This window comes from Microcoleus sp. CAWBG640, assembly GCF_020883015.1.
In the GTDB taxonomy this organism is placed as follows: Bacteria; Cyanobacteriota; Cyanobacteriia; order Cyanobacteriales; family Microcoleaceae; genus Microcoleus; species Microcoleus anatoxicus.
Map to the genome: position 1 here is coordinate 1 of NZ_JAHRFC010000018.1, position 57,671 is coordinate 57,671.

Genomic DNA, 57,671 nt, shown 5'->3' on the forward strand with positions numbered 1-57,671 from the left:
ACACGATCGCAGGTGGTTATGCACGGGTTTTGCTCTATTTTACCTGTTTATCTTGCACTAAACTCTCGATCGCGCGATCGAAACCCAGGCCACGTCAAGTGCGATCGATATATTCAGCAAGCCCTACTTAAAGACTGCTCTGATGCCAATGGTAAGTTTGCTCGGTTTGATTTTGTGTTCCAACCACTTGCTGCATCAGAGTTGCCAGAGGATGACAGCGGCACCTTCGATATCACTCCGATGCTCAGTAGCTTGTACCAAAGAATAGATACACTGCCAGCGCTAAGACTTGAACTCAACCCAGAAGCTAAGAGACTTTTCACGGCATTTTACAACGCAACAGAAAGACGACGAGTCACAGAACCGAAACAAGGGATGAGGGCAATGATAGGCAAAATGCCTGAGAAAGTTGGCAAGATGGCCACTATTATCCACACCATCACTTGCACTTTTAATGGTGTCCCGGTTAACCCTCTAATTCCTAAAAACGCGGTTGAGGCTGCGATAAAGTTTGTCAAATTCAGTTCCGACCAAATTGCAAGTCTTTATGCAGAGTTTTCTGAGCGGACGGCTCTTGCACCAAATTTGACAAAAGTTATTTTACTGGCAGAACGCAAGGGAGGGGTAATTCAAATTCGAGATGTCCAACAAACATTCAACTCAAAACAAAGGCCGTCTGTGCAGCAAGTGCGTGAGTGGTTTGGGCAATTAACACTAATGAAGTACGGAAATACTACTGATACTGGGAAGCTTTTATCATTTACTCTCAGTCCACAGTCCACTGAGTCCACTGATATCTACAAGTCAGATGTAGAAAAGGTTTGGGAAGTCCACAGTCATAAGTCCACTGAGTCCACTGAGTCCACTGGATTTATAAATAATCAATTTCCAGTGGACTCCAGTGGACTCCAGTGGACTTCCAGTGGACTCAATGATTTAACTCTTAATCCTTAACACTGTACACGCTGTCTACACCAAGCGACACTAACGCGCTGTCTACATTGTCTACAGATATTGTAGACACTGTAGACAAGGTTGTTAGCTCACGTCTTGACCCTGTGATGGAACGGATGGCCTCTATTGAGGAACGGCTGGGAAAATTGAGTGCCTGAGTGATGGCAACGATGAATCACTCAGGCAAGAATTGAAAGCGGCCAACAAGCAACTTGCGGAATGGGATGCGGAACTGAACCAGTTACACGAGCGCAACGGTGACTTGGGCTTGAAGGTACAGATGTTGGAGCAAGAACTTAAGGAAGCACGGCGCGATCGGGGAGAAAATAGAAATTCGGTTCCGACCGTCGCAGAATTCCCAGAACCGGCTGACTTGCTCAATCAACTCAAAGCTCAGCGTAAAAAGTCGAGGACAGACTTGGTAGACATTGAGGTGATTCTAGAGTTGCTTAGTCAAGCGGACAGCTTATTGTGAGGGAATCCTGACTTACAACCGGAAGCGAGGTGTTTTGCGGGGAAGGGCTGACTACGGTCAAAAAAACCGTAGTCAAACCGTAGTCAGTTGATACTCAGTTTGGTTATTCCGTAGTCAAATCGTAGTCAATTTCTAGTCAACTAGCCCCTTGATAGCCCCAAAAATCAGCATTTAAAAACCTCAAACCGTTGATTTCTCGTTGGTTTGAGGCTTGTATAGTATAAGCGGACGGCGGGACTCGAACCCGCGACGTTCAGCATGGGAAGCTGACATTCTACCACTGAATTACGTCCGCCCTTGTCTTTTTTACTTGTGTTTACCTTGTAGGCATCACCGTAAAAAATGACTTCAAACAAATTATACACCTATTTTCCAATTTTGAGTGTATTATTTTCAGGGTCAATTTGGGGTGGGAGTCGATCGGTCCTTGCACATATCTCGATCGCCCTCCCATCGCACCCCCTCAACCCCAGGGCAGTCACACTACTCGGCAAAGTGCTGTCGAATCTTGGCCGCTATCTGAGGCTCAGTCATCTTGTCAACTGTTTCAATACCTACAATGCGACCACCCAGATTATTTACCTCAAGACGTTGTTTCAGTTCATTTTTGGCTTCACCCGGACCAAATATCAGAATTGATTTGGCATCACGGATATACGCAATCACCCGATCGTAGTAAATATTGAGCTGTCCTGTAAAAGCTCTCTGGCGACTATCATCAGCTAATTTTTGAAGTGATTCATAAGCGCCATTAAGAGGTGAATCACCAGAACGCCGAGCCTGTTTTTCCACCTCCGATATTATCTCTTTTTTCTCTTCTCCTTTGTCGGTAATACCCACAACAATAGCTTTCCTGTGGTCAATCCAAAGACCTAATTTTGCGTCCATTAATATCTCCTTAGTTAACAATTTTTATTGTTAACGATGTATTGGTCTAAATCTCATTTTGTTAAGGGTTAGATCTTAGCTTTAGTTTCTTTTGTCGTCGATAAACAATCCCAACCAGGCAAAACTCAGCACCAGCATCGGCATTTCTAGCCAATCTTCCCACTGTTGCTTTGGAAGATTAGATAATTTGCCATGTCCTCTGCGGTTGAAATGACACCGCTACTGCCGCTCAGATAACCAGACATTTCTGGATATGCGAATGGAAGTCCAAATGCCATCAGATGTCCTTGTGCCATGTTGGTAGCACCTTGGAATGCGTCAGCACTTGTAGTTGCATTGAGCGTCCGCGACATTTGAAGAGGTGTAAAAATATGCGTTTGTAAGTAGGCTGAGAATGGCTGTTGACTCACCACTTCAACCACTCGCGCCAACACTTCGTAATTGGGATTGAAATAGTGAAACTGAGCGCCGGGTAACGCAACGGGACTTGCTCGATTGAGGCTAGTAACGCGATCGCGAATTGTTTTTGCTTGGGAAACCTGCAACTCAGGAAAGCCTACGTCAGATAAACCACTCACTTGATTGAGGAGATGACGAATGGTTATTTTGGCAGCGATCGCTGGATCGGTCACGGTGAATTGTGGTAGATAAGTTTGCACGGGTGAATCCAGATTAATTTGTCCCGCTTCAACTAGCTGCATCACTGCAATTGCGGTAAACGATTTGCTCATCGAAGCAATCAAGAATTGGGTCTGTGCTGTAACAGGCTGATTGTCATTTGGTGTACTGTATCCCTTAACGTGCAACACTTGGTTATTGTGAGTAATCGCGACTGCCAAACCAGGAATGTGATGAGTCTTAATTTGAGTTGTGATGAAGCGATCGATCCTATCATCCAAGTCCAGTTGGTTTGCACTGCCATTGATGTTGAATGTGATGACAATCAACACACTCAGGAATATAAAAATTGGGCGGAAAAGTTTATTCATTGGGTTAGATTTTGTTGATTTATTCGATCGAGCATAATTCGCCATAGATAGAATGAGCACGATTAAGACCGCAACTTCTGCTAGGGTGCGATCGATATTCAACTATTATCTATAGTCGTCCATCTAAATAAGCCTTACTCCTAATCGGAATAAATCGCTCTCTTTTTCGGCGTTTCTACAAGCACAGAAATCGCGAGCAAACTTAGCCCAATGATTTTGATAAAAGCGTTGACTGCGTGTGCATACTCCCATTGGTCGCGATAGCGCGTCCAATCTGTTGGAATGGGATTCGTCAACCATTTGGCAAATTCAGCGTTCATTGGCGCAACAAACACGATCCAACTCACAAATGCCAGCACCAATAGAATGGCTCCGCCCAACGTCCAGTAAAAAGTTGAACCATGTTTGCGAACCAGAAATGCCAGCACGATTGCTGTCAAAATCGCTGTAACTTCAAAAACTGCGCCGACTGAGCCAAACAATTTATACACATTTTCAAAGACCGTCACTCTCACCCAAAGTTGCTGGTCAAACTGCATTCTTTGCGGCAACTCTAGCAAATGCGTCATCGTCAAACTTAGGCTAAATGAAGCTAGCATCAGGGTGATGAATCGCCACGCTCGTATAAGTGTCATTTTGCTCTGCCCTAAAGCATATATATATCTCTGCAACTTATGTTAGACAAATAATGAAATGCTGCGTACCTATCGGAGGGCATAACTAAATTAGCTGATGGGTTGGAAATTTCTAACTAGCAACCTCATAGATACTCCAACTCTATAGAACCCATTTGACATCTTAGGGAGAGGCTGCAAGCCTCTTCTACTTTTGCCGAATTTTTGGTAACTTAATAATGAAGAGCATCGAGTTTAAATTATGTGAGTAGGTTGCAGCGAATTAAATAAATTAAAGCATCGCTTTACTTTGAAATAAGCAAACTGTTTCTAACCAAAAATTTGCCGTCAAAGGTAATGGGTACTCCTTCTCCATCTAAAATCGATTTTCCTGTATTTGCTTTTTGGGCATGGATATGGAGATGTGGTTCGCCGGTGTTTCCTGAATTGCCAATTTTAGCGATCGCATCTCCTGATTTGACTAGCGATCCGACTTGGCTAGTGATGCTACCTTTCAGAAGATGAGCCATTAAGATATCAGCACCCTTACATTTCAGTAGAATGTGGTTTCCAGCAGGATTTTTTTGGTCGCTTTCCCCCGGAACGAGATTAGGCAAATCGTTGACTAAATTGGCGATCGTCCCATCGCAAGGGCTGTAGAGAGTCTCTCCAAAAATGGCATAATCGGTTAGCGATCGTGGGTAAAGCCCATTTGCTCTAGCTCCTAGAACGTTTAGTTTCATAATGTCCAAGGCATATCGTTGTGTCGGATGAGTGTTGTGATAATTGATAATGGGGCTATTTCCTCCATGTGCAACATAATATACGCCGTTCTTTAATGGAAAAGACAGATCGATAGATGAGCCAGTAAAAAAATAACCCTTTAGACTAGCTATAAATAGCATCACAACAAAAGCGCTGATTCCTAAGTCAAGATAATTTTTAAACGTTTTTGGAGGGTAAAGTGGTAAAGATTTGGCTTTGATGAAAGACTTATATGCTGCTATGACAAATACGATTGGCAATAGAAATCTGAGGTAATAACTTAACCATTCCCACCGTCCATTGAGAAAGATAAAAAGACTATAGAGCAAGATTATTAAAAGATTGATCGACCAATTGAATTTACTATCAAATTGTGCCTGCCAAAGCCAAATCAGTAAGCCGACGGGAATGACCAAATGAGTGACAATCAATAGTGCAATATTCAAAAGCATAATACAAACCTTTGTTATATTAATTTGTTGACAGTTAGGAGCAATTTAGGGATGGCGATCGCTTTGATAAAGTAGTCCACTCAAACATCATTACTAACTGTTCTATGAGTTATCAAACGCTCAATCAAACGGTCTTTGAATCGTCGATCGACCTCGGAGCAGTAATATACTTGTGACCCTTTAATATCCTGTGCCACTTCCAGATCGTGACCGACACCAAACGGTTCGAGAAATATACTAAAACCGATGCGTGCGGGTAAAATCTCACAGCCAAACAAGTCAGGCATGGTGACGTAGCCAACTGCCAGCGCATCAAAGGGATAGAATCCCTGTTTGTGCAGACGATCTTCCCAAAACGACATCCACGATTGACTTGCCTGACGCAACCAATGAGCGGCTTCATCACCAGATCCTAATTTGTCTAAATCCGATCGCATAATCGTCACCTTTGTTGCCAGTTCAAACGGGGTTAATATCAACGGAATGCCCGAGTCCAAAACAATTTTGGCAGCGGGTGTATCTTTACGAATGTTAAAATCGCGGAAATGAAACCACCATTGCTCTCCAGGATGGAACAAATTACCTGGTCGTTTTCCTCCCACCATCACAATGCGCTCCACATTTCTGACCACATCGGGATGATTGATAATGACCGTTGCGATGTTTGTAAGTGGGCCCTGAGCAATAATCGTCAGCTTTTCCTGGCGTAATATGGCGGCGATCGCCTCTGATGCCTGTGTCGATTTCCACTCTGGACTTCCTGAAGAATGGCTACCCTCATAAATAGGCGTTCGAGCCGCGCCTCCCAAATGCCCGATCACTTGACGCGCAACTTGAAGAGCAGTTTTACCTTTGGTATTGCCAAAAGTTGTGCTGATGCCCCGAATATTGAGTTCTGGCGATCGGAGTGCCATCATCAATGCCCAACAATCATCCACATCATTAGTTGCGCTTTGACCGCAGGCTGGATCGGTATCAATCCAAATTGGAAGTTTAGACGCATTTGACCGAGGCTTGAATTCCTCTAGGGAATGCTTTGTTATATTCAAAGGATGACTCAGGGTATAGATTTTATTAACGCTAGTTACAACAAAAAAGATTAGAAAGAGATTGGATAATAGTCCGGCGATCGCATATTTAAGATGATTTTTATTTCTGTTGCGTTGGCAAGAGCGAAAAGCTTGAACAGTGTAATAACTACCAATTACCACTAACACAGTGAATACTAACAATCCCACAGACTGCACTTCTGGTCTAATGTCTTGATTGGAGTAACTGAATCCTAAACCCAGGAGAAACGTTAACCCAAATCCGATCGATGGAATTTGCCAACTCAAAAGACATCTACGCCGGATATTATTCATGTGAAATGCTTGTGAAGTAGGAATTTCCAGAGCCAATCTGTAAAGTTCCACAGCAATTGAGATTATGAGGATCGGATGGGTAGCCCTTTTCCATCTAAGATCGAGTCTTCGGCGTTTCTACCAGCACAGAGATCACGAGTAAACTTAGCCCCATAATGTTGATTTAGACACCTCATAGTGGGTTCCGTGGATGAGATTGATGCGCCTTAAGTTGTGCCCGTAATTGAGCAATTTCAGCCGCCATATCGAGCACCATTGCGGCTCCAACTAAGTTCAAACCCAAGTCTTGACGCAATCGCTGAATCTGACCAATTCGAGCAATCTCGCGGGGATGTAGCATGGAGCCGATCGGCTCGATTACCCCTAATTCAACATAAACCTTGACCAACATAATCGAAGTCTCTGTTACCAATGCAGCATATTCAAAGGTGTAGAGTTGCTCACCTTCAAGTGAAACCACTGTTGTTGAAAGGCTGAAGCTCATAATTTAATCTCCTCTAACTGGGCGCGCGGGTTAAAGTTAGTATTGGCTTGGATTTTTTCGTAGCATTCTTGCTCGATCGCACTTAAGTCTTTTGGCGTGACAATCAGAAGTTTGGCAAGTAAGTCACCGCGTCCCCCTTTTTGCAATGTCCAGCCTTTGCCGCGCAGTCTTAGGGATTGTCCCGATCGCACTCCTTTAGGCACTTTCATCGTCACGCTACCATCCGGTGTGGGCACGCTAATTTCGGCCCCTAAAACCGCTTCATCGGGGCGAATTGGTACGTCACAAACCAGGCCATCACCCTCGAATCGGAAGAAGGGATGCGGTAATATTTCAATGGTGAGATACAAATCGCCACGCTGTTGAGAAAACGGGCTCGCACGGCCTTTACCTTTGAGGCGAATGCGACTACCTGGTTTTGCGCCTGCGGGAATGCGAACGTTGATGGTTTCGTCGTCGAATTGCAGGCGTTTTTGGACACCGTGAAAGGCTTCGGAAAATGTCAGGGCGATCGCGGCTTCGCTATCAGGTGCGGGGGCTTGAGAGCGAAATCCGCTACCATAATCATCGAAGCCGCTGGTTGTGTTGGTTGTACGTTGCGATCCGTTTCGCGATCGACCTAACAAATCGTTAATAAATGAATCAAAGTCGGCATATTGATCGAAGTCAACCGTCCCAGGATTAGTTCCTCTGGATGGTGGAGCTTCACTGTAACCAGGATGGTTCCAATGTTCGCCAAATTGATCGTATTTCGGTCGTTTCTCGGAATCGGAAAGCACCTCATTGGCTTCATTGAGGTCTTTGAATTTTGCCTCTGCGTCTTTATCTCCAGGATTTAGATCGGGATGGTATTTGCGAGCAAGTTTGCGGTAAGCGCGTTTGATTTCTTCAGGAGTTGCTGTTTTGCTGACTCCTAGGATTGTGTAATAGTCTTTAAAGTCTGTTGCAGTTGGCATCACTGACCTCTAAAATACTCTAATTTTGGAAAAAAAAATAATATCGTTTATGGTGGTTTCGGAATTATTAAACCGCAGAGGGCGCAGAGAGCGCAGAGAAAGAGAAGAGAGGGATGAATGATTTTGATACCCACGGATTTGATCTAAGTTTTTTATGATTTTACGGGGATTAAATTTATCGGCTATCTACCCACTTTAACTAGACTCGGAATCACCCGTAAATCTATCAGTCAATAGACAGATATTTAAGTCCTAATTTCTAAGGTAATCTATGTCAATAGTAATAGATTAAGTTTAAGCCTAATGCTCGCGCTAAGATACTAATTTTTATAATTATTTATCTCTATATTTAGAGACATATTTTTATTAATCCTGGCAGCTATGCTTGATTTGCGATCGCTTAACAAGTTTGAGAATTTACTTCAAAGTATGAGTATCTCAAGTTTATCTTTGGAAAATAATTTGATGAAAAACATAACTGTATTTTATTTATAAAAGCGATTGCCCTTACACCGAAAGTAATTTGAGGTGAAAATGTTCAGTATTAGTTTGAATTTACAGCAAGGAATCCATCGGCTAAAAATAAACAAATGGCTGATGGGGTTGCTGGTAGCAATTCCGATCGCTGGAATCGGCAGCTATGTTGCCTACAACCAATTGGTGACAGTCCCCCAGCAAAAGGCGCAAAGCAAGATTCAGACAGCATTAGTTACGCGGGGCAATCTGACGATATTGGTTTCAGCCAATGGTACAGTGCAACCCGAAAGTTCGGTTAATGTCAGTCCCAAAACCTCTGGTGTCTTGAAGCAGTTGCTGGTTAAAGAAGGTGAATTTGTCCAAGCAGGACAGGTGGTTGCCTATATGGATAACTCGAACCTCCAAGGGCAATTGCTCCAGTCTAGGGGCAACCTTGCTGCTGCTGAGGCAAATTTGGATAAAGTAATTGCTGGAAATCGATCGCAGGATATTGCTCAAGCTCAAGCTCAGGTGGATGAATCCAACGCCAGTTTGAACAAGATAATTGCGGGGAATCGATCGCAGGATATCGCTCAAGGGCAAGCTCAGGTGGATGAAGCCAAAGCCAGTTTGCAAAAGCTGCTCGCTGGGAATCGATCGCAGGATATCGCTCAAGCCCAAGCCAACCTGAATAAAGTTCAAGTCACCTACAGACAAGCTGAAGAAGATTTGCGGCGCAACCAAAAGTTGCAAGCAGCGGGCGCAATCTCGCAACAAGCTCTCAGTACGGATCGATCGACTCGTGATAGTGCGATCGCGCAGGTGGAGCAAGCCCAGCAAGCTCTCAACTTGCTCAAAGTCGGATCGCGCCCCGAAGATATCTCCCAAGCCAAAAGCATCCTCAAACAGCGGCAAGAGGCATTGAATTTACTCAAAGTCGGATCGCGGCCCGAAGATATTGCCCAAGCCAAAAGCGTCCTCAAACAGCGACAAGAGGCGATGAATTTACTCAAAGCGGGTTCTCGCCCCGAAGATATTGCCGAAGCCCGTGCCAAGGTAATGGCCGCCCAAGGTGCAGTCGCGATCGTCCAAAGAAGTATTGAGGATACCGTAATTCGCGCCCCCTTCGCGGGGATTGTTGCCCGCAAATATGCCGATCCTGGTGCATTTGTGACCCCAACCACAGCAGGTAGTGCAGTGACTTCGGCAACATCATCTTCAATTCTGGCTTTGGCATCCAAAAATGAAATCGCGGCGCAGGTGGCGGAAGCCAGCATTGCCCAAATCCGCGTCGGTCAGGTGGCGATAATTAAGGTGGATGCCTATTCTGGGAAAACCTTTGAGGGGAAGGTGACGCAAGTGGCTACCCAGTCCTTGGTGCAGCAAAACGTGACCAGTTTTGAAGTGAAAGTAGCGGTTGCTGACACCCAACGATTGCTGCATCAGGGGATGAATGTGACGATCGATTTCAAAGCCGGAGAACTAACTCAGGTGCTGATTGTGCCGACTGCTGCGATCGTGCAACAGACAGCCGTTCAGGGTGTTTTCGTGGCGAAAACAGGCGCAGATCCGGTATTTACGCCGATCGTGGTTGGGACAACTGTCAATGACAAAACCGAGGTCAAGTCTGGTTTAACTGGGAATGAACGGGTTTTGCTCAGTTTTCCACCCGGAACCCGCAAAGTCACTGGGCTCAAGGGAGGTTGATGGTAGCTTTGGCGATCTAGAAATCAGGACACTCCAAGAGCCCAAAGCGTGTCAACTTAAGCCTGAAAGCCCGCCCCGTGTCCGTTAGTCATCCCACAAGTCCGCCAGGGGTTAAAACCCCTGTCTCATAGCTAAAGTCGGTTGAAACCGACTGAAGATTTGCCTGAAATCAATACACATCAACTAACTCTTCAGTCCTCTTTGAGAGGACTTTCGCTATGAGACAGGGGTTTCAACCCCTGTCGGACTATCGGTTTGACCTGATTGTTGACACTCCTTGGGCTCTTGGAGTGTCCCTACGATTAATCATGGTAGGGAAACGGCACTGCCGTCTCCTCTATATCATTCCGGCTACGCAGCAACTCTTAGGCTTTATTCAATCCGAAAAACTCCTATGAAAACAAGGCGTTCTCCAAAGTCATTGATGCCGACCTCTCGTCGCACCAAACGCAGAATCTCACCGCTTGAAATATTCCTCATGGCAATTGAAACCCTGTGGAGTAATAAAGTGCGATCGGGATTGACAATGCTGGGCGTAATTATTGGTATTTCTTCCGTAATTGCGATTACTTCGATCGGTCAAGGAGTCCAAAAAGCCACCGAGTTAAGAATTGAGGCATTGGGTACCAATATCCTCCAAGTGTCAGCAGCCGCAGCGAAAACGGGCGGCATCAGTCAGGGCGCTGGCACTGCTAGTACCTTAACCTGGGAAGATGCTCAGGCGATCGCCAAACAAGTCCCCGCTGCAACAGCCGTTTCAGCCTTCTTATATCGCCCAAATATTCAGGTGGTACGTGGCAACGTCAACATTTCGACAACTGCGATCGGCACGGATTTGAACTTTCCAACAGTGAGAAATGTCCAGCCACAACTAGGGACATTTTTCCGGCAGCAGGATTTAGATATAGCCAAAGCAGTGGTGGTAATTGGTGCCAAAGTTCGAGATGATTTGTTCGCTCCATCAGAAATTGCGATCGGTGCCGATATTCGGATTCAGGGTAAACGTTATAGCGTGATTGGAGTAATGGAGCGTAAAGGGTCTGTAGGGCTGCAAGATATGAATGATATGGTGTATCTGCCACTGACTAATATGTCCGCCCAGATTGTTGGTAACAATGCTCTCACAGGTGTGGCGATTAATGGCTTTTGGCTGCAATCGAGTAATGCCGATCAACTCGAATCGGCAGAATTTCAGGTGACAAATGTGCTCCGACTGCGCCATAATATCCGCCCGCCCAAAGAGGATGATTTTCGTGTCACCAATGAAGTGGATCTGATTAAGACTTTCACGAGTATTATGGGGTCACTGACGCTGATGGTAACTGCGATCGCCGGAATTTCCCTAGTTGTTGGTGGTATTGGCATCGCGAATATTATGCTGGTTTCGGTGATGGAACGGACGCGCGAAATCGGTCTGCGTAAAGCCGTCGGTGCAACCAGTGGCGCAATTCTCAACCAATTTTTGATGGAATCGATCGTTATTTCTAGTATTGGCGGTGCGATCGGGATCGGGTTGGGTATCGCTCTCGCTTTCACTGCCGCCACACTATTCAAATTTCCCTTTGTTGTCCCTCTGTGGTCAGTGGTTGTGGGGTTTGGACTCTCGCTAATTGTTGGGGTAGTAGCAGGCGGTATCCCTGCGCGCAATGCTGCAAAATTAGACCCGATCTTGGCACTACACGGTGAGTAAATCAGTTGACCCTTCGACTACGCTCAGGGCGACGCAGTTGACAGTTGCTCCCGCCTTTGTTTCTAGGGCGATGGAAGCGCACTACGATCCACCTATAAAGGTGGGAGAATTTAACCCCTGATATTTGGTGAATAGCTATGGCAACCATTGTTTTACTTGAAGATATTACCAAAACCTATCACTTGGAAGCGATCGATGTTCCTGTCCTCAAGCGCGTTAATTTGTCGATCGAACAGGGCGAATATGTAGCAATTATGGGAGCTTCTGGTTCGGGAAAATCGACACTGATGAATATCATTGGTTGTCTCGATCGTCCCACCAGCGGGGAGTATTTCTTAGCAGGTATAAATCTCACAACCCTAGATGATGATGAACTCGCAGATATCCGCAATCAATACATTGGGTTCGTGTTTCAGCAGTTCAACCTGTTACCACGGCTAACATCACTGGCGAATGTTATGCTACCGATGATTTATGCCGATGTCGATCGCTCCCAACGGATCGAGCAAGCTACTGAAGCATTAGTACAAGTCGGTTTGAGCGATCGGCTCCAGAATAGTCCCAATCAGTTGTCAGGTGGACAGCAACAGCGCGTTGCGATCGCCCGTGCCTTAGTCAATCATCCCGCCTTAGTCTTGGCGGATGAACCAACTGGAGCACTGGATTCCACTACTTCTCAAGAGATTATGGATCTGCTCACAGAGTTAAATCAACAAGGTACAACGATCGTGATCGTCACCCATGATGCTGATGTCGCCGCGAGGACAAAACGGGTGATTCGGATGGTGGATGGAGTAATTGTTGAGAATGCGCGATCGAAGTAAATTTTCGATTCATTAAGCATCCGAATTAATATTACCAAAATCAGGATACGGCACCGTAATCGGGTAAGGACACTCCAAGAGCTCATTGGTGTCAACTTAAGCTGTCAGCCCGCCAAGTCCGCCTGTCAGCCCACCAGTCCGCCAGGGGTTTAAACCCCTGTCTAATAGCGAAAGTCCTCTGAAGAGGACTAATGAGTTAAAAATTCTTCTCTTCAGTCCTCGACCGAGGACTTTCGCTTTGAGGCAGGGGTTTTAACCCTTGCCGGACTATTGGTTGTACCTTAAGTTGACACCTATGGGCAGTGCCGTTTCCCTACAATTAATCGGGTAGGGACTAAGGCACTGCCGTCTCCTCCATTTCTATCTTGATATCTTCAACAACCAGATTGTCAGAAATCAAAACAGGTAGAGGTTCAGAAGCTTTTAAAGACCAGGTGCGATCGGCGGTCAAATCCAAAATAGACTGGTGATAATTACTCAAACTTTCTCGATGTCCAATGCTCAAAAATGTCATACCAGAGGCTTGTAACTGTTGATATAAATGTTTTTCATTACTAGAGTCAAGGGCGCTAGTAGCCTCATCTAAAATTGCGTAGCTAGGTTTATTGAGCAGCAGACGTGCGAAAATTAGGCGCTGCTGTTCTCCCAAAGATAGAAGCTCTGCCCAGTTTTGTTCAGTGTTAAATCCTCCATGCGTTTCCTCTAATTTTGGTAAATTTACCTGGATCAAAATTTGCCTCAACTGCGAATCTTCAACTTCCGAATCCATATTTGGATACAGCATTTGATCTCGTAACGTCCCTAGAATCATGTAAGGCCGCTGCGACAAAAACAACATTTCATTCAGGGTAGGCCGCAAAATTGTGCCAGTCCCTGCATCCCACAGTCCAACGATCGCCCTTAGCAAAGAACTTTTCCCGCAACCGCTAGGCCCTCTCACCAGCAAACCCTCGCCATTAGAGAGTTTCACAGATAGATCCTCCACCAAAGTCCGTTGACGGTTAGGTGTTTGGAGGGTCATATTTTCGATCGCCAGTCGATCGGCAATTTCAGTTTTGATACTTGTTTTTTCAACACCGTCAACCTCGTTAGAAGTTAAATGGTGAGTTTCCAAACACTCTAAAAAGGTGTATAAACGCTCGACACCAGCGCCAAAAGTAGCAAGGGATTGGAAGCGCGCCACAATTAGATTCAGCGAGAAAAAGACTCGAATGAAAGCTCCTTGCGCCTCGGTAACTTTACCAACTTCTAAATCCCCCGCAAAAATGCCGGGGGCGACTACAATTGCTGGCAAAATGAACGGAATAAATTCATAGGCGTTAGTCAAGATATTGAGATTAAACTCCCAAAAAATCAAGCGCTTGAAGTTATCAAAAGCTTCGACAAATCTGCCTTTTACGCGATCGGACTCGCAGTCTTCTCCCTGATAAAAGGCGATCGCCTCAGCATTTTCTCGCACCCGCACTAAACTAAACCGGAAATCAGCCTCTTTTTTAAGCTGTCCAAAATTGAGTCGCATTAAGGGCTTCCCGAATACTCCAATTGTCGCCAAAGTGCCGACCAGGGCGTAGAGCACCAAAAACAAGATTAAGGGCTTAGAAATGCCCCAGAGCACCCCACTAAATGCCGCCACCGCTAACAAAGAATCAACTACCGCCAGCAATAGTTTTAACGATTCTTGGGTAAAGCTTTTGACATCTTCAGCAATCCGCTGATCGGGGTTATCGATGTCCGCATCGGCATGATTTAGATTGTAAAATGCGCGATTCTGGAAATAGCGATCGACAAAATAGTTAGTCAGCCATCGTCGCCACTCTAAGCCCAGGCGATCGCGCAAATAATCATAGCCTGCATAAAGTGGTGCATAAATAACTAATGTCCCGGCAAAAATTAGAATCGTTTGCCAAAATCTAGCTTCATCGTGAGCAGACAATGCCGAAATTAGCTCGCCTCGCTTGTTGTTGAGCAGCACGCTCAGTCCTGTGTAGCCAAAGGACAACAGGATGACTAATAGCAATAAGCCGCGCGCCCGCCATTTTTCGTCGCTTGACCAGTAAGATTTGGCGATCGCCCAGAACTGTTTGAGTATAGTTAGATTAAATCGTTGCATTACTTTTTTCATAGAAAATTGCTCACCTATTTAATATAATAGGAAAACAGGATTGAAAGCGCAAAAATTCCAAATCTTGGCTTTGAAAAATAGCAGGTGTGTCAAACTGTGTCCAGGAAAGATAGCAGCGCGATCGGCAAGCAGTAGTAGCGGAACATCGCGGTTCCATAAATTGCTCCATCACCAGCAATCTTTACTGATTACTTTCAAGTATTGCCTTCGCCTGCAAAAGTCCTTGAATATTCGTGCCGCGATCGCTGCTAGCTATTAAATAGATGGGTTCACCCTTGGAGTTAAAGGATACCCTCGCATCTTTGACATTAAAACCTCGCTGTGGTATGATATACATGAATAGAGCAAGATAGTGATTAGAATGCTGATAAATAATCAAACTGGGATAAATTTACTGGGTTTGAGCGATCGCCTAAAAATCACGACTCACAGTAATAGCGATCGCAATACATTGCTCCCCTGCGATCGCAGACCTTGGAGGGTTTGTTAATGCAACGTAACGCCCCAAAAGTTACTTAATGCTAATTGTTTGTGCGTTACTCTCCGCTAGGACACTCTACAAGGTTGCATTTTGCCAAATAAAGCTCTATTCAGGGATTTTACCCTGCAAAAACCTTGTTATTACACTTATTGGTTGCTTTATCTGAAAATTTATGTAATACTTGTCTTGTTTAAGTATTTATCCTGTCATCTACAGGATAATACATAGTTAAGTGCAACAAGGAAAGTTGTGAGAAAAGTCGATAAATCAGAAAGAATAAGCGTAGTTGCTGCATTAGTTCATGGGCTTACGAAGTTGATGAGCGCTGAAAAATGCTTGAAAATTTCCATGTCAAATTTTTCTGTTTTTGAAATAGTTGACTCATCCTTTCAAACTGTAAGTGGTTTTGATTGGGAAAATGAGCTTGGTAGTAGTGAAAAATTTGACTTCATTCTCGGTGATCTTCCACTAGGAATGAGTAAAAGGCAAGATTACGAGTTTGGAGATGAAAAACTAAAAATACGGCAAAATTGGGTAGAGATTCTGAAGTCGTTAAAGTTTCTCGATGAAAATGGTGCTGCACTATATCTTGTTGAGCCAACTTGTTTTGGTACTTCAGAAGGCGCAAAGCTTGAAGGTGCTTTTAATTCAGAGGGATACTTTGTAAATGCAATATTTAATGCTCCAGAAGGAATCCTAAACCCTGAAACATATATCACTCCTGTATTTGTTCTGATAACTAAGAAAAAAACTAGCTCCATATTCCTTGCAGAATTATTGAATGAAACACAATCATTGGAAGTGGCAAAAAAATATTATTCTGGGACTGTTTCCAACGACTTAATTAGAGGTATAGAAATCGAACATAGGACTTTTTATGGATTCCATCGCGTTAAAATAAAGCAACAAATAGAAAAGCTCGAAACACAGTACAAAGAATATGAAGAATACTCCATCGGGGAAATAGCTGATGAGATAAACAATGTAGAACATGGCAAGAGTCATGTAGAAAAAACAAATTCAGTATATATCCCCAAGATTGGAAACTCCCCAGTAGTAGCAAAGTTATCTGATACAACAATCAAGCACCAAAATTACTTTCAGGTTGTGCTTGGAGAAAAAGCAATAAATGAATATGTAGCGGCATTTTTTAAATCAAAACTAGGGGAACTTGTTCTCCAATCATTAACATCTGGAGCGGTAATCCCTCAACTCAACAAGCGCGATTTAGAACAAGCTACAATTGCTTTACCATCATTTTATAATCAAGAACAAATTTTGGTAACACAACGCAAGTTGAGTGATCTAAAAAATGCAATTGATAGTTTTGATAGTGAACTGGCTCTAAATCCAACTAGCTCAATCTCCATATTATCCCAATTGGATAGTATGTTAGAAGCTATTGGTGGTCTCACAGATCTAGATGAAGTTCATAGCATTATTAGACAAGGTGAGTCAAAAAATATTGAGTTCAAAGAAACATTAAGCCTCGATGTAAAAACGCAAACTAAGGAAAAATATATTGAGCTATCTGTACTAAAAACAATTGTTGCTTTTTTAAATACCGAAGGTGGCACACTATTAGTTGGCGTTGCGGATAACAGTGAAATAAAAGGAATAGACGTTGAGATAGAAAAATTCCATAAAAATAATGCAGACAAATTTCTTCTTCATGTAAAAAATATGATAAAAACAAGAATTGGGGAGGAATATTATCCCTACATTGAATACAAATTAATTAGTGTAATCGGCAAAAATATTCTTTCAGTGAAGTGTAAAAAATCGAAATCACCATGTTATCTGGATAATGCTGAGTTTTATGTGAGAACGAACCCAGCTACAGACAGGCTTGAAGGGCCAAAGCTCGTCCAATATATTAAACATCACTTTGATCAGTAAAAGGCATCTAACGTTATACCGACAAGCGAAAACTCCATTGAGATTGTCTATAGCATTTCTCAGAAAGATGAGGTACACAGGTACGGTAGGGACACGGCACTGCCGTGTCCCTACAGCCGTCTGCCATACTTCATCTATTTGAGAACCGCTATATTTGTAGTCGAGATTAGGCAAACATAAATGGTTGGCTTTGTTGTTGAGTTATGAGAAGTTATTGGCGATCGCCTAAAAATCAAGACTCACAGGAATAGCGATCACTTTAGGGTGAGTTAATGAAATGTAACGCTCCTTATTTTTGTTTGAACGAAAGCATTCTGTTCGGAAATGTAGGGAGTGAGAGATTTTCCCAGCACATCAAGGTAAAAACTTCGCTACACAATCGATCGCACCACTCCACCCTCGACTCGTAGGGCAGCCCCATTAATCGCAGAGGCTAAAGGACTAGCAACAAACGCAACTAACGCAGCAACTTCAGACGTTGAAGCAAATCGCTGAATTAGGGAAGATGAACGATTGCCAGTCCAATTCCACCCGTTGAACCACTGACCAATGCAACCTTTCCTGATAGTTTGAGATCCATACCTTTTTAAACCAAATAACGTCAAACAATTCTCTACAACTTGGGTTAAATTAATTATCGCACCCTAATCCAACTTCACCACCATTTTGCCAAGATTTTTGCCCTCAAAAAGTCCGATGAACGCGCCCACCGCTTGGTCAATTCCTACTACCACTGTTTCCTGATTCTTCAATTTGCCAGCTTGGAAATAACCACCAACTTCCTGTTCAAATTCCTTTTGACGATCGAGCGAATCACCAACAATCAGCCCTTTCATCGTCAACCGTTTGCCAATCATATTAAACAAATTGTTCGGGCCTGGCTGCGGCTTGTTGTAACCAGAAATGCTGCCGCAAGCGATAATCCGGCCGTGCACGCGCAAGGCTGACAGCGCCGCTTCGAGGGTTTCGCCTCCAACATTGTCGAAATAAACATCAATTCCGTCGGGTGCCGCCTGGTTCAATTGTTCGAGGACTGGGCCAGAATTGTAATTGAAAGCGCGATCGAATCCGCATTCTTCCAGCAGAAACTTGACTTTTTCGGCTGAACCTGCTGAGCCGATGACATGACATCCGCGCAGTTTTGCCAGTTGTCCCGCCACACTTCCCACCGCGCCCGCAGCACCCGAAATAAAAATTACATCACCTGCTTTCACATCTACCAAATTCAATCCAGCCCAAGCCGTCATTCCCGTCATACCGAGGACACCGAGATAAACAGACAGCGGTTGAATTTCGCGGTTGACAAGATGCAATTCTGTCGGCGCTGCGGTGAAGTATTCCCGCCAGCCAAAGTTGGAAGTGACGACATCACCCGCCTTGAATTCCTCGGCGCGCGATTCGATGACTTCGCCGACTGCGCCACCTTCCAATGCTTTACCCAACTCGAAGGGCGGCACATAGGATTTGCTCTCATTCATGCGTCCGCGCATATACGGATCTACCGATATGTAGCGATTGCGAACGAGTATCTGCCCGTCTTGAAGTGGCTTTATTTCGGTTTTGGCGATCGCAAAATTATCTGCGGTTGGCATCCCGTTCGGGCGGGAGACTAACTGAATTTCGCGGCTGATGATATTTGTCATAATTTTTGTCCTTGATGTCGATCGGAAATCTGTTGGCGATCGTTGTTAATTCAGACATTGAGCCGCCCAAAGTCTTGACGGCAATCATATCGTTTAAAGTCTAGATCCCCCCTAACCCCCCTTAATAAGGGGGGGACATGAAGCACTCAAAGTCCCCCTTCTTAAGGGGGATTTAGGGGGATCTGGACTAGAACAAAAGCGATTAATTCCGAACCTTATCAGAGCTACCCGGCCTCTTGCAACGATGCCATATCAATAACGAAGCGATATTTTACGTCGCTCTTCACCAGGCGATCGTAGGCTTCATTGATTTTCTGAATGGGGATGAGTTCGATATCCGAAGTGATGTCATGCTTGCCGCAGAAATCCAGCATTTCCTGAGTTTCTTTGATGCCACCAATCAGGGAGCCGCTGAGACTGCGCCGACCAAATATCAAGCTACCAACATTCAGGGAAAGCGGTTCGGCTGGTACCCCAACTTGGGTGAGGTTGCCATCGCGTTTTAATAGCAGGAGATAGGCGTTGATATCGTGTTGCGCGGATACAGTGTCGAGAATGAAATGGAAACTATTCAGATGTTTTTTCATCTCGTCGGCATTCTTGGAATTGACTACTTCATCTGCTCCGAGTCGCAGGGCATCTTCAACTTTGTTCGGCGAGGTGGTGAATACCACGACATGAGCGCCCAAAGCCTTCGCCAATTTCACCCCCATGTGTCCCAGTCCACCGAGTCCCACAACACCAACTTTTTGACCTTTGGTAACATTGTTGTGGCGTAATGGGGAATAAGTGGTAATTCCAGCGCAAAGCAGCGGGGCGACGCCGGCGAGATTCAAATTCTTTGGAACTTGCAGCACAAAGGCTTCATCTACGACGATGCTGTCCGAATATCCCCCAAACGTCATCCCACCAAGGTGTTTGTCGGGGGAGTTGTATGTGAAAATCACGTTGTCACAAAACTGTTCCAAGTCTTCCTCGCAGTTGGCACAAGTGCGACAGGAATCGACCATACAACCGACTCCTGCGGTGTCGCCTTCCTTAAATTTTTTGACGTGGGCTCCAACTTTTACTACCCGTCCGACGATTTCGTGGCCGGGGACGCAAGGGTATGTGGTGTTCTGCCATTCGTTGCGGACGGTATGCAAGTCGGAGTGACACACGCCACAATATAGAATTTCGATCGCGACATCGTGCTTGCCGACATCGCGGCGTTGAAAGTTGAAGGGTGCGAGTGGATTCGTGGCGTTTTGTGCTGCGTAGGCGTTTGTTTTCATGGATTGTGCTCGTGATTGTTTACTTATGTCGGGGTAGCGATCACCCACTGCAATTCCTACTGAGAGGGCGGGCACGGGGCACCGCCCCTACAAAGGCTCTTCTGTTTCAGTTGTAGGGGTAGTGCCCCCGTGCCTACCCTCCCCAATTCTTAACGATTGACGGTGCTCATATCGGGGTAGCGATCGCCCACTGCAATTCCTAATGGCAGCGCTTTGGCGATTTGGTCTAGTTCTGCTTGAGTCAGCGTCACATCGGCTGCTGCAATGTTTTCTTCCAAGTAGGTGCGACGTTTGGTGCCTGGAATCGGCACAATGTCTTCGCCCTGGGCTAATACCCAAGCCAGCGCTAACTGTCCGGCTTTGATGCCCTTAGCGGCGGCCATTTGCTCGATTTGCTCGACTAATTCCAGATTTTGCTGGAGATTCTCGGCTTGAAAGCGAGGATATCGTTGCGATCGATAGTCTCCTTCAGATAGCGTGTCCAAGGTCTTGATTTTGCCTGTGAGAAACCCGCGCCCCAGAGGACTGTAAGGCACAAAGCCAATCCCTAGTTCTCGACAGGTGGGCAAAATCTCGGCTTCTGGCTCCCGGCTCCACAGGGAATATTCTGTCTGTAGTGCGGAAATAGGGTGGACTGCTTGGGCGCGGCGGATGGTGGCGCTGGCGGCTTCGGAAAGGCCGAGGTAGCGAACTTTTCCGGCTTGGACGAGCTGCGCCATTGCGCCTACGGTGTCTTCGATCGGAGTATGGGGATCGACTCGATGCTGGTAGTAAAGGTCGATCGCATCTACGCCCAGACGCTTGAGACTGGCATCACAAGCAGAGCGCACGTATTCGGGTTTGCCGTTGACTCCCTGAAAGCTGCCGTCACTACCGCGCACGTTGCCAAACTTGGTAGCGATAATGACTCGATCGCGATGGCCTTTAATCGCTTTGCCCACTAATTCTTCATTGTTACCGACACCGTACATATCAGCGGTGTCGAGGAAAGTCACGCCTAGCTCTAACGCACGGTGAATGGTGGCGATCGATTCTGACTCATCGGCGAGCCCGTAGAACTCGGACATCCCCATGCAGCCGAGTCCTAACTCTGAGACTACTAATCCTTGATTGCCCAGTTTTCGTTGTTTCATGTTCGTTTCAACTAGCTTGTAGCTCGATTAATGTTTGTGTCCCAGCAGCATCGCTAATCCGAACCGCTATCACCACACCGTTTGAGTTTTGTCCGGTTAAAACTTCGGTTGGTGAATCGATCGTGTGAGCGTAAGTCACCTCATCTTTACCCACTTCAATTACCAAATCATCTCCTTTGCCTGGGCGATCGTAAACCATCGCCATTAAAGGTGCGTTCTTAATCAGTTCTGCATCACCGAGTTCTGAACCGATGATTTCGATCGAAATATTCCGGCCGCGATTGCCATCGGTAAACTGATCGAAAAATTCACCCCATCGCTCGTGGGGCACAGATTTGTTGATTTCAATCTTATTGGTCATTTCCATTTTATTCACCATGATGATTTCTGCTGATTCTGGTTTTTTTGATTTACCTATTATTCTTTTATAAACGCGATTTTTTGTCATCTATCTTAGGTTTAAAAGCTGTATATCCTCAGAGGTAGATAATCCCTAATTTTTCACGGGATAATTCTCGCTTAACAGGTCTGACTTCTTGTTCCACAAAGAGTTAATTTATGGTGGGGTGGACAGGAGAGCCAGTCCTGGCCAAGCTGATGGCAAATGGTGCAATATCTAAGTTTTTAGTGACTGCTGACTCCATCAGTCGTGCGTCCACTCATTTCAGTCTCGTGGATGCGGTAAATGGCGATCGCCTCTGAACGTCCCTCAGCATCAATCCAGGTTCGAGCCATCCCAGGAGAAAGTGTGGGATTGCGTTCTTGGATGAAGTGCATGGCTCGATCGATCTCTTCCTTGATAGTGAGACGGGAGGCTCTACCATTGACGATCGCGCTGCGCCAATGAAGTGCATCCTGAATTTCTTCTACCTGTAGGCAGACTTCTGGATTGGCATCTATGTCATGAGTCTTCATGCCGATCGTGGTAAACAGGTAGATTTCCTGTTCTTCGATATAATAATTCATGGGCATCACGTAGGGTTTGCCTTCGTGTATGCAGCCAAGATGACCGTATCCTACTGTGTGTAGAAGTTGCTCTATTTCTTTTGAACTCATTTCATCAATATCTAACATTACTATTTTCCTAAAAGTTTAGTTAATTAGTAGTATTGAATACAAATAATCTCGGCTTTACATCTGTCCTGAGATAGAGTGGGTCGCCTCACGAATCTTCTGCCCGCTTAATTGATGCTTTTTTACCCGCAGCTACGCTTTGCCCGATCTCACTCGATCGCCTTGCCGCATCTGCCACCTTCAAAGCATACAAACTACTAGCATTATTCACATACAAAGGCGTACCATTTAACAAGTATTCCAACACCATATCTGTATCCTTAGCAAACAAACCGCGCCGCGTTCCAACTTCTATTGTTTGTCTATTTTCGCCCTGAATTAATTGACCGGATTCGGGAGTAAAAACCAGCGTTCCCTCTTCTCCGTAAATTGTAAAAACGTTTTCCGACTGCGAAAAAGTTTCGCCTTTTCCATAAACAGCTTCCGCAAAAACTCCATTCGCAAAGCGTAACTGGGCGTTACACAAACAAGCTTTATAAAAATCTGGCTGAGTGTCCCAAAATTGAGTTTGACAGTTCACGCTTGTCACTTCTCCAAACAAATCGGTAAATCGATGTAGTCGCGAAATTGCACCAATTAATGGGAACCCAAATAGCGAATGTTGATAAGTCCAACGCTTAGGTACTGAACGTTGAGCTGTAATAGTAACGTAGCGGGTGTAAAAAACTTTGCCAATTAAGGGCAAAGATGTTTTGATGGCTTGGTGTAAGCCACCTAATAATTCTATGTGTTCGATGTGCAGGAGTTTTTGCTTTTGGGTGGCTAGCTCGATCGCCCTTTCTCCCTCAGATATATCTAAAGATAGAGGATATTCCACCACAACGTGCTTTTCGTTTTCCAAGGCCGCGATCGCGATCGCCCCGTGATCCCGATTCACCGTACACACAATCACCAAATCCAAATCGTTCCTTTCCACTAACTTGCGCCAAGAAACCGCAGCCTCCGCGCCGAAGGCTTCACAAAATGCTTCCGTCTTGTCGGGGGTGTGACCCGCCACTGTCACTAAGTGAGCTCTGGCGTCAGTTTGCAACATCTCGGCTCTCAACTTAGCAGCAAAACCAGTGCCCACAATCCCCACCCTAATTGGAGCATTGACCGAAAAAGGCGATCGAGTATCAATATTAGTCATAGGATTTTAGATGTCACATTTTCAAAAATTGCTAAAAACAAGCGCCACAAAGCTTTACAGCTCGATCGCCCAAATCTTGAATTGGTGCAAAAATGCGATCGCGGGATTTTCGACCCAAATCTTGATGCCATTCAACTATACATTTCCTCCTCATGCCGAGAAACTACAGCAGGTATAAGTAATCAAGATGAAATTAGAAAAAATTATAACTAATCCCATTCAAATTTTTTGTAAATGAGTGTTGCAACCTCCCTTATTTCCCCTACTATCAGAGAGAGAACCAACCTAAGAGCAAACCTCAGAGCTAATAGAGCTTTGAAGTTTCCATTAGGAAAGCTTATATATCTTGTTGAATTTTTGAGAGGATTAGTGCATGGCAACTTACAAAGTTACCCTCGTCAGCGAAGCTGAAGGAATTAACCAAACCATTGAAGTTGACGAGGATACTTACATTCTCGACGCTGCCGAAGAAGCAGGACTAGACCTCCCGTACTCTTGTCGCGCTGGTGCTTGTTCCACCTGTGCCGGCAAAATCACCAAAGGGGAAGTCGATCAATCAGACCAATCTTTCTTGGATGATGACCAAATTGAGGCTGGATTTGTCCTCACCTGCGTCGCCTATCCTAAGTCTGATTGCACCATCGAAACTCACAAAGAAGAATCGCTGTACTAAAAACAGCCTCAGCCTTCGGCTGTCACTCCAAGCTATTAATCAATAGTTGTTTGAGCTGATGGCTAGACTGAAATCTGGTCAAACAGAGGTAATGTCAGTTAGGGACATGGCAGTGCCATGTCCCTAAATATATGTTAGACATCTGGGAAAAAGCTTTTTAAGAATAGGTTGGATACTTGTTCTACACTAATTATTGTTGATGCCTATGGATTCTCAGGTCGCCAAAATGTAATCCCATCATTCAGCGGGACAACTTGAGCGCCTGGAAAATAAAAGCTGAGAATGCGATCGCTACTCCAGCCCAAATTAGCCAAATTGTAAGAACCCGTTTGACTCATTCCCACCCCATGTCCGAAGCCACCTCCGACAAAAGCATAGCCATTGAGGGTTTTGTCGGGATTGTAAATCGGATCTAGGTAAAACAAAGTGCTGATGGGAGGGAAAAAAGCATTGCGAATCTCATCTTTATCAATATCGATTGTCCCCAAGTCAGTTTCTACCTTCATTTTCAAAACTCGACCACCGGGAGACCTTTGCACCACCGCTACCTGACTAATAGTTTTAAAATTCGCCAAAGGATGCTGTTTTTTCTGAAGATACTGTTTGAGAAACCCAGCAATTGATGTTAAGGAAGCTTCTTCGCGCCAGCGAAAAGTATCTTGTTTTTCCTCATTAAACCCCTTATTCAAACTCATAAAGCGGCGAAAATTGTTTTCATCAGACAAACTCTGCTTCGACAAATCCCAAATATTCTGAGGCGCATCCACGATCGATCGCAAATAAGGGCGTTCCGAGCCGTGCCACACATCCCCAAAAAGCGCAGTAACGCCGCCACTAGAAGCGGAATAAAGGGCATCAACCAACTCCTGACGATAAGTCAGAACCAAACCGCTAGTTTTGGCGATCGCCTTATCCGTTTGCGGAAAAACCTCCGTCAAACCCTTATACACTTGGCAGTTAACATCAGCACACAACTCGTAATTATCGATCGCAAAACGGCGCAAATTTCTCAGGGCATAAGTTCTCGCCAAAATAGCCTGTGCTTCCTGGGAAGCATAGGGCGAAAAAGCGCCAATTTCGTGCGGCACTACTCCCCGTAAATAAGTTTCTGTCGGCACTTCATTGACCAAAGTATAAGTGCCATAAGCATTTTTCTGTAGGTGCAAACTCCCACCATAAAGGCGAGTTTGTTGAATAGCTTTTTCTTTTTCAGTAGCTGTCGCCTCTTGAGTAGTCTGTTCCAGAACCTCAATCACATTTTTACCCGCCGTCACATCTAACTCATTGCGGTTAAAACGAAAACCGTTTAAAACCCAAAATGCCTGGGGGATTGTGGGCAAAACTTTGCTATCCAAAAAAGCAGTTTTATTCCCTTGTTCCTGCAAACTTTGCAATAATAAACGTCGCACTAAAGGAGAGTTATAATTATCTCTTTTTGCCCAAACTTGCCAGCGCAAAGGTTGAGCAATTTCTACTTCAATTCCCTTAGCTCGCCATTGATTAGCACTATCTTCTGCACTTTCAAAACTGCGGTGGGAACTTAATACCACTCGTTCTTCTACTGCTGGTGTTTCCAGCGGTTTCGCGGCGATTTCTAGCTTGATGCTAGGAACCTGGGCGGTTTTTATACCTTGAGGAGTTTTGTAACTTAAAGTTAAGCTGTCACCGGGTAGGGCTTTCAGGGTCAACTTATCCGTTGCTTTCGTGCCAAACCGCTGTACTACACCGATTTTGATTTCTCGATTTTGGGGGCTTTGGGCCGTGGCGGGAGTGCTAGGGAGCGGCCACAGGCACAACGCTGCGATCGCAGCGCTAGAAATTGAGCTAAACCATTTGCAATTGGGCATTTTAGATGTTTGAATCCACACAGTTTTTGTATTGTAAAACTTTAATAAGATTATAAGCAGTAGTAAGCAGAAGTAGTATTATATAGTCAGGAGGACGAAATGAAACTACCTGACTACGCAAAAGCCATAGGCATAAGTTACACAACCGCATGGCGCTGGTGGAAAGCCAATAAACTGCCACATCCAGCAAGACAAACGGAAAGTGGTCTAATTATAGTTGACTACTCGCCGCCAGCGCCATCAATTGAATCAAAGAAAAACCGAGTCGCTATTTATAGCCGAGTCTCATCTTCTGAGAACAAAGACAATCTCAACCGCCAATCAGAGCGATTAACCGAGTACGCAATTGCCAACGGTTATCAAATTGTCAGAAATGTCAAAGAAATTGGTAGTGGATTGAACGACCACAGAAAACAGTTAGAAACACTCCTGCAACAAGATGATTACGATATTCTTTTGGTTGAACACAAAGACCGTTTGGCTCGATTCGGAACACATTATTTAGATGTACTTCTGGTGAGATTAGGAGTCAAACTAGAAATTGTCAATTTAACTGACAACGGTCAAGATGAATTAATGCAAGATTTGGTGGCAGTAGTTACGAGTTTTGCAGCGCGACTTTACGGACAACGCCCCGCTGCACGAAAAATAGAAAGAATCATTGCTGAATTAAAAAATGGAGAGTCTGAATGCAGCTAGCAGAGAGACACATTATTAAATCCACCGAACATCGTTTTGTGGAAATTGACGGCTTAGCCTTTCAATCCAAAAATCTCTAGAATGCTGCTAACTATTCCGATAGTGGAAATTTAGCAGTTTTGATTTTAGCTGAGCTTGTAGTGGACATCCTGACCGAGCTCAAGCAACTGTGATACATTTTACTTGCCAAGTCGAAGTCATTACGAGTATGATTTAATTAGCAGCAACAAAGAGGAGCCATGAGGATCGAAGAAATACCCCTCAACCAGATTCGCCGCCCCCTGCCGCGAGTCAACGACCCCACCAAAGTCATCGCTCTGATGGAATCCATCCGAGAGATAGGTTTAAACGAGCCCATCGACGTGCTAGAAGTAGATGGTCAATATTACGGCTTCTCCGGCTGTCACCGATACGAAGCTTGTCAACGCCTCGGTTTAGAAACAATCCCGTGTAAAGTCCGCCGTGCTCCCCGTTCTGTGTTGCAGATGCACCTAGCGTGAGCTCAGGAAACATCGCACTCTAAATTTTTTAAGTCAAAAATCACAAGGTACAAAAGCTATGAGTCCTAACAACCACAAACAACATCTTTATCCAACTCGTATCGATATGCCAGCAGAAACCCGCTCTCAAATAGTTGGGCTGCTCAACGCCACCCTCGCAACGACTCTCGACTTGAAAACCCAAGTCAAGCAAGCTCACTGGAACGTCAAAGGCATGGACTTTTATCAGTTGCATTTGCTATTTGATGAAATGGCAACAGAACTCGAAGATTATGTTGATACGGTGGCGGAACGGGTGACGGCTTTGGGGGGTTTGGCTGTAGGAACAGCCCGTACAGCGGCGGCTGATTCGATTTTGCCAGAATTTCCTTTTGATATTTTAGATGGCAAAGAGTACGTGACTGCTTTGGCCGATCGCTACGCACCTTATGCTAAACATCTGCGAGTAGCCATCGATAAAACAGGGGAACTCGGCGATGCTGATACCGCTGACTTATATACTGAAATTTCGCGGACAATTGACAAGCGCTTGTGGTTTTTAGAAGCACACTTGCAAGCTGCTGCGACAACTACAGCCTCGGCTACCCCAGAAAAAGTAGCTTTGTAATCGCTACTGATTAACTATTTTGACCATAATGGTGGAGCGGGTTCTCTGACCCGCTCTCAAAATGGAGTTGTGGCACTTGACCGATTACTATAAAGAATATATTAAGTTATTAATTGGGATGGCTTTTTTGTGGTAAGCAAGATTCCAGATTACGCTCCTCAACTACAATGTCTGATGCAGCAAGCAGGGCTAGAGAGCGATCGAGAACTCAGCCAAACAGCAGGAGTTGGTGAACTTCAGCTCAGCCGTTTGCGTCGGGGCTTAGCCTTGCAAATGTCAGCAGATATCCTGCTGAAAATCAGTCAAGCCTTGAAAATTTCCTTAAACGAACTGCTGGCAACTTTTGCCCCTGGTTCTGTAGAGTTAGAGCAGCCGGCACCGACAGCCATAGAACAAGAATATCAGCGGCTGCAAGCTAGACTGGATCTTCAACGATCGTCTTTGATGGAGGAATTCCAGCTTTCTAGCTTGCAGATTTTAGAATCCTGGATGTTGCAGTGGCCGACAGCAGCGAGGAAAGCTCAGGAAAACCAGCAGTTACCAGCAGTCAAATTACTGCCTTTGGTACGGCCTGTCGAAAAATTGTTGCTGCACTGGGGAGTAGAGTCGATCGCCCCTGTGGGAACCTCCATCCCCTATAATCCACAAGAGCATCAACTGCTAGCCGGAACAGCCCAGCCGGGAGAACAGGTGACAGTACGCTATACCGGATACAGACAAGGCGAAAAACTGCTTTACCGTGCCAAGGTGATCCCAGCAGGAGCGATCGATTAGATATCTAGGTCTATGCTAGGTATTTGGATCGGAGTCCGTCTCGCAGCTATACTAACGTAGTCTGGCTAGAAATTCTGACATTCCCACCGCAAAATATGAGTCCTGTAGTTAAAATTATTCAACCCTCTGGTATTTTAGACGGCACCAAGGCCGGTCAATTCCGCCTAGAGATTAGCGACCTCGTGCAAGCGGGAGCCGATGTCGTATTAATAGACTTCCAAGACGTGACATTTATGGACAGTTCTGGTTTGGGCGCTTTAGTCTTGGCGCTCAAAACAGTCAGGGCCGCTGGGAGTCAGTTAGTCGTCTGTTCTATCAACGAGCAAATCCGCATCTTATTTGAACTCACCAGTATGGATCGAGTTTTTGAGATATTTGCCACCCGTGATGCTTTTAATAGCAAGATTGCGCTTTAAATAACTAGATCTTTTGGCTGCTAACTTCTGAGGTCAACTAAATCTCGGTCAATCTATGCAGGCCAACTAGAAGTGTCGAAAATTGCTGGTTTCATCTTCCAAACCGATCGCTTCTGCCTTAAACTTAGAATTAATCGATCCTAAGTTTAAAGCTTCGCTAACCGACTGGAAAATTGAAGTCAAATATTTAAGAGTCCGTAAGAGTCAAACCTTGCGGACTTCTGCATATTTCCTCCAGCTATCGGCATCACCCAAAATTGATCTTGAGTAAAGACCAATCATCATCAAACACGGCTTTAGCGTTCAACTTTTGAACATAGCTCAAAACTAACTCTAACTGGTCGGCAGTTGCACCGTTGTAAGCTGCTAACAAATCAATGAAAGGATCGAGCCCCCAGATATTGCCATCAGGTTGGTGAATCTCGTAAACCCCGTCGCTAAAGATGTAGAGAGTGCTCAAATCCTCGACATGGCAGGTGTTATCGACATAGCGGGCTTCTGGGAACATCCCGACGGGCATTCCGGGGGTTTTCAGTTGCTGGACTTTGGCATTGCTAGTGGGGGACTGGGAAATCAACACCGCCGGGGGATGACCGGCGCTGGCGTAGACTAACTGGCGATCGATCCGATTGTACACCCCGTACCAGATGGTGAAATACTTGTCATTTTGATAACTCATCTGGAAAGTGGTGTTCAGCGCCCGCAAAACGTCGCTGGGTTTGTAGTAGTCAATGTTGGGTAAGGCGCGCGATCGCAACAAATTCAACACTGCCACAGAAGGCAGGGCCGCCCGCAAACCGTGTCCGGCGACGTCTAGCAAATAAATCGCCAAATAATCCGAGTCTAGCCAGTTGTAGTCAAAGCAATCTCCTCCTAACTGACGGGAGGGAATGAATTTTGACTCAATGCTGACGGGTTCCACCATCGGATCTGGCAATAAAGACTGCACATATTCCGCCGCCTCAGCTAGTTCTGCTTCCAGACTTTGCTTAGCAATTTTCAAGTCTCGGCTGAGTTGGTGCAGCCTTAGTCCGGCCCGCACTCTCGCCTGCAACTCGTTGAGTTCAATGGGTTTGGAGATAAAATCATCGGCACCGGCATCAAGTCCTTTGACTCGATCGGCGATCGACCCCAAAGAAGTCAGCAAAAAGAATTGTGTAGTTGACAGATGTGGATCGGCCTTGACTCGACGGCACACATCGATGCCTGTCAAGCGTGGCATGATCCAATCGCAAATTATCAAAGCCGGACACAGTTTTTGCGCCTGTGCTACACCGTCTTCGCCATTACTTGCTACCGTTACTTCGTAACCCTGTTTTTTCAGGGTTCTTCTGAGCAGTTCTTGAACCGCAGTATCATCGTCTATAACCAGAATTTGAAACATGGCACTCAGGTACTACAAGTCTTTCAAGGTCTGGGGGTCATTCAAAATATATCCTGTCAGCGCGTTGGTCTGAGATTGAGTATAGTCTAATAACATCGCTTTCTAGGTAATTGCTGTTGACAGCGGGCCTTTGAGTTCAATTTACGTTTAAATTTGAGGGAAATTTCGGCGCGATCGAACTTCACTCAGTTTATATTCAAAATATAAATTTTTATAGACTTTTATTTTGCCCCGGCCCTGGTTGACATCGAATCCCTACATATGGTATCCTGTTTAACCGATTAGTGGATTAAATATCTATACTGCCTGCCCCTCGAAACTACTACCCTCAAATTATCATTGAATTTTGCGACCGTTGTATTTTCTGTAGTTTTATTTTGTATTGTTGTATTTTGCCCACCAGCCAGTGAAATTATTCATTAGCTGAGATTGATTGAATTGAAAGGTTACGAAAAGTTGCCGATGCTCAAGAAAGCGGATCTTCAAGTCAATACGGGTCTAAATGGATTAGACCGCGTTTTGTCGTGGTTTTCAAAATTGTACGAGTCGCGAATTCCCACAAGTGTTTGGATCAGGTGCCAGTTGGCTTTGGCGGAGGGCTTTACCAATGCCGTCCGTCACGCCCATAATGGCAAACCAGCAGATTTACCTGTGGAAATTCAGGTGGTAGTGTTCCCTGAATTTGTAGAGATTAAAATCTGGGATTGCGGCGAACCCTTTGATTTAGAAGCAAAAATCAAAAATATTTCCGAAACAGTAGATATTGAAGCTCCGGGTGGTCGGGGTCTAAAATTAATGAAAGACATCGGTGATACTCTCAGTTATGTGAGAACCGCTGATGGACGAAACTGTTTGTTGATCGTCAAAAATTACTCCCCCTGTCTGAACGATCGAAAAGAAGACTAATATTTTTAGGGAGGTAGGGGTTAAGGCCCCTCTTCCCACCCCTAAAAACTCTGAGCAAAAAACCAGACGCAAGCCCCTGGCGACGGACTTGGGGATAACTCGGTAGCGGTTTCAAGACTTCGACAACCCTTGCGTGACGGCCGCCTTCAGTATTAACAAAATTTAATACATAACCACCGTAGTATAAACCTTATGACTACAGATATATTCGGCTTGCTTCCCCTGGTTTATTTACTAATTTTATTTTTGATATTCCAGCAAATAAATAATTGTTGGCGCAGTGCGGTTTTATCTGCTGCGATTGCATGGGGAGTGGCGATTGCTTTATCTACGGAAATTTTAAGCTTATTCAAATCCCTCGCTTTTAATTCGGTATTTTACTTGTGGTTATCCGCCGATATTGTGATTTTAATCATATATCTAAAAAGTTTAAATATCAAGCCCAATTATTTACTAAATCATCAAATTAAAATACCCCGCTTTTTAGTAGGTTTACTAGCAAGTATATCATTGATTTTTGTGACCATTGGTTTAATAGCTATAGTTTCGCCACCTAACAATTGGGATTCCATGACATATCACATGAGTCGGGTGGTTCACTGGATGCAAAATGGGAGTGTCGAGCATTATCCAACATCCTATGTACCGCAATTGTATCACCCGCCTGGGGCAGAATTTGCGATTATGCACTTTCAGATTTTAAGCGGGGGCGATCGCTTTGCGAATCTGATACAATGGTTGAGTATGGTTGGCAGTGCGATCGGCGTTTCTCTAATTGCTCAGCAACTGGGAGCGAACTTGCGGGGTCAAGTTTTTGCCAGCGTCTTTGCTGCAACTTTACCCATGGGAATCCTCCAAGGTTCTAGCACCCAAAACGACTATGCTGTATGTTTTTGGGTAGTGTGTTTTGTCTGCTGCGGTTTAGCGGGAATGTCAGCAGGAATTACTCTATCTAACACTCTCAAAATTGGTGCAAGCTTGGGTCTAGCTTGCTTGACAAAAACCACAGCTTACATATTTTCACTACCTTTTATAATCTGGTTTTTAATAGTAGGAATTAAGCGCTTTCATCAAAAAATGTTGCCACCCATTTTGATGATAGCATCTGTAACTATTCTCCTGAATCTAGGTCATTATTGGCGAAATTATGATTTGTTTGGATACGCGATCGGCGCTCCTCAAGATTTTACTAAAGAATACAAAATCGAAATATTTAGCCTCCCCACTTTTGGGTCAAATATAATTAGAAATTTAGCCATGCACACCGGCACCAGTATTTCCCAAATTAATGGCTTAATTGTCGCAGTAGTTAAAATGCTGCACAAAATATTAGGTATTCTGCCAAATGATCCGCGAATCACCTGGCCTCCAGGACAAGTCTATGCTCTAACTACACCGTCATTCAATGAAAATAATGCTACCAATCCCATTCATTTTGGGCTAATAATTGCCAATTTTATTCTAATTTTAAACAACGAAAAAATCCGAAAAACCAATTTAATAATAATTTATTTAGTGGCTACCATAAGTACATTTTTACTAATATGTTTAATCCTTAAATTTCAGCCTTGGCAAAGTCGCCACCACATGACATTTTTTGTATTATTCGCACCATTGTTTGGAATGACAATATCACAATTATCAAATCATAAAATAGCCAACTATATTGCCGGAATTTTGATATTTATGTCCCTGCCTTGGATTTCTCATAACAAATTTCGACCTTTGCTAGGAGAAAGTAACATTCTTAATACAACCAGAAATGAACTTTACTTTACAAGTAGGCCGAAAATCGAGGATTCTTACAATCAAACAGTAGATTTTATCAAAACTCAAAACTGTACAAATATAGGACTATCATTTTGGACTAAAAATTCCTGGGAATATCCCTTGTGGGTACTTTTTCAAGAACCGGGAAAACCAGCACCTCGGATTGAACATATCTCTACCATCGATCCTGTAGTCGAGAAAAAATTAAATTTTGAACCCTACAAGAGCTTTATTCCCTGCGCAATAATTTACCAAGCTAGCAAAAAAGAGCGCCCACCAGGAAAAGAAATGGTTATCAAAAATCAAACTTATGTACAAAAATTTTCCGTTGCACCCCTGAGCGTATTTATGAAAAAATAGATCGGTGATTTAATATCAAATCCGTTGACATCGGAATTACTATTTCTCTCTTCTCTTTCTCTGTGTCCTCTGTGTTCTCTGTGGTTTAATCATTCCGATACAACCGGAATTGATATAATACTTAAAAAGCAGAAGTAAAACATCGACTATCATGAAAAGCATACCCAAATATTCCTTAGTAATTCCTATTTATAATGAAGAAGAAACTCTCCCGGAACTTTACCGGCGAATTAGTGCGGTGATGGCTCGGATGGATGGACCAGTAGAGTTAATTTTAATCAATGATGGCAGTCGCGATCGCTCTTTGGAACTTCTGCGAGAATTGCATGAAAAAGATGCACGCATTTCTTACCTCAGTTTTGCCCGCAATTTTGGCCATCAAATAGCCGTGACTGCTGGTTTAAACTTTTCTACAGGTAAAATTGTAGTAGTAATGGACGGCGATTTGCAAGACCCGCCGGAGTTGATTATAGATATGGTAGAACAATGGCGACAAGGCTATCACGTTGTGTACGCTCAACGCACTCAACGGCATAAAGAAGGTTGGTTTAAGCGGTTGCCAGCTTATATGTATTATCGCATTTTGCGCCATCTTGCCGATGTTGATATTCCCATAGATACAGGAGATTTTTGTTTGATGGATCGTTGTGTAGTCGATGTACTCAACGCCATGCCAGAACGAAATCGTTACATTCGGGGACTGCGGGCTTGGATTGGTTTTAAGCAAACAGCAGTTAAATTTGAACGTGATCCGCGTTTTGCCGGCGAGGTGAAGTATACGTTTAGAAAATCTTTGAGTTTAGCAATGAATGGTTTAGTATCTTTTTCAAAAGTTCCCCTCAGACTTTCGATTTATTTGGGATTATTTGCTGCATTTGTATCTGTATTAATGGCTTTTTTGATTTTGTATTGGCGGATTTTTTATCCAAATTCGGCATTAACTGGTTTGACAATTGTGATGATGGCGGTTTTCTTTTTAGGTGCGGTACAGTTGGTGAGTATTGGGATTTTGGGTCAGTATGTAGGGCGGATTTATGAGGAGGTAAAGGGGCGGCCGCTTTATACTTTGGCAGAAGTTGCGGGTTTCGATCGCTCGAACGATCGCACTGACAAATAAACTACCATCTGCTTTTGATTAAATGATGCGATCGCTCTTGAGACACCTCAATTAGCGATCGGCAGAATCTGCGGTATTTTCTTCAGGAAAAACCACATCTTCATACAGCAAAGAAATCGGACAACGGAAATCTACGCTGGGAAAATCAACTTCTACTTCTGTAGCGTCGATAGTTGTTGCGTCAAGGGAATAAGCAGTGAGTTCCCATTTGCCTTTTTCATTTATGCGGTAACATTCGACGTTCAGGCGATCGGCTTCAATTAGAACGTATTCTGTTAAACTTTCAATTTGACGGTAATTTCTAAATTTTTTGCCGCGATCGAATGCTTCTGTACCAGGAGATAACACTTCGACAATTAAACAAGGATGATAAATAACTTTACGGGCTCTTTGGTCTTGCGGATCGCAACTCACCATCACATCTGGATAGTGAAATGGACCATTTTGTGAAACTCCCACTTTGGCATCTGCCATAAAGACTTTACAACCTTTACCCCGCAGGTGATTTTTGAGTGCAGATGTAATGTTTATGGCAATTGAGTTATGGGGCAGAATTCCCCCAGTCATGGCAAAGACTTCTCCATTCATGTATTCATATTTAATGGGTTGTTGTTCTTCCCATTCCAGATATTCTTGGGGAGTCATGAATTGAGGTTGTAGTTGAAAAATCATTGAAAATTCCTCCGGCGATATTGGTATTTGAAAAAATAGAAATCAGGTAAGCGATCGCGCATTTATCAAGCAACTCCCTACCCTGTATATGGACGCTTGTAAGGTGGATGCAACCAAACTAAATTTATTCAATAAATATTTACAATAGTCAACGTTGCTCGTAGCTCCTAGGTAGTGTAATTAAAATATTATAATTATAACAGAATAATGCTAAAATCATAAATTGTGAACATTAACTCTGTGTTCTCTGTGTCCTCTGCGGTATAAAAAAAAGAATGTTGAAACTTTACCAATATTCGATGTCGGGGAATTGCTACAAAATCCGCTTGCTGTTAACTCAGCTTCATCTTCCCTTTGCCACGCTGGAAATTGACATTCTCAAAGGAGAAAGTCGAACTAAGGAGTTTTTGAAGAAAAATCCCAACGGGCGGATTCCGGTGTTAGAAATAGAACCGGGCAAATTTCTATTTGAATCCAATGCAATTATGTTTTATTTGAGCGAAGGGACTGAGTTTTTTCCCAATGATAAATTTGAAAGATCTCAAGTCATGCAGTGGTTGTTTTTTGAACAATATAGCCACGAACCTTTTATTGCAACTTCTCGTTTTTGGTATTTGACTGGTAAAAGTGAGGAATTCCAGGAAGCGCTTAAGCAAAAACAAGCACCGGGTTATGCTGCTTTGGGAGTGATGGAACGGCATTTAGAAACAAATGACTTTTTTGTAGCCGATCGCTATACCATTGCTGACATCGGTTTATTTGCTTATACTCACGTTGCTGCGGAGGGAGGATTTGATTTAACACGATTTCCAGCAATTGAATCTTGGATCGATCGCATCAAAAGTCAGCCCGGATATATTAACATCGCAACTTAAGCCCGGTTGCCTGTTCGTGGGACATTTGCGTTAACCTAATTGAAAATCGTTTGTACCGCCATCCCCAAATAAATTCATGCTTGCCCGCATTCTTGAATTAGCTACTACCCTTGCACCTCGCTTAATCGAAATCCGCCGCCACATCCACTCTCACCCCGAACTCAGCGGGCAAGAATATCAAACAGCGGCCTATGTAGCTGGTGTTTTAGCTTCCAGTGGAGTTCATGCGATCGAAGGAATTGGCAAAACCGGTGTCATCGGCGAGATCAAAGGCCATAGCAACCAGTCGCGCTGGCTAGCAATTCGTACCGATATGGACGCTTTGCCGATGCAAGAACGCACAAACCTGGAATTTGCCTCGAAAAACCCAGGAGTCATGCACGCTTGCGGTCACGACATCCACACCACCGTCGGTTTGGGCGCGGCGATGATATTAGCTCAGTTGGAAGAAAAATTACCTGGTCACGTCCGGTTTTTATTTCAGCCGGCGGAGGAGATAGCCCAAGGCGCGCGTTGGATGATTGCAGATGGGGCGATGAAAGACGTTGAGGGCATCCTGGGAGTGCACGTTTTTCCGACGATTCCCGGCGGTTGTGTGGGAATTCGCCACGGGGCACTGACGGCGGCGGCCGATGACCTAGAATTGATTGTCATGGGTGAATCCGGCCACGGCGCGCGTCCCCACGAGGCGATCGATGCAATTTGGATAGCTTCGCAGATTATTACTACTTTGCAGCAGGCGATTAGTAGAATGCAAAATCCATTGAGGCCTGTGGTTTTAACCATCGGGCAAATTAGTGGGGGACGAGCACCTAACGTGATTGCCGATCGCGTAAAATTATTAGGCACGGTGCGATCGCTCCATCCTGAAACCTACGAAAAACTACCAGCTTGGATCGAGCAAATTGTGGCCGGTGTCTGTCAAACTTACGGCGCAAAATATGAACTCAACTATAAACGTGGTGTACCGGGAGTGCAAAACGATCCCTGTCTCACCCAATTACTCGAAGCAGCGGCTTTGGAAGCTTTAGGTCGATCGCGCGTCCAAATTTTACCAGAACCATCCCTCGGCGCGGAAGATTTTTCAATGTATTTAGAACACGCACCGGGAACCATGTTTCGCCTGGGAGTTGGATTAAAAGATCGACCAAATTATCCTCTCCATCATCCGCAATTTGAGGTGGATGAAGCGGCCATAATTACTGGGGTTGTCACCTTGGCCAGTGCTGCTTACAAATATTGGAAACAAAAGTGAGAGTCATTAGTTATTGATCTAATCATCTCATCTCCGGTAAAATAGACATAATTCCTGTAGGGGCGGGTTCACCAAGAATACCTGCCAATAATTAACAATCTCAAAAACCCGCCCCCACCCCACTAGATAGCCATATATATTTCTCTTCCTTGCGGTTCGCTAAAAAGTCAGGCGCGTTTATTGGCTATCTAGTGTTATATGGGAGAATAAAGCGAACCTGACCCTACAGAAATCACGGTCGATCGATCGCACTCAATATCATTAGTTAAAAAATTATGACTCTAGATTTTAATAAATTCTGCGACGCCTGCAATCCCAGTCACTCCCTCATGTTAGAAAATGCCGAAGATATGCGCTACTACATTGATTTTGCGGCAGTGCGCGGTGGCAAAATTATTAACATACTCAAACGAACAATTACCCGCGTTTCACCAGATAAACGGACTTGCCAATTATTCACCGGACATATTGGTTGCGGCAAGTCTACTGAATTATCGCGACTCCAAAAAGAGTTGACAGATGAGGGATTTCATGTAGTTTACTTGGAGTCAACAAAAGACCTCGATGAAATGGATCTTGATTTGACAGATATCATGTTGGCGATCGCACGGAGAGTCACCCAAAGTTTGGAAGAGGGCAAAATTTCCTTTTAATCAAGAAATTATTGATGTCGCAATTAATCAGCTTAAGCAGCAGGGTAAAAAAGGATTGGTGGTGATTGTTGACAACTTAGACCGGATAGTTTCTCGACCCAATGCAGCGGGGATACTGCTACCAGAATATATCTTTATTAACCGTGGAGATGACTTGCGCAAACTCAATTGCCATTTAGTTTATACCCTGCCACTGGGATTAATTTTTGGGAATGAAAGTGAAATTTTGAAAAATCGATTGGGAGGCGGAGTTGACCCAAAAGTTTTGCCGATGGTGCCAGTAAAAAATAGAGACGGTAGCGAATGTGTGGAGGGGATGAATTTGCTGCGGCGCATGGTGATGTCGCGGGCTTTTCCTGATGCGTCAACCGAGGAACATATGACATTAATTACGGAAGTTTTTGACAGTCCTGAAACTTTAGATGAATTGTGCCGAGTCAGCGGCGGTCATTTGCGAAACTTGATGGGGATGTTGTTTGGTTGTTTGCAGCAAGATGACCCTCCCATTTCCCAAGATGTTTTGAAATCAGTGATTCGCAGTTCCCGCGACAGTGTGAGTCGCGGCATTGATAATGATGAGTGGCAATTACTATTTAAGGTGGTGAAAGAACAAACCATTAATGGAGATAAAGAATACCAAGATTTGCTGCGAAACCTGTGGGTTTTTGAATATGTAGACAATGAAAAAACTTGGTTTGCGTTGAATCCGCTATTGATGGAAACTGACAAATTCAAGCTGTGGCAGCAGCAAAATTGTTGAGATGATATTCATTCGATTTTTCCCTAGTCTCGATCCCCCTCGCATCCTCCACCCCCCCTACCCCCCCTACCCAAGGGCTGTTTCATTCTCTTGTAGGGGCGGTGCCAAGAGTGCCCGCCCCAATCTCTGAAACACATACAAAATCGTGGATGAGGAGGGTAGGCACGCACCATCCACTACCCCTACAAAACGATGATTTGTTTGAGAATGAAACAGCCCTGCCCCCTACCCCCCCTACCCCCCCAAGGGGGGAAAGAAGAGGGGAAAGAAGAGGGGAAAGAAGGGGGGAAAGAAGGGGGACTTTGACGGCTTCCAGTCCCCCCCTTCTTAAGGGGGGCTAGGGGGGATCTCATACCAAATACCCCTTAAATATCCCCTTTATTTCTAACATTATGGTAAACTCAAATCGCGCCGAAGATGTTACCGCAGAAAATGAGCGATCGCTCTCCACTTTACTACGGACTATCGCCCGGTTTCAAGGAAGTTTTTCTTTGACTTTAGTGTGCTGCAATTATGCTAGCTTGCGTTATGCGATGCTGGAAAAATTGCGCGATCTATCTACTGTTGAATATCAAGAATTAGTCCTCGAACCTGCCACCAAAATACTTCATCAAACCATTCTGAATGCCGTCCAAGAGCAACCGCCGAAAGCTTTAATAGTTGTGGGCATAGAATCGGTGGTTGCTCTTGATGACCTACTAGCTGGGGCTAATCGATCGCGTGACCAATTCAAGCAAGATTTTGCTTTTCCTGTGATAACGAAAAAATTAAGCAGGTGGAAGATATAAATCAGAGAGCCAAAGAAATGGGAAAGGAAGCAAAACAGTTGTTAGACATAGCAGATAGAAATGCAAAACTGACGACTTTTTTTGTAAAAGTTCTCACTTACCTATTGACAAGTATCTAGATTGTATGATTTTTTTAGCTCAATCCGGCAATGATATTGACGCTCATCGCCAGAATAGCCGTGTTAAAAAAGAAAGACAGCACACTATGCAACAAAACTAAAGACCTCATAGACCGAGAAGTCGTCTGCACATCTGCAACTTGGCAAGTCATCCCAACCCCAAACGAAAAATAGAGAAAATCCGTGTAGTCAGGTGCCTCGTCGCCCGGAAAATCCAAACCCTTCACTGGCTCAGATTTGCTATGGGGCTTTCTGGGGTTTTGGTAGTAGCCGTGGGCATAGTGCATGGTAAAGACAGTATGCACCAGCAGCCAAGACCCAAAAATTGTCAGGGCAGCCAGCCCCATATGCAGAACTAGCAAATGGGAGTCCAGACCTTTGGTATTTTGCAGTAGGAAGACTAGGGCTAGCACGCTAGCACAAGCTGCTGCCAATATCAAACTGAGGATCACCAAGCGGCCGGCGTCGAGCTGTTGTGCGTGGTGGCGCATCATTTCTGGAGTGGCTTGGAGCATTAACACCAAGGTCAAACTCAAGAAGCTGATCAAGCCCGCGTCCCAAATGCACAGAGCCCTGGTCAACCACAGATAGTCAGGTGGCAGTAGAAATGCAACTGCAATAGCGAAGAGAACGGACACTAATAGGCGATGCCGGACTTTCCAGAGCCAGTGCATCTTAGATAGAGACTGGTTTTTCACAAGAACTTATACCAAGTTAGGCTGGGTGTAAATTTAGGAATCCCAACTACTGCTATTTTGGCAGTTGTTGCCCAAAAATCTGTCAGCCAGGTTTATGAAGTGCACTAAAGACACGGATAGATCGATCGCGCGGTGTACTTCAAAAACCTTCCTTCTGCTATATTTCTCATGCCTTTGGATAGATCGATCGCCCTCAACATTTTGGATACAGTAGGAAAAAATCTTCATCTGCGGTTTAACACTATGGCATCCTCCCAACCCCTCAAAGGCATTGAATTAATCGACTGCGCCAAAGCCAACGCCCCACAAGGCATTGCCACAGCAGCCCAACTTTGTGGCTATGGTAGTGACATGAATAAATTCGATCGCGAACTCAAGCTGGCTTGCCAAAACATCGGCGTCCAATTCCAGGAATTGAGCGACTTGATTACGGATCAGCAGATGATGCAATCAGGAATGGGCATAGAGGTGGCTCCCGATACTCCCTCAGAACTGTAGAATCAATCTTCCGCATCTCACCCCACCAGTTCGATGGAATCTAACCTTCGGAGCAAACCAGTATTTTGACACTCCCTGTGCTGAAGCAACAGGGATTCTTAAGACCACAATGTGACTGTGCTAGCTGTTGAGGCTAGAATATCTTGCATAGGAGATTCCGACTCTTGGTATGAGTCGCGTTACTTTCCTGGTTAGGAGTGCTTTCTGGAGGGTGCTGAGATTGTTAGGAGGACTGTTGTGTCAGACCAGCAAGACCGAATTTTACGTTTATTTATAGAGGAGGCTAAGGAGCACCTCGATACTCTAGAAAATGGTTTGGTGGATTTAAAGTCCACGATGAAAGACCCCGAAAGCCTTCAAGAGATGTTTCGAGCCGCCCACTCAGTCAAAGGTGGGGCGGCGATGCTGGGCTTGGATAGTATTAAAACAACCGCTCACAGATTGGAAGATTGTTTTAAGATTCTCAAGGACGGGCCCGTTAAACAGGTTGACCAAACAGCAGAATCTTTGTTTCTCAAAGGAGTTGATACCCTTAAGGATTTGGTGCAGCGGATGTCGGGGCCTTTTGGCTTGAGGAATGAAGAGGGAGAGAAACTGGTCCAGCAAATCATGCCGGCCTTTGCTCAACTGGAAACTCACCTCAATAACTTAGTTTCTGGCAAAGTTGCTGGGGTTGCTGGTTCGTCTGGTTCGTCTGGGGCTGCTCCCACAGTCTCGACGACAAATTTTACAGCTTCGGTGATGGTTTTACTCAAAGAAATGTTGCAGGTGTTCAAGGGTAAAGAGTCGGCTGCTACTCGCCAGCAGTTGTCTGATTTGTGTGTTCGTCTGTATAAGTTGGGAACTGGTATCGAAAGTTGGCAAAGTTTAGTCAAAACCGCTAGAGTGGCGATCGCCAATCCGAAAAACTCTTATAAAGTGTTAGCTCCACTGATTATTAAGGAACTTAAGGATGCTGGTGATTTGGTGCAAGGGGGGAAAGTCAAGGCGATCGCTCCGAGTAAAAATTTACTGCTTTTGGCAGCATCCCCACAAGTAGCGGCCAGCGTTCCAGCAACAGCCCCAGCGTCTGAGTCCATAGCACTTCCTGCGGAACCGAAGGCGGTAGTCAAGCTTTTGCTCAAAACTTTTAACAAAAAGCAACTCTCGGAAATAGCTAAGTTACTGATTCACGCTATCAAATCTTCTCCCTAGGACTTGGGATGCTAGAAGGTGGAAGGATGTTAGGTTTGAAGGCTTTTTTAAGGGCCAATTTCTCTGTTAGGAATTTCTTAATTGCAGAAATCATGGATTTTGTGGCATTTTCCTTCTTCCATCTTCCATCTTCCATCTTCCTTTCTCCTTCTGCTATACCTTTGGGCTACGCTGCGTTAGAATTAAGGAAATTATGGTCTGCGTGCAACGTTGTACGAGAGTTAAAAATCGAGCAGGCTTTAGAAGGCGGTAGCTGTGAAACCAATTCGTTCATTAGAAGATGCTTTAAATCGCTGTCAGGCGATGGGAATGCGCTTGAGCCGCCAGCGTCGATTGATTCTCGAACTCCTGTGGCAGGCGCAAGAACACCTCTCAGCGCGTGAAATATACGATCGCCTAAATCAACAAGCACATTCGATCGGTCACACATCGGTGTATCAAAACCTCGAAGCCCTATCTAGAGAAGGGATTATTGAGTGCATAGAGCGATCGGAAGGACGATTGTACGGCAATGTCAGCGATTCTCACTCTCACGTCAATTGTCTGGATACATCTCAGATTCTCGACATTCATGTGGAATTGCCCACAGACTTGATAGCACAAATTGAACAACAAACGGGAGTTCGGATCGTAGATTACCGGATCGACTTCTACGGCTATCGATCGCCCGAATCAACGGCAGAAGGCTCACTCCCCAACGGATCGTAAAAAATTGGGTTATCGACCAAAAGTTACACCGCAGACTTTCATCTAGTTCTTATTTACTGCAAATCTCGACAGTTGAAGAGCTGAAAATTGCCAACGCGATCGAGCATCTGTGCAGCATGAATTATTATCTCCCCTGTCCTAACTGCATAGCAGTAGGTCAATTACTGTATAATTTAGCTGCGTTTGATTACTACCAAATGCACAAGCGCATTACAGGATAGGCTGAAGTAATGGCGAGACGACAATCTGACAAATTCTCAAGACCAGTGACATACAACCACCCCTCGGAACCGACAGCAAAATTAAGTGCAGACTCGGTTACAGGGGATGATGGCTCAGAAGCGATAGCGCCACCGATAGTCGAAACTAAAAGAAGTTTTTGGCAGTGGCAGCTCATCTGGCTGACTGTCCTGGTGGGCTTTGGAGTAACGGGTGTAGCTGCATTTCTGTGGTTGCTGACGATGCCACCGCCTCCCAATTGCCAGCAACTTTCGCCACTAGCAGCCGACGGAGAGCGGCTTTATTGCGCTCAGCAAGCGGCTAAGTCTGGGAAACTAGAACAGCTAGAATCCGCGATCGTCCTGGTGCAGGCTTGGCCCAAAGAACACCCACTCTACTCCCAGGGCCAACATTTGGTAGGGGAGTGGTCCAAGGCAATTTTGGGATTTGCCAAAGCCAGAATCGAGGCGGGGGACTTGAAAGGTGCAATGGACATTGTGGGAAAAATTCCCAAAACGAGTCCGTCTTACCCGGAGGTACAGGAGGCTGTTACCGCTTGGGAAAAAAATTGGCAGGAAGGTCAAAAGCTTTACGATACTGCTCAAGCAGCTTTGAAAGTTGACGATTTAAGAAAAGCCTGGGATTACGCTCAAGCTCTGTTTAAACTGGACAATATTTTCTGGAGTCAGAAACGCTACAACGAGTTAGTCCAGCAGATAGCTGTGGAAAGAAACGGCTGGCAGCGCTTGTCCGAGGCGAAGGAGTTGGCGAAGGATGAAACTCCGCAAAAGTTTGCAGAGGCGATCGTCTTGGCTAGAAAAATAGACTCGAAACTGTTTGCGCGCGCGAAGGCGGAGGAGGAAATTGCAGGGTGGAGCAAGGTTTTGCTGGCAATGGCGAATAAACGCTTGCAGGCGAAGGATTTGAACGGGACGATCGAGGCGGCTTCTGTGGTGCCACCGGATTCACCTCTGTTTGCCGAAGCCCAAGATTTGATGCAGTTCGGTAGGGCTGTGGCGGTGACTTGGAATCAGTCGATTACTACGCCTCTGGGGGAACATATTTTTAGCTTGCTAGAAGGTCAAGGTGCTGCTAGTAAGATTGCTCCAGGCCGTCCTCTATACCAGAAGGCTCAAGGTCAAATAGAGAGTTTGCAATTGCAGTTTCAAGATTTGGTGCGGCTGCAAATGGCGAATTCGATCGCCAGTATTGGTCTACCTGGAGCCTTGGAAATCGCGATCGACCAAGCGCAAACCATCGGGCCGAAGCAGCCGCGACGGGTGCACGCTCAAACTTTGGTGGCTGCGTGGCGCAAAGACATTCAGCGGATAGAGGACAAATCTTTTGTGATGCTGGCCAAGCAGTTGGCTGCACCGGGAACTGTTGAGGGGCTAAAGGGTGCGATCGCTCAGGTAACTCTGATCGCTCAAAACCGCCCCCGCAGGCTAGAAGCCCAAACTCTCCTGGCGAGCTGGACTAAACGCATAGAAATTGTGGAAGATCAGCCGTTTTTGGACGGGGCGCTGGCTCTGGCAAAGCAAGGAAAGCTAAGCGAGGCTATTGATAAGGCTTCCCAAATCAAGAGCGGTAGAAGTTTATATGCTAAAGCTCAGGATAATGTCTATCAATGGGTCAGCGACTTGCAAGTGGCTCAAGATCGACCAATTTTGGATCGAGCTGCTGAGTTGGCGTCTCAAGGCAGGTTGGGAGCGGCGATCGATATGGCATCCCAGGTCAGTTACGGTAGAGCTCTGCATTCGGAGGCTGCTAGCGCGATCGGACGCTGGAGTGCGGAACTGAGTGCCAGAAGCGCACCGGTACCTGCGGAACGTCCTCGCCAAGCTGAGCCGGCTTCTGTGGAAGAGTATGCGCCGGCTCCGCGACAGCAGGAATACGCTCCACCTCCTGTGCGGGAGGAATATGCGCCACCTCCTGAACCTGCTCCGGCTCCTGAACCTTATTACCCGCAGGCTCGGCAAGAAGCACCGCAGCCGGAGCCTGAGCCTTACTATCCGCCCGCGCGACAAGCGGAGCCTTATTATCCGCCCGCGCGACAGGAGGAGCCTTACTATCCGCCAGCCAGACAAGCAGAGCCTTACTATCCGCCCGCGCGACAGGAGGCTCCGGCTCCCGCTCCTGAACCTGCTCCGCCTCCTGCTCCCGAACCCGCGCCTCCACCTCCGATCCCGGATTCGGCTGGTCCTCCAGACCGTAATTTAATTCCAGAGTAATGGGGCTGAAGGTCGATCGCTCCCTGGCCATTGCTCTAGGGGTGATAGCTCAACAAGTGCTCTGTCGGTATGTTCTTCTATTCTCTTGCTGTCTTTTACTGTTTGCTGTTTGATGACTAATTTTCAATTGTTGTCGATCGGTAATGACCCCATTTTCCGCCTGGGATTGCGAATTGCTTGCCAGGATTATCCTGATTTGCAAATTTTTGCGGAGGTTTCAACGCCGGCAGAGGCTTTGTTGCTTTTAGAGGAGCGATCGATCGCGAATGGAGAAGCGAAGCCACCAGATTTGGTAATATTTGATTTTGATACGCCACGGGTGCGATCGGGCGAAGTGGGCCAAGTGGGCGAAATGTCGGCGATCGCATTTTGTCGCCAGTTAGCAAGTTTCTACCCCGAATTGCCCCTGTTGCTCCTGGGTGGGTCACTGACGGCAGAGTCGCGAGCAATTCTGGAGGAAGCAGGTGTCAATGGCTATTGTCCTAAAGGTAGAGATATTGCGCTGACAATGGCCGTGATTCGCTTGGTGGCATCGGGTGAAAGTTATTGGCCAGAAGATGTGGCAGTGAGCTGGGAAATTCCACTGAATTTAGGGGGAGTTCAATCAACAGAAAACTCTGCCACCGATGTGGAACAAATAGTAGATGCTCCGACAGTTACTACGCCAATACACCAAAAAATATTGGCTGATATTTGCCTGTCTGGGCTGCGGCAAATAGACGCAACTTTGGCAGTAGTAAAAGCTGAATTACAAGGGACAAAACCTACTGGGAACGATGATTTTGGCTCGATTTTGGATAGTTTGTTGCTGAGCGGACATCACCGAGAATTGCTGGCTGCTCGCTGGGTGGTGAGTCAGTTATTGCCAACACCAAGAAGAAGGGAGAGGGAAGAAAGCCAGGGGATTCAGGGTAAGCAGAGGGGAGAGGGGAGAGGGAAAAGTTTGTTAATTAATTCGGAATTGGTAGTTAAGAATACAGATTTTTTGGTCGATGATTCGACCAAGGGAGGTGATTGGCAAGGTAGTTTGTTTGACTCAGTGGCTGCTAAGTTGCAGTTTGATGTGGTGAATTTGAGTGGCGTGCCTTTGGAAATTGATGTTTTGCGATCGACCAAAAAGCTGGAGTTGATTAATTGCATCCTGGGACAATTGGAAGAAGTGCTCGAAGAGTTACGTTTTTCTCAGGTGCAGCCAACTCAATTGACGGAAAAAATGCCTGCTATTTTGCGGAATTTGTGGCAAGATACAATCATCGATTTTTTTGGCAGATACTATACTCTGCAAGTCAGGGAACCTGGGATTTTAGATGAAGTTCAAACAGATTTAAAAGTCTCCAATAGTTTAGCTGAAAGTGGGGAATTTTTCGGAAAAATAAATGGGGTAGAAGTTGTCCCAGTGCTACTTTCTGACCGGGAGGAAGTTGGGGCAGAAATTATTGACAAAATACCGCTTACCGTTGATTTTTTTGCACATTTGCTATTTGAAAATCCCTTGATTGTTGATAATAATTCTTGTCTGGCTGGGAGTCCAGAAGCAATGCAGCGGGCTGAGTATTTGTTGGAAAATTTGGTAATTCAAGTTGCTAGTGGAGTGGTGCAGCCTCTGCTAAACAATTTTGGGAATGTTGAGGAAGTTAAGCAAAAATTTTATGATGGGAAGTTAATTTCGACACGAGAGATTGAGCGGTTTCGGAATAATTTATCTTGGAAGTATCGTTGGGAAAGTTATTTTGTGGAACCGAAAGCCATTTTTGAGAGTAGGTTTTGGCTGTTTGTGTTGAGGGATTCGGGAATTCATAGGGTTTGTATTTATGCTCCCAGAAATGTGGAGTTAGCGCGGCTTTCTGGATGGCGATTGGCGTTGACTTTGGTGCTGGAAACGAGGGATGCGATCGCACCTAGGCTTCGGGCCGTTGTTTCGCTGTTTGGTGTGGGTGTTGTTTATGTTTTGACTGAGGTAGTTGGGCGGGGAATTGGGTTGGTGGGGCGGGGATTTATTCAGGGGATTGGGAATTCTTTGCAGGATAGTAAGTTTGGCAAAAATGGGTAGTGGACGCGGAGGGTAGGCAAAAAAAGGCACTACCCCTACAAAACGATGATTTTTCCGAGAATGAAACAGCCCTGCTACCTTGGGGGGGTGACAAGGGAGTGAGATCAAATCCTCTCTTCATCGTCCAGTATTAAACTCTCTCTTCTCTTCCTTCGCGTCATGAGCGCCTTCGCGGTTAAATCATTCCGATACAACCGGACTTGATATGAGAAAGCAGGCTGCTTGTGATGGCAAGAAAAACCGCGGATTAACGCAAAGAAGATAAGACAGTCCTGGACACACGGGGGGTCAAAAACCCGGTTTCTGCGTCAATATCTCAGGCGATAGAGCGATGATTGTTCAAAGAAACCGGTTTTTTTGCGTAGGTTCTGTAAGATTTATCTGCGTTAATCTGCGGTTAAAAAAAACCGTTCCTAAAGGAAAGTGAAATAAGGTCGATTTGCAGATTTGGGTATGGGTTCTGGTCATCGCGTTCGTTTCCCGCAGACCAAGTAAATACTGTACCTAACCCCCACGGCCCTTAGTGACAGAGTTTATAACTCCTGAAATGTTCTCTTGCTGAAAGTGCTTGGTGCCAGCCCAGCTATTGTTGGAAACGTCTAATTTTTCTTGCTCCTGTAAACTCGAATCACTGTTTTCGTTGTAGTAACTTGCGATCGGTTCTATAAACCTATATAATTAATTCGCGTTAATCTGCCTGCATCGGCGGTTAAATATTAGTTATATTTTGTCCAATCGATGGATTTTGTTGTTAAAGTCTGGTAACAGCTAAAAATTTCAGGTAATAAACCCTATTTATGCGGTATATTCCTATCCCTAAACAATTTAGGGAATCTTCCAGGGTCATCGAATCTCAACTGTTTTTACGCCCGAAACGCCTTGCTATATTTGAAGCTTGTCTGATTGGCTTAATTTCAGGATTGGCTGGCGTTTTACTCAAATTAGGAGTCGGATGGCTCGGCAGTTGGCGAGTAGCTACCTCAACATTAATTCCCGCAGTAATCTTACTTCCGGCTGTCGGTTTATTCGGCGGGTTGCTGACAGGTTTTTTGGTGGAACGTTGGGCTCCTGAAACTGCCGGTAGTGGCATTCCCCACGTCAAAGCTGCACTTTCTGGTGTCAATCTTTCTTTGAATTTACGAGTAGCCGTTGCTAAACTTATCACCACTATTTTAGCAGTTGGTTCTGGTTTAACCCTGGGCAGACAAGGCCCTACTGTCCAAATTGGAGCGTCTTTGGCAGACTGGATTGGTCACTTAATGCCAACTTCTCCAGACTACCGCCGACAATTGATTGCTTGTGGCGCTGCGGCGGGATTAGCTGCGGGTTTTAATGCTCCCATTGCAGGAGTTTTGTTTGTCGTCGAAGAACTACTGCACGATGTTTCAGGGCTGACTTTAGGTACTGCAATCATTGCTTCTTTCATCGGTGCGGTTGTCTCACAAATTTTGGGCGGTGATAGTTTAAATCTCAATTTACGAGAGTATCAAACCAGTTTTTCGGCTGGGGAAATTCCGTTTTATGTACTGTTAGGAGTTTTAGCAGGCTTCCTGGGAGCTTTGTTCAGTAAAGGAATTCTGGCGGGATTGCAATTTAATAGAAAAACTCTCAAACTTGCCTTGCCTTTTAGAATAGCTTTAGCGGGATTGATTTGTGGCTTAGTAATAGCATTACTACCAGAAAATTTTCGTAATAATACTGGATTGCGCGAATTTTTACTAACCGGAGAAGCTAGCGGTGTCACAAGTTTAATTGCTTTTATTGCTCACTTTTTTTTGACTATTATCTCTGCTGCTTCAGGAGCACCGGGAGGATTGTTTGCACCTTCCCTAGTTCTGGGTTCTGCCCTAGGTCATATGGTGGGGATATTACAGGCAGATTGGCTTGGTGTTGGTTTGCCCGTCACTTACGCTTTGGCGGGAATGGGAGCTTTTTTTTGTGCGGTTTCTAGGGCTCCGATTACGGCGGTAGTTATTGTGTTTGAAATTACGGCGGATTTCAAGTTGGTGCTACCTTTGATGATTTGTTCTGTAGTGGCTTATTTAGTTGCGGAAAAGGTGGACAGTGGCTCTTTGTACGATCGCCTTTTGGAGTTGAAAGGCATTCAACTGACCAAAGATAAACCAGCCGTTGATGCTTTGAGCGATTTGTACGCAGCCAACGTCATGCAGCGCCAAGTTGAAACTCTTTCGAGTCTACTGACTTTTGATGAAGTGATGCAGGCTTTTTCGCGATCGACTCACCGAGGTTTTCCAGTAGTGGAAGCTGGAAAATTAGTGGGAATTGTCAGTCAATCAGATTTAGCCAATGCCAAAAAACGTAATTTTTTGGGCAATGCACTGCTCAAAGAATTTATGACTACCCAGCCAATAACTGTGAAAGCAAACGATACTTTAAGCGAAGTTTTACACAGGCTTAGCAAGTACAATCTCAGTCGCTTACCCGTCACAGAAGGACGACATTTAATAGGGATTATTACCCGGAGTGATATTATTCGAGTTGAGTCCAATAGATTAAGCGGAGAAACAAACCAGGGGGCAAGTCCAGAACCTTCTTATGTTGTATATCAAACCAGAGCGCCCCAGATAGGAAATGGCCGCTTGTTAGTACCGCTCTCGAATCCCTACACAGCACCAGCTTTGCTACGGCTGGCGGCGACAATTGCGCGCGATCGCAACTACGAACTAGAATGCGTGCAAATCATGCTAGTACCCCGCAACAGTTCTCCTTCAGAAACCGCAGTGCGCACAACAAAAGGCCGTCGCCTCTTGCAACAAGCCGAGCGCATCGCCCGCCATTGGGATGTCCCACTACACACCCAAATACGGGTATCTCACGACGTGGCTTACGCGATTTTAGAGACAATTAGGGAGCGACATATCGATCTGATTTTGATGGGCTGGCAAGGCGAAAAATCGACAAGTGGACGCATTTTTGGCGATGTTGTAGATACCGTAATTCGGCAAGCTGGTTGCGAAGTAGTTTTAGTAAAATGGAGCGAAAAGTTATTACAAAAAGGCAACAAAGGAGACTGGGGAGACAAGATGGGAATCCCCAAAAAAGCATTGAGTCAAGAATCTGTGGATTTAACCAATATAAACATGGTAGAAAATTCCCCATCTCAAATCACAAATCCTGAATCTCAAACTGAAGAAATTTCTGCGCCACATTCCCACCTTCAAAGCGAGGAATTGGGATTACACACCCTCATGGGATTGCAGCGCTGGCTGGTGCCGATTCGTGGTGGTTACAAGCAAGCGACGGCTTTGCGACTGTTACCTGCTTTTGTAGCGGCGAGTCAAGTACCAGAGATTAGATTATGTCAGGTGCACCAGCCTTCTGTCGCATCACCGAATCGCCATGAATTGGACCAAGCGGCGGAGTTTCTGAAGCGCCAGGTGGGCTGTCAGGTAATTTCAACTTCGGTTTGCGCTAAGTCGGTGTCTGATGCTTTAATTGATTTAGCTCAAAATGACCAGTGTGATGCGATCGTCTTGGGAGCTAGCCGTGAAGGACTGCTCAAACAGGTGATGCACGGGAATATCCCGGAGGCTGTGGCGCGCGGGTGTGAGTGTACAATCATTTTAGTGCGATCGGCAAATTAGTTATTAGTCATTAGTCATTAGTCATTAGTCATTAGTCATTAGTTATTAGTTGGTGATAATAACCAATTTATTAGTTATTAGTCTGGTTCCCAGGATGCTCCTGGGAACACATATCTAGAGGCTCTGCCTCCCTTGGATAATTCCTGGTAACGAGTAAACTCAAAACTCAAAAATATTAAAAATGGTTCATTTTAACATCGGATTTCAACACTTCAACTCCTTCACAGATATCACACTCTCCTTAGCTAAAGCCTTAGACAAAATGGGGATTCCTATTTCCGTCGAAGACTCAGAAGTTACACCTCGTATGCAGCGCATTTGCACGGCAGAAGAAAACAGTCTAATCGCCAAGTGGATGAGCAACCATCCATCGGATTTGTTTCAAATAAAATGGTCTCATTACTGGAAACCCTATTTTTTAAAAGAACTCAATGGTCATCTGAATTTAGAGTTTTTTGCCATCAACTATGAATTCGCCACCAACCATGATGAATTCGATTATTGGATGTACGATGCTGTCCACACTTCATCTCACAAACTTGCTGTCAGCGAGTATTCTAAAAATGTTTTAATCCAAGCAGGATGTCCCGCCAATAACATCTCCGTCCTTCCTTTGGGATTCAATCCTTTAATCTCCGAACTTTATGCAAAAAAATCTCCCAAAAACCCACCCTATGTAACGTCTATTCTGCACATGACCAATTCTTTTGATTTCTCTAGATTTGGTACAGACATTGCCATTGAAGCTTTTTGTCAAGAATTTCAACATGAATCTAATGTTGAATTAATTATCAAAGACGGTGGCAAAAACCCTGACGTTATCGTAGAAATAATTATGGATTTTCAACAGAGATTTGGTAGGTTTAAACCAAAAGTTGAAATAATACCTAAGTTTTTTGACAAACAAGAACTAGCGAATTTATACTTATCCGCCGATGCTTTTTTAGCTCCCTTTCGTGGCGAGGGTTTTGCCATCAAGATTTTGGATGCTTTTGCCGCAGGTTTGCCCGTGGCGATGCCTCTTTACGGCGGCCCGACCGAGTATGCTAATATTGATAACTGCTATCCGATTTCTTACGATCTAATTCCGGTAGGATTGTGTTATGATACTCATCATCTGAAAATTAGCAATTCTCCTCATTGGGCGGAACCAAATCTTCAGTCGGTTCGAGAGCAATTACGGAACATTGTTGCAGATTCCCGACGTTTTCATGTGGCTAAAAAAGCCAGAGAGACGGCGGATTTATTTACTTGGGAAGCGACGGCTAGAAAGTTGCTAAGATTAATGAGACAGTTGTTTTAGGAAGGAAAATTATGGCCCTGGAAAGTAAAAGATTTAGAGGAATGTTTGCACCGGGAGAAATTGTACAATTAAAACAGCCTTGTTTTACTCCTGGACGATTGTTTGAACCGGGTAAATATCAGGTTTCTGAATTGCCGGATGTCGCTTTTGATATGGGTTTGGTAGACCATTTACCCTCGGTGAGAGGTAATAGTTCGCAATCTGTAGATGTTGAAAAACCACAATAACGAGAATATAACCTTATGGTGGTAGAAGAATTGCCTTGGGAGCATCCCGATTTTGCATAGGCGAAGCATGACCGCAGACAATTTATTAGCGATAACCAGAGATTTACAGCGGTCATGCTTCGCCCCTACGAATATATTTGCAAAACACAGATGCACCCATTGCTTTTCCCTTCTTCTTTTTTTTTATTCAACTATCTTGATCTATTTGTGCAATTAATTCATTCAAAACTTTACTAGCTTTGTCATTTTCAATTTGACAAGTTCCGGCATTCATGTGTCCACCACCACCATATCTTAACATTAAATGTCCAATATTTACCTGAGAAGTTTTGTTAAAAATGGATTTCCCAACGGCGAAAACAGTATTTTGTTGCTTCAGTCCCCAAAGTGCGTGAATTGATATATTGCATTGGGGGAACAAAGCGTAAATTACAAAGCGATTTCCTGCATAAATAATCTCTTCGTTTCGCAAATCTAAAACAACTAGATTTTCATAAACTTTGGCACAACGCTGTAGTTGTTGTTTGAATTTTTCTTCGTGATCGAAGTAGAGTTCTACTCTTTCTTTGACATCAGGAAGTTCCAATATTTCTTCGATTTTGTGGTTTTTGCAGTAATCAATTAATTCCATCATTAACTGATAGTTGGAAACAGTAAATTCCTTAAATCTGCCTAATCCTGTTCTGGCATCCATAATGAAGTTGAGCAATACCCATTTTTCTGGATGTAAAACTTCGGATTCGGAAAATTGAGCGGAGTCGGATTTGTCAACAGCTTCCATCATTGCTTCGGAAATGTCGGGAAACTTGGCTGGACCTCCATAGTATTTGTATAGTACCCTGGCTGCGGATGCTGCATAGGGGTCGATGATATGGTTTTTTTGGATTTTTTCGTGTCTGAGAGTTTCGCTGAAATGGTGGTCGAAAACTAGATGAGCACCTTCAACATAGGGTAAATTTGTGGTAATATCGTTGTTGGTTATTTCGATTTTTCCATCCTGCATATCTTTAGGATGCACGAATTTAATTTCTTCGATAATATCGAGTTCTTTGAGTAAAACGGCACAGACAAGACCGTCAAAATCGCTGCGGGTGACTAATCTGTATTTTTGAGTGTCTGACATATGCTTTTGAGAAATTGAGGAACTGATTATCACACAATATAACTTATTACTCGATCGCTTTCCACTATGAACGCTGACCCTTATGCTTGGATAGAGAAGGATTTAGACACTATTCACCGCGCCAATTGGTATCGATCGCCACAATCGATCGAAAGTTGTCCAGGCCCTAGGGTAAAATTAGCCGGGGACTGGCTAATTAACTTTGCTAGCAACGATTATCTGGGACTTGCGGGGGATGATAGGTTGATTCAAGCGGCGATGGCTGCAACTAAGGAATTTGGTACGGGTACGACTGGTTCGAGGCTAGTGGGCGGGCACCGCGATTTGCACCGACAGCTAGAACAGAGTATTGCTAATTTAAAACAAACTGAGGATGCTTTAGTCTTTAGTTCGGGATATTTGGCGAATTTAGGGGCGATCGCCTCTCTCGTCGGTAAACGGGATTTGATATTATCTGACAAGTACAACCATTCCAGCCTGAAAAATGGAGCAACACTCAGCCAAGCTCAGACTCTAGAATACGATCGCTGCAATGTTGAGGATTTGAGAGCTCTGCTTACTGAACATCGCGATCGATACCGCAAGTGTTTGATTGTTACCGATAGCGTCTTCAGTATGGATGGAGACTTGTGCCCGTTACCGCAGTTGTTAGCGGTGGCCAAACAATTTAACTGTATGGTATTAGTAGACGAAGCTCACGCTACAGGAGTTTTCGGTGCTAGGGGCGCTGGTTGTGTCGAACATTTCGGGTGTACGGGAGAAACCTTGATTCAAGTGGGTACACTCAGCAAAGCTTTGGGAAGTTTGGGTGGCTATGTTGCAGGGGATGCTGCTGTGATTGATTTTCTCCGCAATCGAGCTCCGACTTGGATTTATACTACGGGATTGACACCAGCCGACACGGCTGCTGCTTTGGAAGCTGTGAAGATTGTACAGCAAGAACCCGATCGACGACGGAGGCTACAGCAAAATATCCAAAATTTCCGAGATGAGGCGATCGCCCATTACCAATTACCGATTACCAATTCACTCTCGCCCATTTTCAGTTTTCCCTTAAAGGATGCAGCCACAGCTTTAACCGCTAGTAGCAAACTGAAGGAGATGGGTATTTTTGCCCCCGCCATTCGCCCTCCGACTGTGAGTGTCAGTCGAATTCGGATTTCGCTGATGGCAACTCATGAGTTGGCACACCTTCAGCATTTGGCAAAGGCTTTGGCACAAATTTAAGGGAGAGGGGACAGACGGCTACCGATGCCCGATGTCCTCTGGTTTTTGATTGTTAAGATTTGGCTATTGACTTTCGCAGTCTAGTATACACTATTTTGGTCGCTGGGTCAATATTTATAAAGTTTTTGTAAATTTAGATACTTTTTGCAATTTCGCGCTATATTAAAGGAGTAGCAGGTTACACCAAATTTAATATAAGGAACGTCCACCATGAACACAAATCGCCAAAACGTCAAAAAAATTGCTGAAACCCACCGAGCTAATATTCAGAAGCAACTGATGCACCGCATCGAAGTAGCGAAAGCCAGTGGCAATCAAGATTTGGTTCGGGTGCTGGAAGAAGAAATGAGACAGCTTTAAATCAGCGAACACAACAATTTGTTTTCTAGAATTTGTCTGTGCAGGTCAAGTGATTGTGTGAGAAATGCAGAGTTCTTGCCATCAATACCTGTGAAAGTTCACTCCTCTGTTATTCCGTAGAAAAAAACCCCGGTTGCTTCAAGCAACCGGGGTTTTTTATTAGTCAATCAGGATTAAGTAGAAGCAAGAAGTCATATCAATTCCGGTTGTATCCCACATTTTTCATCTGGGATGCTTTCTGCATGGGCTGCTGAATCCTGATTTGAGCGTTCATCGCGATCGCCAGTTTACACTATTTTTGGTGATGATTGGTTACCCAAGAGCGATCGCAATTAACGCATTTTGGTCATCAATCAGGTTACGGATACGTAATAAACTTGGTTTTTTACCGTTAGCGCAGCCCTCGCAGAGGATCGCAATTTTAACTGGTATCAGATTTAACTCATACCCTCACGTCTCTTGTCAGGAATTTTTAACACTCGTGATGGGAGCGCGACCGAAATTATTGAGTATTTTTACTCACGCTTTGTCTCGGATGATTCACTTTTGCCCCCTCACTCCGTGTATGTGCCAGTTGGGGGTGCGGAATGTGGGCTAGAAGATTAGCTAGGTCAAATTTATCTTTACAATGTTTTAAGAATTAGATATAGACAAACATATATCTAAAGGAATACTCTAGTAGCAGAGTAGGGCTATCTAAAGAGGTAGTATTGAGCGAAAAATCGCATTAATATGCGAACACAACCGGTAAATCAGTTGAAATTGCAGAGGGTGTAATGGATTTTGCTTGGAACAGTCAACAAATTGAATTTAAAAAAAAGGTGATTCAATTTGCCCAACAGTCATTGATCTCCGACCTGATTAAACAGGACAAAGAGGAAATCTTTAATCATGATGCGTGGAAAAAGTGCTGTGAGTTTGGTGTTCATGGATGGCCTATCCCTGCACGTTATGGCGGACAGGAACTAGATATTCTCACTACCGCCTATGCTTTGCAAGGATTAGGATACGGTTGCAAGGATAACGGACTGATATTTGCTATGAGTGCCCATATCTGGGCTTGCGAAATGCCCCTGCTGACCTTCGGGACGGAAGAACAAAAGGAAAAATATTTGCCCTTGCTTTGTCGGGAAGGGTGGATTGCGTCCCACGCAGCTACCGAACCACAAGCGGGGTCTGATATCTATAGTCTCAAGACAACGGCTCAAAAAGATGGAGATAAATACATTCTCAACGGATACAAACACTATGTAACCAATGGAACCATTGCAGACCTTTTCATCATTTTTGCTACTGTAGACCCAGCTCTTGGGAAAGAGGGTTTGACGACTTTTATTATCGAAAAAGATACACCTGGTCTCATCCTTTCAGAGCCTATATCTAAAATGGGAATGCGTACAGCAGAAGTACCAGAACTCAGGTTAGAAAATTGTGAGGTACCTGCCGCTAATCGCTTAGGTGAAGAAGGGACAGGGCTAGCCATATTCAATCATAGCATGGAGTGGGAGCGGGGATTTATTCTAGCCTCTGCTGTGGGAACAATAGAAAGATTGTTGGAGCAGTCTATTCGTTACGCTAGAAGCCACAAGCAATTTGGTCAAGCGATTGGAAAATTTCAATTAGTTGCCAACAAGTTAGTGGAGATGAAACTGCGGTTGGAGAATGCCAAGTCATACTTATATAAAGTTGCTTGGATGAAACAAAATAAGCAAATGGCTCTGATGGAAGCCTCCATGGCTAACTTGTACATTAGCGAAGCTTGGGTTCAGTGTTGTATGGAAGCAATCGAGGTTCACGGTGGCTATGGTTATTTAACAAATACAGAGTTAGAGCGAGAGCTGCGAGATGCTATTGGCAGTAAATTTTACTCTGGTACCTCTGAAATTCAACGAGTCGTCATTGCTAAATTCTTGGGATTGTAAAGCAAGGTCATCATGCCATATCTACTGCAACATCTGTTAACAAGTAGCGCTCGAACCCGTAGCGATCACGTTGCTGTACAGCAGCAAGAACACACGATCACGTATCGTCAGTTGGACGAGAAAAGTAACCAACTGGCACATACCTTGATAGATGCAGGTATAGAACGGAGAGACCGAGTTGGCATTTACCTCGATAAGTCAATTGAAGCTGTTATTGCTATCTTTGGCATATTAAAAGCCGGTGCCACCTATGTACCTCTAGACCCTTACGCTCCAATAAAGCGGATTACCTTTATCATTAACAACTGTCAGATCAAGTTCCTGATTTCGACACAGCAAAGAATAGATGCTTTAGGAACCAACTCCCTAGAAGAGTTGCAGAGTCTCAACAGTGTGATTCTGACAGATGAGGACGATCGAGCAACGCAGTGGTTGGGAAAAATTGTCAGATGGTCAGAGGTTTTACAAGCTTCTTACAGTCCACCCCCAGAACCAAATCTGACTGAAAACGATTTGGCTTATATCCTTTATACATCTGGCTCGACAGGAACTCCGAAAGGGGTGATGATTAGCCACCGAGCGTCTCTTACCTTTGTGAATTGGGCCTATGACACATTTCAGGTAACAGCAGAAGACCGTGTTTCCAATCATGCGCCGTTTCATTTCGATCTTTCCATCTTTGATATCTTTACAACTATCAAAGCTGGGGGCACGACAATTTTACTCTCAGCCGCTTTATCGGTCTTTCCAATTAATCT

Annotated in this window: 53 protein-coding genes, 1 tRNA gene and 1 pseudogene (1 of these 55 running past the window's edge); 34 read left to right on the plus strand and 21 right to left on the minus strand. The window is 44.7% G+C overall.

The features are described 5' to 3' along the window. Together AAFP11_RS11635 and AAFP11_RS11640 are read left to right on the plus strand one after the other, a co-directional pair. The coding region (locus AAFP11_RS11635; protein WP_341737214.1) for a DUF3987 domain-containing protein at positions 1-954 on the plus strand (954 nt) is incomplete at its 5' end. 190 nt (positions 955-1,144) lie between these two features. Then, positions 1,145-1,429 (plus strand): flagellar alpha dynein, encoded by a 285-nt coding sequence (locus tag AAFP11_RS11640; protein WP_341737215.1) that lies wholly within the window; start codon positions 1,145-1,147, stop codon positions 1,427-1,429. 223 nt (positions 1,430-1,652) lie between these two features. Here the strand turns inward: AAFP11_RS11640 and AAFP11_RS11645 are convergent. The 8 genes from AAFP11_RS11645 to AAFP11_RS11680 form a co-directional block, all read right to left on the minus strand. Beyond that, positions 1,653-1,724 (minus strand) — tRNA-Gly (locus AAFP11_RS11645). 188 nt (positions 1,725-1,912) lie between these two features. Next, entirely contained in the window at positions 1,913-2,317 is a 405-nt protein-coding gene (locus tag AAFP11_RS11650; RefSeq protein ID WP_341737216.1) for a hypothetical protein, read from the minus strand. A gap of 146 nt (positions 2,318-2,463) precedes the next feature. After that, positions 2,464-3,306: a serine hydrolase domain-containing protein gene (locus AAFP11_RS11655; protein WP_341737217.1), complete on the minus strand. Its 843-nt coding sequence runs from the start codon at positions 3,304-3,306 to the stop codon at positions 2,464-2,466. A gap of 140 nt (positions 3,307-3,446) precedes the next feature. After that, a complete protein-coding gene (locus AAFP11_RS11660) occupies positions 3,447-3,941 on the minus strand; it encodes a hypothetical protein (protein WP_341737218.1) in 495 nt (164 codons plus the stop codon). Positions 3,942-4,225: 284 nt separating this feature from the next. Further along, a complete protein-coding gene (locus AAFP11_RS11665; RefSeq protein ID WP_341737219.1) occupies positions 4,226-4,663 on the minus strand; it encodes a M23 family metallopeptidase in 438 nt (145 codons plus the stop codon). Between the two features lie 554 nt (positions 4,664-5,217). Further along, positions 5,218-6,552 (minus strand): nucleoside hydrolase, encoded by a 1,335-nt coding sequence (locus AAFP11_RS11670; RefSeq protein WP_341737220.1) that lies wholly within the window; start codon positions 6,550-6,552, stop codon positions 5,218-5,220. Between the two features lie 121 nt (positions 6,553-6,673). Beyond that, on the minus strand, positions 6,674-6,985 hold the full coding sequence (locus AAFP11_RS11675; RefSeq protein WP_341737221.1) for a chaperone modulator CbpM: 312 nt from the start codon (positions 6,983-6,985) through the stop codon (positions 6,674-6,676). Next, positions 6,982-7,941: a DnaJ C-terminal domain-containing protein gene (locus AAFP11_RS11680; protein ID WP_341737222.1), complete on the minus strand. Its 960-nt coding sequence runs from the start codon at positions 7,939-7,941 to the stop codon at positions 6,982-6,984. Before AAFP11_RS11680 ends, AAFP11_RS11675 begins: the two co-directional genes overlap by 4 nt. A 534-nt stretch (positions 7,942-8,475) precedes the next feature. On the opposite strand from AAFP11_RS11680, the gene AAFP11_RS11685 reads away from it, so the two are divergent. The 3 genes from AAFP11_RS11685 (at position 8,476) to AAFP11_RS11695 (ending at position 12,618) form a co-directional block, all read left to right on the plus strand. After that, a complete protein-coding gene (locus AAFP11_RS11685) occupies positions 8,476-10,104 on the plus strand; it encodes an HlyD family efflux transporter periplasmic adaptor subunit (protein WP_341737223.1) in 1,629 nt (542 codons plus the stop codon). Positions 10,105-10,582: 478 nt separating this feature from the next. Further along, positions 10,583-11,794 carry an ABC transporter permease gene (locus tag AAFP11_RS11690; RefSeq protein ID WP_341737224.1) on the plus strand — a complete coding sequence of 404 codons (1,212 nt, stop codon included), beginning with the start codon at positions 10,583-10,585 and terminating at the stop codon, positions 11,792-11,794. A 137-nt stretch (positions 11,795-11,931) separates the two neighbouring features. Continuing rightward, positions 11,932-12,618 (plus strand): ABC transporter ATP-binding protein, encoded by a 687-nt coding sequence (locus AAFP11_RS11695; protein ID WP_341737225.1) that lies wholly within the window; start codon positions 11,932-11,934, stop codon positions 12,616-12,618. A gap of 334 nt (positions 12,619-12,952) precedes the next feature. On the opposite strand, the gene AAFP11_RS11700 is transcribed toward AAFP11_RS11695, so the two are convergent. Next, positions 12,953-14,740, minus strand: a complete 1,788-nt coding sequence (locus AAFP11_RS11700; RefSeq protein WP_341737226.1) for an ABC transporter ATP-binding protein/permease — start codon at positions 14,738-14,740, stop codon at positions 12,953-12,955. 40 nt (positions 14,741-14,780) lie between these two features. Between AAFP11_RS11700 and AAFP11_RS11705 the strand changes: the two genes are divergently transcribed. The 3 genes from AAFP11_RS11705 (at position 14,781) to AAFP11_RS11715 (ending at position 17,120) form a co-directional block, all read left to right on the plus strand. Further along, positions 14,781-14,999, plus strand: a complete 219-nt coding sequence (locus AAFP11_RS11705) for a hypothetical protein (protein ID WP_341737227.1) — start codon at positions 14,781-14,783, stop codon at positions 14,997-14,999. A 102-nt stretch (positions 15,000-15,101) separates the two neighbouring features. After that, a complete protein-coding gene (locus AAFP11_RS11710; protein WP_341737228.1) occupies positions 15,102-15,230 on the plus strand; it encodes a hypothetical protein in 129 nt (42 codons plus the stop codon). Between the two features lie 240 nt (positions 15,231-15,470). Then, the gene (locus tag AAFP11_RS11715) at positions 15,471-17,120 is read left to right on the plus strand and encodes an RNA-binding domain-containing protein (RefSeq protein ID WP_341737229.1); all 1,650 of its coding nucleotides are present in this window, start codon (positions 15,471-15,473) and stop codon (positions 17,118-17,120) included. Positions 17,121-17,491: 371 nt separating this feature from the next. Here the strand turns inward: AAFP11_RS11715 and AAFP11_RS11720 are convergent, their stop codons facing one another. From AAFP11_RS11720 to AAFP11_RS11750, 7 genes are all read right to left on the minus strand, one after another. Next, entirely contained in the window at positions 17,492-17,725 is a 234-nt protein-coding gene (locus tag AAFP11_RS11720; protein ID WP_341737230.1) for an SDR family oxidoreductase, read from the minus strand. Between the two features lie 39 nt (positions 17,726-17,764). After that, complete coding sequence (locus AAFP11_RS11725; RefSeq protein ID WP_341737231.1) at positions 17,765-18,763, minus strand: NADP-dependent oxidoreductase; 999 nt, start codon at positions 18,761-18,763, stop codon at positions 17,765-17,767. A 224-nt stretch (positions 18,764-18,987) separates the two neighbouring features. Continuing rightward, complete coding sequence (locus AAFP11_RS11730; protein ID WP_341737232.1) at positions 18,988-20,037, minus strand: NAD(P)-dependent alcohol dehydrogenase; 1,050 nt, start codon at positions 20,035-20,037, stop codon at positions 18,988-18,990. Between the two features lie 149 nt (positions 20,038-20,186). Beyond that, complete coding sequence (locus AAFP11_RS11735) at positions 20,187-21,170, minus strand: aldo/keto reductase (RefSeq protein ID WP_341737233.1); 984 nt, start codon at positions 21,168-21,170, stop codon at positions 20,187-20,189. A gap of 7 nt (positions 21,171-21,177) precedes the next feature. Next, a complete protein-coding gene (locus tag AAFP11_RS11740) occupies positions 21,178-21,618 on the minus strand; it encodes a DUF5335 family protein (protein WP_341737234.1) in 441 nt (146 codons plus the stop codon). Between the two features lie 176 nt (positions 21,619-21,794). Then, on the minus strand, positions 21,795-22,244 hold the full coding sequence (locus tag AAFP11_RS11745) for a pyridoxamine 5'-phosphate oxidase family protein (protein ID WP_341737235.1): 450 nt from the start codon (positions 22,242-22,244) through the stop codon (positions 21,795-21,797). An 88-nt stretch (positions 22,245-22,332) separates the two neighbouring features. After that, positions 22,333-23,373 carry a Gfo/Idh/MocA family oxidoreductase gene (locus AAFP11_RS11750; RefSeq protein ID WP_341737236.1) on the minus strand — a complete coding sequence of 347 codons (1,041 nt, stop codon included), beginning with the start codon at positions 23,371-23,373 and terminating at the stop codon, positions 22,333-22,335. Positions 23,374-23,383: 10 nt separating this feature from the next. Here AAFP11_RS11750 and AAFP11_RS11755 point away from each other — a divergent pair, with 10 nt between their 5' ends. Next, positions 23,384-23,551: a hypothetical protein gene (locus tag AAFP11_RS11755; RefSeq protein WP_341737237.1), complete on the plus strand. Its 168-nt coding sequence runs from the start codon at positions 23,384-23,386 to the stop codon at positions 23,549-23,551. 195 nt (positions 23,552-23,746) lie between these two features. After that, positions 23,747-24,046, plus strand: coding sequence for a ferredoxin (locus AAFP11_RS11760; protein ID WP_341731310.1), 300 nt, complete (start codon positions 23,747-23,749; stop codon positions 24,044-24,046). 203 nt (positions 24,047-24,249) lie between these two features. Here the strand turns inward: AAFP11_RS11760 and AAFP11_RS11765 are convergent, their stop codons facing one another. Beyond that, a complete protein-coding gene (locus AAFP11_RS11765; protein WP_341737238.1) occupies positions 24,250-25,893 on the minus strand; it encodes a SpoIID/LytB domain-containing protein in 1,644 nt (547 codons plus the stop codon). A gap of 99 nt (positions 25,894-25,992) precedes the next feature. Here AAFP11_RS11765 and AAFP11_RS11770 point away from each other — a divergent pair, with 99 nt between their 5' ends. From AAFP11_RS11770 to AAFP11_RS11790, 5 genes are all read left to right on the plus strand, one after another. After that, complete coding sequence (locus tag AAFP11_RS11770; protein ID WP_341737239.1) at positions 25,993-26,592, plus strand: IS607 family transposase; 600 nt, start codon at positions 25,993-25,995, stop codon at positions 26,590-26,592. A gap of 239 nt (positions 26,593-26,831) precedes the next feature. Beyond that, entirely contained in the window at positions 26,832-27,092 is a 261-nt protein-coding gene (locus AAFP11_RS11775) for a sulfiredoxin (RefSeq protein WP_341737240.1), read from the plus strand. A 58-nt stretch (positions 27,093-27,150) separates the two neighbouring features. After that, positions 27,151-27,699 carry a DNA starvation/stationary phase protection protein Dps gene (gene dps, locus AAFP11_RS11780; RefSeq protein WP_340522591.1) on the plus strand — a complete coding sequence of 183 codons (549 nt, stop codon included), beginning with the start codon at positions 27,151-27,153 and terminating at the stop codon, positions 27,697-27,699. A gap of 129 nt (positions 27,700-27,828) precedes the next feature. Next, a complete protein-coding gene (locus AAFP11_RS11785) occupies positions 27,829-28,473 on the plus strand; it encodes a helix-turn-helix transcriptional regulator (RefSeq protein WP_341737241.1) in 645 nt (214 codons plus the stop codon). Between the two features lie 95 nt (positions 28,474-28,568). Then, complete coding sequence (locus AAFP11_RS11790; RefSeq protein ID WP_340522588.1) at positions 28,569-28,889, plus strand: STAS domain-containing protein; 321 nt, start codon at positions 28,569-28,571, stop codon at positions 28,887-28,889. Positions 28,890-29,136: 247 nt separating this feature from the next. On the opposite strand, the gene AAFP11_RS11795 is transcribed toward AAFP11_RS11790, so the two are convergent. Continuing rightward, on the minus strand, positions 29,137-30,273 hold the full coding sequence (locus tag AAFP11_RS11795; RefSeq protein ID WP_340522587.1) for a SpoIIE family protein phosphatase: 1,137 nt from the start codon (positions 30,271-30,273) through the stop codon (positions 29,137-29,139). A gap of 429 nt (positions 30,274-30,702) precedes the next feature. On the opposite strand from AAFP11_RS11795, the gene AAFP11_RS11800 reads away from it, so the two are divergent. From AAFP11_RS11800 to AAFP11_RS11810, 3 genes are all read left to right on the plus strand, one after another. After that, the gene (locus AAFP11_RS11800) at positions 30,703-31,179 is read left to right on the plus strand and encodes an anti-sigma regulatory factor (protein ID WP_341737242.1); all 477 of its coding nucleotides are present in this window, start codon (positions 30,703-30,705) and stop codon (positions 31,177-31,179) included. A gap of 192 nt (positions 31,180-31,371) precedes the next feature. Next, positions 31,372-33,309: a hypothetical protein gene (locus AAFP11_RS11805; RefSeq protein ID WP_341737243.1), complete on the plus strand. Its 1,938-nt coding sequence runs from the start codon at positions 31,372-31,374 to the stop codon at positions 33,307-33,309. 151 nt (positions 33,310-33,460) lie between these two features. Continuing rightward, positions 33,461-34,426 (plus strand): glycosyltransferase family 2 protein, encoded by a 966-nt coding sequence (locus tag AAFP11_RS11810; protein ID WP_341737244.1) that lies wholly within the window; start codon positions 33,461-33,463, stop codon positions 34,424-34,426. Positions 34,427-34,477: 51 nt separating this feature from the next. Here the strand turns inward: AAFP11_RS11810 and AAFP11_RS11815 are convergent, their stop codons facing one another. Further along, a complete protein-coding gene (locus tag AAFP11_RS11815) occupies positions 34,478-35,098 on the minus strand; it encodes a Uma2 family endonuclease (RefSeq protein WP_341737245.1) in 621 nt (206 codons plus the stop codon). Between the two features lie 275 nt (positions 35,099-35,373). Here AAFP11_RS11815 and AAFP11_RS11820 point away from each other — a divergent pair, with 275 nt between their 5' ends. From AAFP11_RS11820 to AAFP11_RS11835, 4 genes and pseudogenes are all read left to right on the plus strand, one after another. Then, complete coding sequence (locus tag AAFP11_RS11820) at positions 35,374-35,973, plus strand: glutathione S-transferase family protein (RefSeq protein ID WP_341737246.1); 600 nt, start codon at positions 35,374-35,376, stop codon at positions 35,971-35,973. 76 nt (positions 35,974-36,049) lie between these two features. Then, the gene (locus AAFP11_RS11825) at positions 36,050-37,228 is read left to right on the plus strand and encodes a M20 family metallopeptidase (protein WP_341737247.1); all 1,179 of its coding nucleotides are present in this window, start codon (positions 36,050-36,052) and stop codon (positions 37,226-37,228) included. Positions 37,229-37,503: 275 nt separating this feature from the next. Then, a pseudogene (locus AAFP11_RS11830) lies at positions 37,504-38,641 on the plus strand (ATP-binding protein). Positions 38,642-39,033: 392 nt separating this feature from the next. Beyond that, the gene (locus AAFP11_RS11835) at positions 39,034-39,429 is read left to right on the plus strand and encodes a hypothetical protein (protein WP_341737248.1); all 396 of its coding nucleotides are present in this window, start codon (positions 39,034-39,036) and stop codon (positions 39,427-39,429) included. Between the two features lie 133 nt (positions 39,430-39,562). Here the strand turns inward: AAFP11_RS11835 and AAFP11_RS11840 are convergent, their stop codons facing one another. Continuing rightward, positions 39,563-40,246 (minus strand): DUF1345 domain-containing protein, encoded by a 684-nt coding sequence (locus AAFP11_RS11840; RefSeq protein WP_341737249.1) that lies wholly within the window; start codon positions 40,244-40,246, stop codon positions 39,563-39,565. A gap of 243 nt (positions 40,247-40,489) precedes the next feature. Here AAFP11_RS11840 and AAFP11_RS11845 point away from each other — a divergent pair, with 243 nt between their 5' ends. From AAFP11_RS11845 to AAFP11_RS11880, 8 genes are all read left to right on the plus strand, one after another. Beyond that, positions 40,490-40,744 carry a hypothetical protein gene (locus AAFP11_RS11845; protein ID WP_341737286.1) on the plus strand — a complete coding sequence of 85 codons (255 nt, stop codon included), beginning with the start codon at positions 40,490-40,492 and terminating at the stop codon, positions 40,742-40,744. A gap of 237 nt (positions 40,745-40,981) precedes the next feature. Further along, positions 40,982-41,938, plus strand: a complete 957-nt coding sequence (locus AAFP11_RS11850; RefSeq protein WP_341737250.1) for an Hpt domain-containing protein — start codon at positions 40,982-40,984, stop codon at positions 41,936-41,938. A 255-nt stretch (positions 41,939-42,193) separates the two neighbouring features. Continuing rightward, entirely contained in the window at positions 42,194-42,646 is a 453-nt protein-coding gene (locus tag AAFP11_RS11855) for a Fur family transcriptional regulator (RefSeq protein ID WP_341737251.1), read from the plus strand. A gap of 266 nt (positions 42,647-42,912) precedes the next feature. Next, on the plus strand, positions 42,913-45,096 hold the full coding sequence (locus AAFP11_RS11860; protein ID WP_341737252.1) for a hypothetical protein: 2,184 nt from the start codon (positions 42,913-42,915) through the stop codon (positions 45,094-45,096). 112 nt (positions 45,097-45,208) lie between these two features. Further along, positions 45,209-47,146 carry a DUF3685 domain-containing protein gene (locus tag AAFP11_RS11865; protein WP_341737253.1) on the plus strand — a complete coding sequence of 646 codons (1,938 nt, stop codon included), beginning with the start codon at positions 45,209-45,211 and terminating at the stop codon, positions 47,144-47,146. 797 nt (positions 47,147-47,943) lie between these two features. Continuing rightward, on the plus strand, positions 47,944-50,751 hold the full coding sequence (locus AAFP11_RS11870; RefSeq protein ID WP_341737254.1) for a chloride channel protein: 2,808 nt from the start codon (positions 47,944-47,946) through the stop codon (positions 50,749-50,751). Between the two features lie 181 nt (positions 50,752-50,932). Further along, entirely contained in the window at positions 50,933-52,054 is a 1,122-nt protein-coding gene (locus AAFP11_RS11875) for a glycosyltransferase family 4 protein (protein ID WP_341737255.1), read from the plus strand. A gap of 11 nt (positions 52,055-52,065) precedes the next feature. Beyond that, entirely contained in the window at positions 52,066-52,281 is a 216-nt protein-coding gene (locus AAFP11_RS11880) for a hypothetical protein (RefSeq protein ID WP_341737256.1), read from the plus strand. A gap of 187 nt (positions 52,282-52,468) precedes the next feature. Here AAFP11_RS11880 and AAFP11_RS11885 read toward each other — a convergent pair whose 3' ends face one another. Further along, a complete protein-coding gene (locus AAFP11_RS11885) occupies positions 52,469-53,404 on the minus strand; it encodes an exopolyphosphatase (protein WP_341737257.1) in 936 nt (311 codons plus the stop codon). A gap of 66 nt (positions 53,405-53,470) precedes the next feature. On the opposite strand from AAFP11_RS11885, the gene bioF reads away from it, so the two are divergent. The 4 genes from bioF to AAFP11_RS11905 all read left to right on the plus strand — a co-directional run. Next, positions 53,471-54,631 (plus strand): 8-amino-7-oxononanoate synthase, encoded by a 1,161-nt coding sequence (gene bioF / locus AAFP11_RS11890; protein WP_341737258.1) that lies wholly within the window; start codon positions 53,471-53,473, stop codon positions 54,629-54,631. 210 nt (positions 54,632-54,841) lie between these two features. Then, positions 54,842-54,991, plus strand: a complete 150-nt coding sequence (locus AAFP11_RS11895; RefSeq protein ID WP_341737259.1) for a hypothetical protein — start codon at positions 54,842-54,844, stop codon at positions 54,989-54,991. 776 nt (positions 54,992-55,767) lie between these two features. Further along, a complete protein-coding gene (locus AAFP11_RS11900; protein WP_340522716.1) occupies positions 55,768-56,913 on the plus strand; it encodes an acyl-CoA dehydrogenase family protein in 1,146 nt (381 codons plus the stop codon). Positions 56,914-56,925: 12 nt separating this feature from the next. Then, a protein-coding gene (locus tag AAFP11_RS11905) for an amino acid adenylation domain-containing protein (RefSeq protein ID WP_341737260.1) crosses the window boundary here: on the plus strand, positions 56,926-57,671 show its 5' end (the start). The gene runs 874 nt beyond the window's last position; 746 of the gene's 1,620 nt are visible here — the first part of the coding sequence; the start codon lies at positions 56,926-56,928; its stop codon lies off the right edge, out of view.

Excerpts from the sequence above, each read along its gene's own strand:
- AAFP11_RS11875 (WP_341737255.1), top strand. The coding sequence starts at position 50,933 with ATGGTTCATTTTAACATCGGATTTCAACACTTCAACTCCTTCACAGAT.
- AAFP11_RS11755 (WP_341737237.1), top strand. The coding sequence starts at position 23,384 with ATGTCACATTTTCAAAAATTGCTAAAAACAAGCGCCACAAAGCTTTAC.
- AAFP11_RS11695 (WP_341737225.1), top strand. The coding sequence starts at position 11,932 with ATGGCAACCATTGTTTTACTTGAAGATATTACCAAAACCTATCACTTG.
- AAFP11_RS11795 (WP_340522587.1), bottom strand. The coding sequence starts at position 30,273 with ATGTTTCAAATTCTGGTTATAGACGATGATACTGCGGTTCAAGAACTG.
- AAFP11_RS11740 (WP_341737234.1), bottom strand. The coding sequence starts at position 21,618 with ATGACAAAAAATCGCGTTTATAAAAGAATAATAGGTAAATCAAAAAAA.
- AAFP11_RS11810 (WP_341737244.1), top strand. The coding sequence starts at position 33,461 with ATGAAAAGCATACCCAAATATTCCTTAGTAATTCCTATTTATAATGAA.
- AAFP11_RS11770 (WP_341737239.1), top strand. The coding sequence starts at position 25,993 with ATGAAACTACCTGACTACGCAAAAGCCATAGGCATAAGTTACACAACC.
- AAFP11_RS11820 (WP_341737246.1), top strand. The coding sequence starts at position 35,374 with ATGTTGAAACTTTACCAATATTCGATGTCGGGGAATTGCTACAAAATC.
- AAFP11_RS11725 (WP_341737231.1), bottom strand. The coding sequence starts at position 18,763 with ATGACAAATATCATCAGCCGCGAAATTCAGTTAGTCTCCCGCCCGAAC.
- AAFP11_RS11650 (WP_341737216.1), bottom strand. The coding sequence starts at position 2,317 with ATGGACGCAAAATTAGGTCTTTGGATTGACCACAGGAAAGCTATTGTT.
- AAFP11_RS11730 (WP_341737232.1), bottom strand. The coding sequence starts at position 20,037 with ATGAAAACAAACGCCTACGCAGCACAAAACGCCACGAATCCACTCGCA.
- AAFP11_RS11765 (WP_341737238.1), bottom strand. The coding sequence starts at position 25,893 with ATGCCCAATTGCAAATGGTTTAGCTCAATTTCTAGCGCTGCGATCGCA.
- AAFP11_RS11745 (WP_341737235.1), bottom strand. The coding sequence starts at position 22,244 with ATGTTAGATATTGATGAAATGAGTTCAAAAGAAATAGAGCAACTTCTA.
- AAFP11_RS11680 (WP_341737222.1), bottom strand. The coding sequence starts at position 7,941 with ATGCCAACTGCAACAGACTTTAAAGACTATTACACAATCCTAGGAGTC.
- AAFP11_RS11690 (WP_341737224.1), top strand. The coding sequence starts at position 10,583 with ATGGCAATTGAAACCCTGTGGAGTAATAAAGTGCGATCGGGATTGACA.
- AAFP11_RS11825 (WP_341737247.1), top strand. The coding sequence starts at position 36,050 with ATGCTTGCCCGCATTCTTGAATTAGCTACTACCCTTGCACCTCGCTTA.
- AAFP11_RS11660 (WP_341737218.1), bottom strand. The coding sequence starts at position 3,941 with ATGACACTTATACGAGCGTGGCGATTCATCACCCTGATGCTAGCTTCA.
- AAFP11_RS11685 (WP_341737223.1), top strand. The coding sequence starts at position 8,476 with ATGTTCAGTATTAGTTTGAATTTACAGCAAGGAATCCATCGGCTAAAA.
- AAFP11_RS11735 (WP_341737233.1), bottom strand. The coding sequence starts at position 21,170 with ATGAAACAACGAAAACTGGGCAATCAAGGATTAGTAGTCTCAGAGTTA.
- dps (WP_340522591.1), top strand. The coding sequence starts at position 27,151 with ATGAGTCCTAACAACCACAAACAACATCTTTATCCAACTCGTATCGAT.
- AAFP11_RS11835 (WP_341737248.1), top strand. The coding sequence starts at position 39,034 with ATGGTAAACTCAAATCGCGCCGAAGATGTTACCGCAGAAAATGAGCGA.
- AAFP11_RS11805 (WP_341737243.1), top strand. The coding sequence starts at position 31,372 with ATGACTACAGATATATTCGGCTTGCTTCCCCTGGTTTATTTACTAATT.
- AAFP11_RS11870 (WP_341737254.1), top strand. The coding sequence starts at position 47,944 with ATGCGGTATATTCCTATCCCTAAACAATTTAGGGAATCTTCCAGGGTC.
- AAFP11_RS11885 (WP_341737257.1), bottom strand. The coding sequence starts at position 53,404 with ATGTCAGACACTCAAAAATACAGATTAGTCACCCGCAGCGATTTTGAC.
- AAFP11_RS11710 (WP_341737228.1), top strand. The coding sequence starts at position 15,102 with ATGCTGATAAATAATCAAACTGGGATAAATTTACTGGGTTTGAGCGAT.
- AAFP11_RS11900 (WP_340522716.1), top strand. The coding sequence starts at position 55,768 with ATGGATTTTGCTTGGAACAGTCAACAAATTGAATTTAAAAAAAAGGTG.
- AAFP11_RS11845 (WP_341737286.1), top strand. The coding sequence starts at position 40,490 with ATGGCATCCTCCCAACCCCTCAAAGGCATTGAATTAATCGACTGCGCC.
- AAFP11_RS11790 (WP_340522588.1), top strand. The coding sequence starts at position 28,569 with ATGAGTCCTGTAGTTAAAATTATTCAACCCTCTGGTATTTTAGACGGC.
- AAFP11_RS11895 (WP_341737259.1), top strand. The coding sequence starts at position 54,842 with ATGAACACAAATCGCCAAAACGTCAAAAAAATTGCTGAAACCCACCGA.
- AAFP11_RS11880 (WP_341737256.1), top strand. The coding sequence starts at position 52,066 with ATGGCCCTGGAAAGTAAAAGATTTAGAGGAATGTTTGCACCGGGAGAA.
- AAFP11_RS11760 (WP_341731310.1), top strand. The coding sequence starts at position 23,747 with ATGGCAACTTACAAAGTTACCCTCGTCAGCGAAGCTGAAGGAATTAAC.
- bioF (WP_341737258.1), top strand. The coding sequence starts at position 53,471 with ATGAACGCTGACCCTTATGCTTGGATAGAGAAGGATTTAGACACTATT.
- AAFP11_RS11865 (WP_341737253.1), top strand. The coding sequence starts at position 45,209 with ATGACTAATTTTCAATTGTTGTCGATCGGTAATGACCCCATTTTCCGC.
- AAFP11_RS11675 (WP_341737221.1), bottom strand. The coding sequence starts at position 6,985 with ATGAGCTTCAGCCTTTCAACAACAGTGGTTTCACTTGAAGGTGAGCAA.
- AAFP11_RS11655 (WP_341737217.1), bottom strand. The coding sequence starts at position 3,306 with ATGAATAAACTTTTCCGCCCAATTTTTATATTCCTGAGTGTGTTGATT.
- AAFP11_RS11700 (WP_341737226.1), bottom strand. The coding sequence starts at position 14,740 with ATGAAAAAAGTAATGCAACGATTTAATCTAACTATACTCAAACAGTTC.
- AAFP11_RS11775 (WP_341737240.1), top strand. The coding sequence starts at position 26,832 with ATGAGGATCGAAGAAATACCCCTCAACCAGATTCGCCGCCCCCTGCCG.
- AAFP11_RS11665 (WP_341737219.1), bottom strand. The coding sequence starts at position 4,663 with ATGAAACTAAACGTTCTAGGAGCTAGAGCAAATGGGCTTTACCCACGA.
- AAFP11_RS11750 (WP_341737236.1), bottom strand. The coding sequence starts at position 23,373 with ATGACTAATATTGATACTCGATCGCCTTTTTCGGTCAATGCTCCAATT.
- AAFP11_RS11815 (WP_341737245.1), bottom strand. The coding sequence starts at position 35,098 with ATGATTTTTCAACTACAACCTCAATTCATGACTCCCCAAGAATATCTG.